Origin of the sequence: Vibrio cincinnatiensis DSM 19608 (assembly GCF_900167345.1) — a bacterium.
GTDB classification, from domain to species: domain Bacteria; phylum Pseudomonadota; class Gammaproteobacteria; order Enterobacterales; family Vibrionaceae; genus Vibrio; species Vibrio cincinnatiensis.
This window is the reverse complement of sequence record NZ_FUXB01000001.1, coordinates 173,015-230,685: the sequence shown is the minus strand read 5'-3', so window position 1 is coordinate 230,685 and position 57,671 is coordinate 173,015. Positions and strand designations below refer to the sequence as shown.

The window sequence follows — 57,671 nt, the reverse complement described above, 5'->3', positions numbered from 1 at the left end:
AGATTACGCCACACGTTGCAAATTGATTCGGATGATTTTTCAAGACCCCAATACCTCGCTAAATCCTCGCCTACAAATAGGACGAATTTTAGAAGGACCACTCAAGCGTAATACCAATATGACACCGGAAGCCCGAATGAATCGTGTGAAGGATACACTGCTTCGTGTAGGTTTATTACCTGAACACGCCTATTTCTACCCACAAATGTTGGCAACGGGTCAAAAACAACGGGTGTGTTTAGCTCGAGCGCTCATATTACAACCGTCTATCATTATTGCTGATGAAGCCCTCAATGGCTTAGATATGGCCATGCGTTCACAAATCATCAATCTTTTTCTTGAGCTGCAAGAAGAGATGGGGGTTTCCTTTATTTATGTGTCTCAACACATTGGTATCGTCAAACACATTACCGATAAAGTCATGGTGATGCATGAAGGTGAAGTGGTTGAGTTTGGCGATACTCAGCAAGTCCTTTCTGAGCCTCAGCATCCCATCACTCAGCGAATGATTGAAAGCCACTTTCAAAAAGCCCCCAGTTTTAAATAACGTACAAGTAAAAGAAGGCCCACAGATATCTGTGGGCCTTCTTCGAAATAATTGAGAACTTATCGTACCGATTTCTGTTTTTCAAGCTCAGCATCAAACTCATCAGGGAATAAAACGACGCCCTCTTCCCTATCATTTGGGAAAACAACAACGGACAATTCATCATCAGCCAGTCCCGGGGTCCAGCGGCTACGCCATTGGTTAAGGGGAATCGCCTTCGCTTCACAGTCAGCCCACTCTCCGGTCGCCCAAGCCTGAGCTAATGCTTGATGAGGCCAGACAGGAACACAGTCGTCGTCTTCGGTATTAAGCATTACACACCCGTGTTGATCTGTTAAAATCCACACCTGTTGATGAAGAGCGATCTGCTTAACTGTGTATTTCATCCGTTGCTCTGAATCATCGTGATTAAGTGCTGAAATCTGTTCTGCGCTCAGTGAATCTGTCATGGTTTACTCCCACTGTTTGTCGGTCTGCGATAATACCGTAATTGAATGATTACGCCAGTTCCGTTTGTAACCAAGGCCAACCTTGTTTCTTACGGCTTAAAGTATCATGCATCATTAATACTCCACCTTGCTCATGTTTTACTAATTTTTCTGCCCATTCACCTTTAAAGAGTAAACGTGTTTGTGCCGTTGTAATATCAGTAAGCATCAATGCCGCTAACGCGAAATTTTCTTGATCACAGCGTTGTTGTAAATCTGCTTCCAATTCATCAATCATATCTGCAACCTGATCTAAGGTGGCCAACTCAACTTGACCAACAATCACGTCTCGCCCATTAAAAGGATAGGCTTTAAGATCTTTTTCAACCAATTGGGCGGCGCTTAACCCTTCGATATCCGTTTTAGCGATTAATAGCTGCTGAGTAAAGGCGGCCAAATCATCCACTTCAGCCAACTGAGCTAATTCGGATACCGCTTGCTTATCTTTCTCAGTACAAGTGGGAGAAGCAAAGCCTACCGTGTCTGATAAAATAGCAGACATCATTAACATGGCTAATGAACGAGTAACCGGAACCTGTTCCATCTTGCACAGATTAAAGAGGATGGTGCAGGTACAACCTACAGGCCAGATCCAGGCTTCAAGTGGATTAACGGTCATCACATCGCCGAGGCGATGGTGGTCAATAATCCCTAAAATTTCAGCTTGGTTAAGATCATCTGGTGCTTGTGCGACATCACTATAATCAACGAGCCACACCTTCTCACCCGCTACCGATATGCAAAGTTCAGGAGCTAAAACACCCGCTTGTTCTAAAATGTGCTGAGTTTCTCGGTTCACGTCACCTTGACGAATCGCTTTAGCTGACAGCCCACGAGCCTTAAGGAGCTCTGCGGCAACCAAAGCACTACAAATACTGTCACTATCTGGGTTTTTATGGCCTACGACTAAGATCATTGTTTTTCCTACTAAACATGGCCCACAAAGGGGTTTCAACAAAAAGGCCCAATGTACAAAATTTCATGACGCATACTTAGTGCTACATCAATAAAAGTGCATTTACCTATTAATTTACGTCTGATGTTTCATTCGTATAAGAATCGCTAAGTGAAGAGGCGTTACCCTGGCCTGAAGATGATTAATTATTAATCAATGGGTCATTTTATTTCTATGAATAGAAAACAGCTAGGCAACCAAGAACAAATAGAATGAGAAAAGTTGAAAAAATAACCTTTTTTTTATCTTTATCATCTTTGCTGGGTATTTTTAAAAGAAAAATAGAAGATTAGTGCGGCTTTATCCGATGAAAACATTTCACACTGTTTAAATATGCACCAAATTAGAACTTAATCTTGCACGAAACAAGTGCAACATTAATATAATAAATCATGCAGTTAAGGTTACTCACGGACTTTGAAATAACTTATCCACAGAAAATGTGGATAACAAATGAGTAAAACCGCCAAATTATGACGGTTTTACGCTAGAGCGGTTAATCTTTAAGGTATATCAACCAATACCATATACCAACAAACACACCACCACCGACAATGTTACCTAACGTCACAGGGATAAGGTTATTAACGATGAAATTCGTCATGGTTAAATCAGAAAACTGTGCAATATCAGCCCCTGTCATCAACCAGAAGCTCTCTGGAGCCATGGCTTTAATCCCAATCGCCATCGGAACTTGATACATATTGGCAATACAGTGTTCAAAGCCAGAAGAAACAAACATGGCAACAGGTAAGATCAACACCATGACTTTATCGGTAAGTGAACGCGCACTGAATGTCATCCACACCGCCAAACAGACTAAGATATTACACATTAACCCAAGAGAGAAAGCCTGAAAAAAACGATGGTGTAACTTATGTTCAGCAATGGCCATCGCATTAAGGCCAAGTTGACCACCATCTTCCATAAATTGCTTAGTCGAAAGCATGATAATCACAAGCAAAACAGAGCCACATAAGTTACCGAAGTACACCACTATCCAGTTTTTAACCAATTGTGGCCAAGAGATTTTACCACTGGCTTTCGCTACCAGTGTGAGCACTGAGCTCGTAAACAACTCTCCCCCCGTAATTACCACCAAAATAAGACCTAAGCTAAAGGCTAAGCCACCGATCAATTTGGTAATACCATAAGGGATGTCTTGGGCTCCGGTTGTTACCACGGTATAAAAAATAAAGGCGATACCAATATGTATACCTGCAGAAATAGCGAGTAAAAATGACTTGTATACCGGTTTAGTGGCTTTGCTTTCCCCTGTTACTGCCGCACGTTCAGCCATTTGTGGCGGAAGAAGAGAGTCAAATTGGTTTAGATCCATAGATAATGTTACATTTTGATACACACAAAAGAGTGGCGGATAATCGCTCTATTTCTACGATTATTCAAGGGTTATTCCTCTCGTTTACTAAAAATGTTTTAAAAGAGACACAACAACCAAAAATAGACCATTTTTTCACCAGCCAAATGAGCAAAAAAAACACATAATGGTTCAAGATAACAGTTCTATTCGATAATAATTGCGTCTTCCTGTTTCGCCCCTTATGGTGAAAAGAAATCAACAACAGAGGGTTTACGATGAAGTTTTCACCCCATCACCTTGATGAATTAAACCTGCTACTTCAATTTGATATCAGCAGTGCAGCAACAGGAATCAAGGTTCACACCGATGCGTCAGAAGCAGTCAAAAAGGCCGTTCAACGCCTGTATGATAAAGGGCTATGTACATTACCTGACGGTGGGTATTTAACTCATGAGGGTATCGTGATGGCTGAACAAGCTGACCGAATTTTACAAGTTCTCTCTCATCCTTAACTCTTTCACTCCCCAACTTCCCCAAGTCATTTATGGTGGCTTGGGGTTCTAGCATTTCGCATCTGCACCCTTTAGTATACAAGCACGTTTACTCAAATAAGTCATCTCATGCAACGGATAGCGATTATAGGAGCCGGTTGGTTGGGCCTGCCTCTTGCACAGCATTTACAACAAGCCGGTCACTGGGTGTGTGCTAGCCGAACAAGTCAACCGCGGCTAGAAGAGTTGCAAGCACAAGGTATTACAGGCTTTCTTTGTCAATTACCTCAAGCAAACACACTCGCTGAAACATTGGTTCATTTTCACTGCGATACATTAATTGGCTGCTTTCCTCCCGGTTTTCGCCAAGGCCAAGGCATGCATTATACGGCAAGCTGGCAAACGCTCGTGACTCAAGCAAAGCGGGCAAAGATAAAAAAAATCATCATGGTGAGTTCAACCAGCGTTTACCCCGATCAAGCTCAGGATATGTTGGAATCGGATGCTTCTTGGTTAATCGCCAATCAACACCCTCATTTTTCAGAAAAATCAAAAATGCTATTAACTGCAGAGCAGGCCGTGATCGACAGTGACCTTGATTACACTCTTTTACGATGCAGCGGGTTAATAGGCCCAAATCGCCACCCAGCCCGATTTGCCGCACGTCTTTCCCAAGTCAGTGATTTAGCACCCGCAAATATGCTGCATTTAATCGATGCGATTCGCGCCATTGATTTTTCCATCAACCATTTGACGAATGAAGTGGTGAATGTCACCACACCAAACACGGTAAGCAAGGCCACATTTTATCAAGCCGCACTGAAAGCGGCCAAATCCGAAACGCCTTTACCTCCTTTAGTGCATGTTGCAGATAAACGCATTCTCTGCAGTAAGCTTCTCCAAGCAGGATTTTCTTTTCATTATTCTCACACCTTAGAGGCACTGGACAACAATGAGTAAACCTCTTTATCAGCATTTAGAAACGTTGTGGAAATTTATGCAAATGGGGCACACGCCTCAGCCTGCCGATGTGATTATTGTTCCCGGTAGCAATGATACTCGTGTCGCTGAAGTGGCCTGTCGTCTATATCAACAAGGGCTGGCACCATGGGTACTCTTTTCTGGTAATACCGGCCGTTTTACCCAAGGTTTATTTGATCAAACTGAAGCAGAAACCTTTGCTCAAGTGGCAAAAGACTCTGGTTTACCGAGTCAAGCGATCTTAATCGAACCGAAGGCGACCCATAGCGGTGAAAATGTACGGCTGAGCTATCAGTTACTAAAAGAGAAAGGTGTAAAAGCCGAACGTATTCTGGTCGCACATAAACCGTATATGGAACGCCGAGCCTATGCAACCTTTATGAAACAGTGGCCTGAACCGCTGAAAACACTGCAAGTTACCTCCTCTTCAGACTCGCTGTATGATTATCTCACCGACGAGTTGACCTTAGATTTCGTCATTCAAGCCTTAGTTGAAGATTTTGAACGCATTCAGCACTATCCTGCTCAAGGTTTTCAGATTGAGCAAACGATTCCTGATGATGTGTTGCTTGCCCATCAAGAGCTAAAACCGCTCACTATATAAATGAATTTGGATGGGAAACCCATCCAGATTCAACCAAAACTTTCAACGTCCCAGTGCTTCTTTATAGTGCTGGCGACACACTGAAACATAACGGTCATTTCCGCCAATATCCACTTGATCCCCTTCAGAGATGGCTTGCCCATGTTCATCGGTACGGATCACCATATTGGCTTTTCGCCCACAGTGGCAAATGGTTTTCAGCTCGACCAGTTTATCCGCCCATGACAATAAATATTGACTGCCTTCAAACAGTTCACCTAAAAAGTCGGTTCTCAGCCCATAGCACAAAACCGGGATATCCAATTTATCCACCACTTCCGTTAACTGGTAAACTTGCTGACGAGTCAGAAACTGGCATTCATCGACCAAAACGCAATGGCGTTTTTGCTCACGATTGAGACGCGTGATGGTTTCGAGTAAATCGGTGTCTTGTTGAAAAAGGTGAGCATCCGCTTCAAGGCCAATACGAGAACTGACTTTACCAACCCCGAAACGATCGTCTATCGCAGCGGTAAAGATAACCGGAGTCATTCCTCGTTCTTGATAGTTAAAAGAAGATTGTAATAAGGTGGTCGATTTACCCGCATTCATTGCTGAGTAATAAAAATACATCTGAGCCAACGGAGAGATTTCCTTTAAAAACGTAAAAAGCGCGCTATTGTAGCAAACATCCGCAAAATGTGGATTTATGCTATCTGAATTATGGTCACAAAAAAGGGTGGCTATGCCACCCTAAATCCAGCCAGGTTTCGTTATTCTGCTTTATCTTTTGCAAGGTTGACGGCGATGGCCAACTCTTCTAATGCCGCAGGGTTTGCGACGCTAGGCGCATCTGTTAGTAAGCAAGCCGCAGCCGTGGTTTTTGGAAACGCAATAACATCACGAATATTTTCGGTTCCACACAGCAGCATCACAAGGCGGTCTAAGCCAAATGCCAGCCCAGCATGAGGCGGTGTACCAAACTTAAGCGCATCCAGTAAGAAGCCAAATTTCAAGCGTTGTTCTTGTTCATCAATACCTAAAATATCAAAAACAGCGGCTTGCATAGTGGCATCATGAATACGCACTGAGCCACCCCCCACTTCATAACCGTTAAGCACCATATCGTAAGCGTTGGATAATGCTTCGGTTGGGTTGGCTTTTAGCTGTTCAGCCGTCATATCTAGTGGTGAAGTAAATGGATGGTGCATCGCGGCAACATTCCCTTCGTCATCGGCTTCAAACATTGGGAAATCAACCACCCACAATGGAGCCCAAGTCGCACCATTGGTAATATTGAGATCTTTACCCACTTTAAGACGTAAAGCGCCCATCGCTTCCGCAACCACATTGGCTTTGTCCGCACCGAACAGCACGATATCCCCATCTTGTGCTTGCGTACGCTCAATAATGGTTTTCACGATAGCTTCATCAAGGAATTTAGCAACGGGGGATTGAATGCCTTCCATACCCGCATTGACATCATTCACTTTTAACCATGCCAGACCTTTGGCCCCATAAATGGCAACAAATGCTGTATATTCATCAATTTGTTTACGAGACAGCGCAGCCCCACCCGGCACACGAAGCGCGGCAACTCGGCCTTTTTCATCGTTTGCTGGGCCAGAGAAAACCTTGAAGTCTACGGCTTTGAGAAGGTCAGCGACATCAACCAACTCCATGGGGTTACGTAGATCAGGCTTATCGCTACCAAAACGGCGCATGGCTTCACTGTATGGCATCACTGGGAATTCACCCAAGTCTACATTGAGCAGTTCAAGCCACATTTCACGAATCATTTGCTCGGTAACCGCACGAACTTGATCCGCTGTCATAAACGACGTTTCAATATCGATCTGGGTAAATTCTGGCTGGCGATCGGCACGTAAATCTTCATCACGGAAACATTTGACAATTTGATAGTAGCGATCAAAGCCGGACATCATCAATAACTGTTTAAACAGTTGAGGAGACTGAGGCAAAGCATAGAAACTGCCTTTGTGTACTCGGCTTGGAACTAAATAGTCACGAGCACCTTCTGGTGTCGCTTTAGTCAAGACAGGTGTTTCAATATCTAAAAAACCTTGGTTATCAAGGAAGCGACGGACAAAGCTTGACGCTTTAGCACGCAATTTGATGCGGTCGCTCATTTCTGGACGACGCAAATCTAGATAGCGGTATTTTAAACGCTGCTCTTCTGAATTCTTTTGGTTGAAATCAAGTGGCAATACGTCAGAACGGTTAACAATATGTAGCGCTGTCGCTAACACTTCCACTTCACCCGTTGCCATACCTTGATTTACTTGGCTATCTGGACGAGCACGCACTTCACCGGTGAGCTTAATGCAAAATTCATTACGCAGTTGGTTAGCGACAGAAAACACCTCCGCCATATCGGGGTCAACGACAACCTGAACGATACCTTCACGATCTCGCATATCAATAAAAATAAGACCGCCTAAATCACGACGGCGGTTAACCCAACCGCACAATTCTACAGTTTGTCCTGCAAGGGACTTGTTCAGGTGACCACAATAATGGCTACGCATAGTGAAATTCCCAACCTCTATATTTATCATCTAATTCTTACGCCGCAGACACGACAATTCCCTGCGACACATGGTTCCATTTATACGCTGAAAGAAGGTGAAGATCGACCTTCCAGAATATAATTTTGTTGTGTTCTATTCCGTATTCTTTCTTTTGTACAATAATCAATCAAATTATGATTAAAGCATCAGCGACGGAAAAATTGGCGCTGATTATAGCGCTAAAATACCGTATTCTTCAAAGAAACTCGTCTGTGTCCCATTGAAAAAATCAAGAGTCACTATGCAAAAGCTTCCATTACGTCTCGGTCTTACTATGTGGTCACACTCTGGTTGGCAAGGGCGATTTTTTCCAACAGGAACCACGCCCGCCGAACGGTTAGCTTATTATTCCAGCGTATTTCACACCGTAGAAGGCAACACGACCTTTTATGCCTCTCCTTCGCCAACCACCGTACGTAGCTGGCATTTGGCCACGCATGATGATTTCCGATTTACCTTTAAGCTACCCAAAGCGATCACCCACCAACACCAACTGGTGGGCTGCCAAGCGGATCTAAAGCAATTTCTTCAACTCATGGAACCGTTACATGAACGTATCGGCTTATGGACGATCCAACTCCCTGCTACGTTTACTGGTGCACACCTTGATCAATTGAAAAAGTTTTGTCGCGGTTTCCCCGCCCATTTTCCCTTGGGCGTTGAAGTTCGCCACGCCAGCTATTTTGCTAAAGGAGAGGAAGAACGACGCTTTAACCAATGGTTAATAGAAGAGAACATCAACCGAATCATCATGGATAGCCGCCCAGTGTTTTCGGCCAAACCCGACAATGAAATCATTATTGATGCACAAAAGAAAAAACCCAATCTGCCCGTACATGCCATTGCCACCGCCACTCAGCCAATGATTCGGTTTATTGGCCACCCTGACTTGCCCCAGAATCAAGCTTTTTTTACCGCTTGGTTAGCCAAATTGCCGCAATGGATTGCACAAGGTAAGCAGCCATATTTAATGGTCCATACTCCCGATAACCTCTATGCACCAGAGCTTGCCAGCTCACTCTACCAAACCTTGCAAACGGCCATTCGTCATTCTGATACCATCACGCAAAAACTGCCTGATCTCGCTACTTTTCCAGCACAAAGAGGGGATAGTCAACTCTCGATATTTTAACTTCTCACTGGAACTTAACGCGCTTTAATGACAGAGAATGAAATTTTTCATAAAATACGCGCCTTTTCTATTGTTGAGCGCTACATTTAGCTCAATTTATACGGGTATAAGGTTCTCCCATGAGCTCAAAAGACACCATATTTTCAGCCCCTATTGATAAAATCGGTGATTTCACCTTCGATGAGCGAGTGGTTGAAGTCTTTCCAGATATGATTCAACGTTCAGTACCGGGTTACAGCAATATCATTTCAGCCATCGGTATGCTCGCGGAGCGATTTGCTAAACCTCATAGCCATTTGTATGATTTAGGTTGCTCACTGGGAGCGGCAACCCTTTCTATGCGCCGTCATATTCAGCAAGAAGGTTGTAAGATCATTGGTGTCGACAACTCATCCGCCATGGTTGAGCGTTGCAAACTGCATGTCAATGCCTACCGTTCTGATACTCCGGTCGAGATCATAGAAGCCGATATCCGAGATGTCTCGATTGAAAATGCATCGGTTGTGGTACTCAACTTCACCTTACAGTTTTTATCGCCTGAAGATCGCTACACGCTGCTTGAAAAAGTCTATGCCGGTTTGCGCGCAGGAGGCATTTTAATTGTCTCAGAGAAATTTATTTTTCCTGATGAAACAGCACACGAACTGTTGATTGATTTACACCATGATTTTAAGCGTGCCAATGGATACAGCGAATTGGAAATCAGTCAAAAACGCAGTGCTATCGAAAATGTCATGCGCCCCGATTCTGTTGAAGCCCATAAACAGCGCTTTAAAAAACTGGGCTTTTCAAGCTACGAAGTCTGGTTTCAATGCTTTAATTTTGGCTCTATGTTTGCCATCAAATAACTTTCTATACGCCCTATCCCACTTTTACATAGCGACAGGGCTTTGTGCACGATTTAGGAACACATTTCATGTTTAATTTTGGCCCGCTTTATCAACGCCTTGCTCAAGACACTCGCCTACAACCTTGGTTAGATGTTCTGCCTAAACAATTGTCTGACTGGCAAGACAAACCTCATGGCGATCTGGATCGATGGTTACGGGCATTAAAGAAAATCGATGACACCCCACCCGATGCGATGGATTTAAAAACGTCAGTCACCGTCCATAATCACCAGCCACTGGCGGCAGGGGAACAGAAGAAATTAGAGAATTTACTGAAAACCTTTCACCCTTGGCGCAAAGGTCCCTATTTTCTCCATGGTATTCATATTGATACCGAGTGGCGCAGTGATTGGAAATGGGATCGCCTCCTCCCCCATATTTCACCATTGAAAGGCCGCTCAGTATTAGATGTGGGTTGTGGTAACGGCTACCATATGTGGCGAATGCTCGGTGAAGGGGCACATCAAGTGATGGGTATTGATCCCTCAGAGCTGTTTCTCATTCAGTTTGAAGCGGTTCGAAAGTTGATGGGTAACGATCAACGAATCCACTTAGTGCCATTAGGCATTGAACAACTCCCTGAGTTACAAGCCTTTGATACCGTATTTAGCATGGGCGTGTTATACCACCGACGTTCTCCCCTTGATCATCTTATTCAATTGAAAAGCCAACTCGTAGAAGGTGGGGAGTTAGTCCTCGAAACCTTGGTGATTGAAGGTGATGAAAATGCAGTATTAGTTCCGTTTGATCGCTATGCTCAAATGCGTAACGTTTACTTTTTCCCTTCAGCAAAAGCATTAAAAGGCTGGTTAGAAAAAGTGGGATTTGTGGATGTACGAATCGTTGATGAAAATACAACCTCATTCGATGAGCAGCGAACCACAGAATGGATGACGCATAATTCACTCCCTCATTACCTTGATGATAATGACCCAAGTAAGACAATTGAAGGATATCCTGCACCAAGACGGGCAATTTTAATTGCAAAAAAGCCATAATTGACACAGTCTTAACGTGTTATTTATTGTATAAGTCTACTCTAGCAAAAGATGCGTAGCGCATCCTTTGCTATCACTAATGAAACACACTACAACACAAGAATAAGGTCGCAAATGTTTAAGCGAATAGCCCCCCTTGTTGCACTTAGCATGCTCTCTGGTTGCACAATATTAAAGGGCGACGAATACCATCAAGCTACGCTGGCTGCCATTCATCAATCCGAATCCAACCTCTCCAATAAAATGACCAATTTAGAGCTGCATATTAGTAACCAAATGGACTATATCGACAGCCTAGAAAATCAAATCATCGGTCTCAAAGGGCAACTCAAAGAGCTTAAAGTACTGGCTAACCGCCCCGTTGTAGTTACAGAAGATCAATCGCAGCCTCCGCGGTCATCCATACCTAACAGCACCGCCCCCAGCGTTCCTCGTCATGAGGTGGTGTTAGGTGAAATAGAAAAAGTAACCATTGACGCTATCAAGCAGACGTTTGATGCTCGAATTGATACTGGTGCGGCCACCTCTTCTTTGAATGCGATTGATGTAGAAGAATTTGAGCGCAATGGGAAAAACTGGGTTCGCTTTCATCTTGCTGGCGATAGCAGCGTTAAAGATGATAGTAACTGGATAGAAGCACCGATCGTACGGTTTGTTCGTATTCGCCAATCGACCAGCGAGCAAGCAGAACGTCGTGCCGTCGTTGAATTATGGGTAAAATTAGGATCCATCCACGAAAAAACTCAATTTACCTTGGCTGACCGGTCACAAATGAGCCATCCCATCTTACTGGGTAGAGAATTTATCCGTGACATTGCGGTCGTGGATGTCAGTCGGAAATACATTCAGTCAGAAACAAAATAAAATATATAAGGTCAGTTATGACATCACGAGTTCCATTCTATTTATCGATTCTTTTGCTGGTTGCCATTGGTATTACATTAAGCATGATTCGTCACCAAAGTTATGGTGTGCCTTGGACACCGGGAGAAACCCGTCAAGTATGGGATATAGAAGCACGCATCGAATTTAATGCTCAAGGGAAAGAAGTCAAAGTGTCCCTTGCCGCTCCTCATACACAAGATGGCTTCACTTTAGTCGGTGAAAATGCTTCTTCCCCAGGTTATGGTATCTCTTATCTCACAACCGAAACTGGGCGACGAGCCGAATGGTCAATTCGTCAGGCAACCGGGCCACAAACCATTTACTATAAAGCGCAGTTCTTAGTCGATCCCCAAGCAAAAGCGACACCCATTCTCCCAGCCCAATCACTCAGTAAACCAACGTTTGATGGTCCAGAAGAAATTGCGGCGATTGCTTTGATAGAGCAAGCAAACCGCCATTCAGCCGACGATGTTACCTTTACTCGTGAGTTGATTAAGACGCTCAATGATACTGAAAACCAAAATGCCGCTTTGCTGTTGAATAAAATGAGCAAAGTGGATGCTGTACAGAAATTGCTGTCTTATCAACAGATCGCCAATAAAGTGGTGGGGGTCATTAAGCTAGAAGATGGCCGACGCCGTCAGGCTATCCAACATATGAATCAAGTATGGGATGGGCAAAAATGGGTTCTCTTTAATCCAGAGACAGGGATTCAGCCGACTCAACCTAACCTTTTAGTATGGGATGAATCGAATATTTCGCTACTCGATGTGATCGGTGGTCAAAATAGCCAAGTGCACTTTACCATGATTGCGCAAGAGGTTTCTCCACAGCAAGCGACCAACAGTAAAGTAGAAGCCGATGGGCTACTCAACCTCTCAATCCATAGCTTACCACTAGAAGAGCAAGCGATGTTTAAGACCATCATGCTCATCCCTATCGGTGCCCTGATTGTGGTATTTCTACGTGTCATCATCGGTTTAAAAACTTCGGGCACCTTTATGCCCGTGCTGATTGCCGTTGCCTTTGTACAAACCCAGTTGACCACGGGTATTGTGGGTTTCTTATTGATTGTCGGTACCGGACTGATTATCCGCAGCTATCTGTCGAAGCTTAACTTATTGCTGGTTGCTCGCATATCGGCGGTGATTATTTCCGTCATTTTAATTATCTCGGTCTTTACCGTGGTGGCATTTAAAATTGGTTTAACCGAAGGTTTAACCATCACGTTCTTCCCTATGATCATCTTGTCATGGACTATTGAGCGTATGTCCATTCTCTGGGAAGAAGAAGGAGCGAAAGAAGTCATTTTACAAGGTGGAGGTTCACTCTTAACCGCGGTGCTGATCTATCTAGCGATGACCAACGCCTATGTCCAGCACCTCACCTTTAACTTTATTGGTTTACAATTGGTTGTGTTAGCGGCCATCTTACTGCTCGGGACCTATACCGGCTATCGCATAACAGAATTACGTCGCTTTAAACCCTTGGTGGATGGAGATTAATATGTTTCTCTCTCTTTCTGAGTACACCTCCCCTTTCAAATTGCGTCGCAAAGGGATCATGGGGATGAACAAACGTAACCACAGTTACATCGGCCGTTATAATGACCGCTCTAAATATCCATTGGTTGACGATAAGTTACAAACGAAATTAATTGCTCAACGTGCTGGTTGTACGGTACCACAGCTCATTGGCGTGATCAGCAATCAAGGTGATGTGAAACGCATTCACCAGATGGTTGAACAGTGGCCTGGCTTTGTTATCAAGCCTGCCCGAGGCAGTGGTGGTAAAGGTATTTTAGTCATTAGCTCTCATCAAAATGGGCTATATACCAAACCATCGGGTTCAACCATTACCAAAGAAGATGTTGAAAGACACATCAGTAATGCTTTGGCAGGGTTGTTTTCATTAGGCGGTAAGAATGATGTCGCCGTAATAGAAAATTTAATCAAGTTTGATGATTGCTTTGATGGCTTTAGTTATGAAGGGGTGCCAGATGTACGAATCATCGTTTTTAAAGGTTACCCCGTGATGGCAATGATGCGCCTTTCTACTTCTGCCTCTGATGGTAAAGCTAACCTTCACCAAGGCGCGGTCGGTGTCGGCGTTGATATCGCTACAGGAAAAGCCGTTCGAGCAGTACAATTTAATCGTCCGGTCACCGTTCACCCCGATACAGGGAAAGATCTTTCCACGCTTGTCGTTCCCCACTGGGAGCGTTTGCTCACACTTGCAGCTAGCGCATGGGAGATGACCGGGCTTGGTTATCTGGGTACGGATATGGTGTTGGACAAAGAAGAAGGCCCTATGGTGCTTGAACTCAATGCTCGCCCTGGCCTTGCGATTCAAACGGCCAATGGTGCAGGGCTACTGCCTCGCCTACAACATATTGAAAATTTAGGCTCACCACTGATTTATCCAACGCCAGCGGAGCGGGTCGCTTACGCAGCAAAACAGTTTGGTAGCCCAGAAAAATAACAGGTTAGGCCGCTAATCTAGAATGTAAAATACCGACAATGTAAAACGCCTTCATATCGAAGGCGTTTTTATTATCCAATCTAGCGGTTAACTCAATGCATCCGCCAATTGTTGTTCTTCACTTTTGGGCTTTTCTTTGCCCGCAAACCCTCGCAAACCCACCACATGCACATGTTCGTGATCTTTAAAGACTTTACGAACCAGTTTGTAGGTTGTGCCCTTCTCTGGGCTAATGTTTTCGGGCGCAGCGATCAGCAATTGCATATCCAAACGCTCACAAAGCTCAAACAGCGTTGCAATAGATTTTGCATCCAAACGTGCGGCTTCATCTAAGAAAAGCAAACGGCAAGGAATAATGTCTTTACTCCGTAAGCGACGTGACTCTTCTTCCCAGCTTTGTACGACCATCAGAAGAATCGATTGGCCCGTACCAATGGCTTCACCTGTTGATAATGCACCAGACTCAGCTTGTAACCAACCATCGGAGCCTCGATTCACTTCAACACTCAATTCAAGGTAATTACGGTAATCCAGCAGTTCTTCACCTAATACCTGAGGCGAACGCTGTCCCATATCAATGTGAGGGTTGACTCGCTGGAAAAGTTTCGCCATCGCTTCTGAGAAGGTATAGCGAGTACTTTCAAACAGATCTTTATGCTGTACCTGTTGCTCGACTAACCCACTGAGCAAGATTTCATGACTTTCACGCACTTTAACGTTAAGACGAACCCCTTTCACTTGACCAAATGCGATGTTCGATAGCCCTTGGTTAAGCATTCGAATGCGGTTTTGCTCACGTTGAATGGTCTTACGGATGATACTAGCGACCGAATCGGAGCTGATCGCTAATCGATTTTCCCGCTGGGTCAGTTCTTCAGTCAGACGAGCAAGCTCAACTTCCATCTCTTCAATGGCTTCAACCGGGTCGTCTGTTCGAATGATATCTTGACGAATACGTTCACGCAGATGCTGATAAACAGCGATATAAAATAGTACCTTACGCTCTGGATGCACATTATCTTCCGATAAACGCAGCGCATCACGCAAGTCTTCATTATTAGAGACCGCTAAGCGCAGCGCTCCTAATGATTTATCCGACATAGAGCGCAGTTCACCGGCCGATAAATACGCCAGTTCGCGTTTATGTAGACGACGCTCAACATCGTTTTCACGCGCAAGACGCAATACCGAGCACCAACCTGCTTTGGCATTAACCACAAAAGTTCGCAGATCCTGATACTCTTTTTCCACCTTTTTCATGCGCTTGGCTAACGCCTTCATTTCAACTTCGGTCGAGGTGATCGTCCGTTCATATTCACTCTTACGACCACGAGAGCTATGTAAGCGCTCATGCAGTTCATCACGGCGTTGCTGAGCACGACTTAATGCCCCCTCGTCGGCCTGAACCCCAAATTCTTGTAGCTCTTGCTTAAATTCCTGTACCGTTTCCAGTTTCGCTTGATGTGAGCTTTTTAAAGACGCCAAAACTTGATGATACTGACTCAACTGCGCTTGTGCTTGTTTAAGCTCATCACGGCTACGGTTACGAAGACTTTCCGCTTGTATGAGTTTGGCTTTAAGCTGTTCACTTAACTCACTACTCTGGCTGAGCAGGTCCACCGAATCAGAATAAGCAAAGTGCTGACGGCGCTCATAAAGATCAGAAAGCGCAAAGATTTGGCTTTTTAGATTTTGCAGTGCCAGATCCGCTTGCTGATATTGTTGCTCTAACGCATCAAATTGTTCTGGGTCCACTTCTAAAGCAGAAGCCAACGCCTGTAACTGCCCAACCGTTTGACTATGCTGAGCAAGAAATGCCTTCGCTTGGCTGAGATGCTTTAATTTATCATTCAGATCAATTAAACGCTCCTGCAAGGTATTCTCAGCCAGTAGACGCCAGTTGGGAGCAATACTCTCGAGTGTCGATAATGCTTGTTTACTCAATTGGCGTTGGCTGCGCTGTTGCTGCTCTTGATTTTCCAGCTCAGTTAGCTGACGAAGTACTTGATTGCGTTTTTCACGTGCAGTCAGTAAAGCTTGCTCAGGATCCGCTTCAAATGCGCACTGTAAATGTTCAGCCACAAAAAGGTTGAAACTACTGTATAAACGTTGCAGTTTTTGCGAATCAAAAGCCGCTTTGGCATGAGCTTCAACGATCTCTTCTCGTTCTAAACGGAGTTGCTCTAAACGCTGCTCACGAGCGGCACGGCCAAATAGAGGGAGCTCAGGAAAGCGAGAATAACGCATTTGTCGATCATTTAACTGAACACAAACTGCTCCAGCTAATTCTTCAACATCAATCGAACTGTCATCAAAGGCATCGATATCCCCTTCGATTAAATAGAGATCTTCAGGGCAATCATCCAGTTCAACCAACTTCTCTTTTATGCCAGATAAATCAGAAACCACAATCGCATGACGAGCGGGGCCATACATTGCACTAAAATAAGGCGCATCATCCAGAGTAATATCATCATAAATTTCAGATAATAAAACGCCACCCAATGTATCAGCCAATCCTTTCAAACGAGGATCGTTTGAACCACCTGGTGAAGCAAGCCGTTCAATTTCACTGTCAAGCTGAGCACGACGTTGAGTAAGTTTGTCCTTCTCCAGCGATTGAACTTTTTCACGCTCCAACAAAGATTGCATCTCACTCATGACCGATTGACGATCACTTAACTCAGCGCCACTTTGCTCACGTAAAACCGCTAAAGCATCATTGGCTTGAATCCATGTTGGAGCAATGCTTTCACAACGGACAATCTCAGAGTGTAGCTCTTGCTCAAGGCGGCGCTGCTGACTTCTTTGCTCACGTAGCGCTTCTTGGCTCAGCTCCAAACTCTCTAACAACGCTTGGTGACGCTCACGCTCTAAATCAAGGCTATCCTCTTCACTGAGTAAAACCTGATGCTGCTTGTGATAATCATTGACTCGCTGCTGTACAAGGTTTTGCTGTTCAATTCGATAGTGTAGATCTCGCTGTTGCTCCAACCACGGCTGCTCATTTTGTACCCTCTGCTGAGCTTCTTGTGCTTGGCGTAAAATAATTTTCGCTTGTTCTGCCGCTTGGCTACGGTCGACGTCCCCCACCACGCTTTTCACTAAACTCAGCGCTCGTTCAAACTGCTCAGCCGCCGCCGATGACATATCCAGCTTATGTTTTACTGCCAATAGCTCGCTGGTTTTTTGCTCTTGCTGGGCATTCAGCTCACTGATTCGCGCATGAGCAACTTCCGCGGAGAGAGTCGGATCATTGAGCTGCTGGCGAGCTTTGTCGAGTGCTTGTAACGCTTGTTGGTATTGCAAAGCGCGGGTCTGTTGTACATCAAGGGCTTGTTGATAATCCGCCAATTGGGTTTTCAGACTATCGACTTCTTCCTCGCTCATGGTGGCTTGCTCTTCCGCCATCATGACACGTTCTTGCGCTTCTTCGACCACCATCAACTGTTCTTCAAGACGAATGTTCAGTTCTTCTAAATCCTCTTGATAGCGAGCGATTTTTTCTTGTTGACGCAGGGCATTTTGCACCAGTTGTAAATGATCTGAAGCACCTTGATAATCTTGCTCTAGTGCCGACTCTTGCTCAACCAGCATCTCCAGTTCTTCATGAACACGATTAAGTAATCGGTTTTGTTCAATTAAGGTTTCACGGGCGGCAAAGAGTTCTTGGCGCAGCGACAATGTTTGCTCAACTTTAATACGACGTTCATTCGCATGGCGCATATAGTCAGCAGCCACATACTGGGTCGATTCAGTGATCAAATGTTTGAATAGATCTCGATCCGCTTGCGTATTTTTAATGGCTTCCAGAGTCATGCGGTTTTCACGCAACGCCGATTCCATATCTTGGAACGCTTTTTTAACTCCGCCATTTTGTGGCAATAAGTAATCGCGCAATGAACGGGTAATCGCGCTGGAAATACCACCATATAACGAGGCTTCAATCAAACGGTAAAATTTGGAACGATCGCTACTATTACGTAATTTTTTGGGTACCACTCCTGACTCAAACATCTGGCTGTGATAGTCCACAATGGAACCAAATGCTTTGAAATGTGCGCCTTCAATACCGCTCAGGGCTTCTTTCACTTCATTTAACTGACGAACTCGAGCATGGTTATCTGAAACACTTTCTACCAAAATATCCGTCGGTTTAATATGGCTGGGTAAACCTTGAATAACAAAGGGTTTGATGTCCACTTTCTTATCTCGCCCAGCCACTTGCTGAAGTTTAACCACAAACAGCAAACGTTGATGACGAGAATTCACCACATCGAGTGCCGCATAACAAGCACCCGGCTGTAACTTACCGTAAAGACCTTTATCACGAGATGCTTGTGAGCTCCCGGCTTCCGTTGTATTACGAAAGTGCAGTAAGCTTTGGTCAGGAATTAAGGCGGTGATAAACGCCGCCATCGTGGTGGATTTTCCTGCACCATTACCACCGGATAATGTGGTCACTAAATTATCGATATCAAAAGTGCGGGCAAAGAAGCCATTCCAGTTGATCATGGTGAGTGATTGATATTTACCTCTTTCAATCATGCTTCGTCTTCCCATACTTCGTGTTGTTCATCTTGTTCTTGTAATTCCGCTTCATTGGCTAATAAGCTGGGTTGGTTAGGTTCTTGACTGTGAACCACCGCTTCACCATCACGGATCAAACGCAACTGTGCTTGACGCATATCATCCCCGACTCGCACATCAGCACCGAAACGAAACACCGCTTCCGTAATCCGAAATTTAGTGGTTTCTCCAATATGAATGAGCATGCCAAGACGACGTAACCGGCGCAAAGAAGTGCGGACTTTTTCAAATAATTTTTCTTTATCTAAATCCGACCCCGTGGCGCGGTGAGTCACCAATTTCATCAATTTTTTTTCATCAACCAATGAGAGCAGTTCTTCATACAACTCTTGGTTGGTAAAAATGCCTTCATGCGCCAATCGTTCTGGGCTTAGATAAAGGAAGCAAAGCACCTTACCCACCAACATATCCAATTCAGATAATACACTGCGATTAATTAAGGAGGTTGAACGCGGACGAAGATAAAAGAAACCTTCTGGCGCACGGACTAACTCGGTATTGTAACGCTGATAAAATAACGCCAGCTCAGGCTCAAAATCAGACAAAAAGGCATGGCTATCCAGATCATCACTAGACACATGTCGCCCTGCGCGTAATTGACTATCTAAAGCAGGAAAAAGCGGATTTACTATCGCTTTAGCCAGTTTCTCTGGCATATATTCATTAATATCGGTCGATGACATTTGCTTGTACCTTTGCACCAAATTCGTTAATTGCTTGCCAGTCTGGCTGAATGGCTCGGTAATCAGATTCAGAATAACCGAGGCGTACCGCTTGATCGACGACAATTCTAGCGAGATCAAAATGATGTGTACGCGGATGAGAAGCCAGATAATCACGTAACACGACGCCTAAATCGATGGGTTGTTGCTGCTCTTTATGGGCTTTTAGCATATGACCAATACGCTCTGAAATTTCATCATGGACTTGCTGAAATTCTTCATATTCAACCTCCATTGGCCGTTGCCCAGTCACCTCATCATCTCTCAGCACCAAGGCCTCATCACGCAGATCCGACAAACGCTCCGCCTCTGCAAACGTTAATAACCACGGTTGCGTAAAATAGTCATTCATTGATTGGCGAAGACGTTGACTGAAAGCTCGGTTTTGATCCATGTCGATGGCGGTTCGGATAAACTTATGGACATGTCGGTCGTACCCTATCCATAAATCAATCGCTTGTTGCCCCCAACTGGTGATGCGATCTAACTTCATCTGTAGTGAGAACAGCACTTCTTCAATAAATTCAAGTTCTGTATCACCATAGACTTTTTCTTGAATATCGAGGATCTGCGTTTGCAATTCATCACCAGCGGCTTGCAAGGTATCTTGTAGCTCTCGCAGTGTCGATGAAGTTTCTGACAGTAGACGTTCACATTGCTGAATGGCGTCACGCCAATCTTGGTTTAACAGCTCCGCAATTTGCCGTTTTACCGATTGCTGCTGTTCATCGAGCACTCGCTGGTTGAGATCAATACGATCAAAAATCTCTCCGACAGAATATTTCAGCACCCCATAAACGTTCTTTTTCCAGTGGCCAGCCGTACCGCCCTGCTGCGCAGATTCCACCGCTTTAGCCATTTCATCGGCAACCATCGAAAGCTGAATAGAGAGTTTTAATTTAGAAAACTCTCTATGACGGACGTAGTAATCGGTAATCCCTACAGCAAGGGGCGAGAGACGATAGATACTCATCCCTTCGGTAACTTCACTGGTAAATCGACTGATCAAGCGCTGTTTGACCAATTCGTTAATCGCGTTATTTGCTCGAAAAGCCGAAGCTTCTCCTGTCTCAGTAAAGAGTCGAGTGACGATAGCAAAAGCATCATGCAACTCACCTTCACCAAGCTCTTCATCAAATCGTTCATGACTCAATACCGCAATGGCAATCAGAAAGGCCAGACGCTCCGTACTGAGGTTCAATGAGAAATCATGCTGCTTAACCCAACTAACCAATTCATCAATGGGCTGCTCTGCAGCGTTCTGAGTTAACTCACTCATTGTTATTCCTGTTCTTTTTTCTTAGCCCAAACATGGATATAGCGACCTAAAGAGAGATATGGTTCTTGACGGCAATACTGCCGCTCTAATGCCAAAAGGTCTTCATAGCTGTATTCACCCATATTTTTCATGTTACCAATATAGTCACTAAAACAGCGAATACCGGATTTTCCACAAATGTCAAACCCTGCTTGCTCTACCCACTGATAAACCTCAGTCGGTAGTAAGCCTTGTTGAGGCTGAAGTTTAAAACGCTTACGATGTGGCATTCCCGCTAAAATGTGAGGAATGTTGCCACACACCGCATTCTTATATACCAAACCATGCTGGTTATAAAACATAATGGATGCCATACCACCACTTCGCACTTGAGCCAGTAGGTGCTTCAATGCAGCTTGAGGATCAGCCAACCACTCCATCACCGCATGGAACATGACGACGTCAACAGGGGCAGACAAATGTTCATCCACCGATTGAACCGGAGCATGCACAAACTGGTAGTGCTCAAGTAATCCGTTCTCCGTAATGTCCTGTTTTGCCAAATGTAACATTTCAGAAGAAAGATCACACAAGGTGACATGGTGGCCAAATTTCGCTAATCTTTGCGACATCTGCGCCAAACCACCGCCTGCATCTAAAATGTGCAACGGAGCTTGTGATTCATCGAAATGGGTGAGCATATGCATGAGATCTTCCCAAACAATAACTTGGCGGATCTCACCTTTGTCAGAGCCATAAATATTTTTTGCAAATTTGTGGGCAATATCGTCGAAATTGCGATCTTCTGTCACAGTGGCTTGAGTTATGATAATCAATCGTGCTGCTATTCTGTCATAGGAATGGCAGGAATAAAGAATCTTTCGCTGATTTTATTATCAAGTGCTGTTTTTTCGGACTATTTTGTTTATGTTTGAGCTGAAAAAAATCGTTTCCTCTCTTCTTATGCCCTTGCCAGCACTGCTGATCATCGGTTTTATTGGCTTAATGCTGATCATGTTTACCGCCAAGCGTAAAACTGGCTGCCTCGTGGTGCTATTTTCTTTGCTCGGTTTGTTTCTGATTTCCTTTCAACCCCTGTCTAGCCGTCTTTTAATGCCATTAGAACGTCAATATAGTGCCTTTCTACCTGTTGATGGTACGGTTGATTATGTTATGGTCTTGGGGAATGGGCATGTCGTGGATGGCAGTATTCCGCCCACCTCAGAATTAACGCGAACCGCCTTAATGCGTTTAGCGGAAGGCATTCGTATTTTACACATGTATCCGGGCTCTAAACTCATTTTATCCGGTTATGCAGGTGGCAGTGAGTTCAGCCATGCCAGAATGCTAGCGAAAGTCGCTCTTGCCCTTGGTGTGTCAAAATCAGACATTATCTTACTAGAAACCGCGCAAGATACGTGGGAAGAAGCAAGACAAGCCGCCGCCTTTGTTCAGCAAAAACAATTAGTACTGGTCACTTCAGCGAGCCATATGGCACGAGCAATGAATGAATTTCACTCCGCTGGGTTAACTCCCATTCCAGCCCCCACCAATTATCTTGCCCAAACGAATATTGCTCAAGCATGGGATAAATATATTCCTAAAGCACAATACATCGAACAGACAGAACACTACTGGTATGAATCGATGGGATTAATCTGGCAATCGATGCGAGATTGGGTAAGTCACCACGATAAAGCAGAACATAGCCAGACTCAATGAGGTCATATTAAAGATAATAAATACTTATCTCGCTCACAAATTAGCAAGTTTGCTAACGATTTGGCGTCAATAAAACGTATTTTGATGGTAAATTTCATTGCGAGTTAGTCAGCAGCAGTCTAAAATTCTGCTCGTTACTGACAAAATGAACGCAAAAAGACAAGCCGCTATTTGAAAGCGGTTTTTGTGTTTTTATTACTTTTAGGCTAATTACAGCCTATGCCCGAATCATTGAGCGTTATCGTCGAGCAACAGGCCAACTAGCTCTTTTTAGAGTGATTGTAATCAAGTCAACGTCGCCTATCGCATCGTAACGCCTCATATCCTCCCTCTACACGTTATAGGGTCGGGAAACTGGGTAATAACCACTGCTGCTCTTCATAAAGAGAAAGCCTATATGGCTCCAGCAGTCATTGATAGGATAAATTTATGGCCACGATTAAAGACGTTGCACGCTTAGCGGGCGTCTCAACCACAACCGTATCTCATGTCATCAACAAAACTCGTTTTGTTGCAGAAACCACACAAGAGAAAGTGCTTGATGCGGTAAAGCAGTTGAATTATGCACCGAGCGCAGTCGCCCGCAGCTTGAAATGTAATACGACACGTACAATTGGTATGCTCGTTACTCAATCGACCAACCTCTTTTTTTCTGAAGTCATTGATGGTGTTGAAAGTTATTGCTATCGCCAAGGTTATACGCTGATTTTGTGTAATACCGGCGGTATTTATGAAAAACAACGTGACTATATTCGTATGCTGGCAGAAAAGCGCGTTGATGGCATGCTCGTCATGTGTTCAGATTTGACCGAAGAATTGCTGGAAATGCTCGAAAGCCACCCAGATATTCCTAAAGTGATCATGGATTGGGGGCCTGAAACCTCACAAGCCGATAAGATCATTGATAATTCTGAAGAAGGGGGTTACTTGGCAACCAAATATCTCATTGAAAAAGGACATAAAGCGATTGCTTGCCTTAGTGGCCATTTTGTCAAAGCCGCTTGCCAAGAACGTATTGCAGGCTTTCGTCGGGCAATGGCCGAAGCCAGCCTAACCGTCAATGAGGACTGGATTCTGGAAGGAAACTTTGAGTGTGACACAGCCGTGTTAGCCGCAGACAAAATTCTCGCCATGGATACTCGCCCTACTGCCGTTTTTTGCTTTAATGATACGATGGCACTGGGCTTAATTAGCCGTTTACAGCAACGAGGTGTGCGCGTCCCTGACGATATGTCCATTATTGGTTACGATAACATTGAACTTGCGGAATATTTTTCTCCACCCTTAACAACAGTACACCAACCTAAACGTCGGGTTGGTAAAAATGCCTTTGAAATTCTGTTAGAGCGAATCAAAGATAAAGAACATGAACGTCGCACCTTTGAAATGCACCCAGAAATTGTTGAACGCGATACGGTAAGAGATCTAAATAAAAAATCATAAGTTGATTCGCTCGTCTAATAGGCAATGGATTTAATACGAAAATCACCATAATTCGTATTGCTTTCATTGATACAGCAACTTAAAGTTGAACCAAAGTCACATTTTAACAACCCAAATGTGATGCTCGTTCAACTTTTTGATTACTGTATAGCGATAAGTGTTAGGCGACTAATGCTTAAGGACACGAATGTCACGTACAGGGCAAACCATCTGAAAGGATGGGACGCAAAGCCTCCGGCCTAAACCAGTTTGGTAGGTAGCGGGGTTACCGATGGCAGAACTGCATGAATAGGATGTTAACGCCTGATTGAGAAATGAAAGCAGTTTTTTGCTAGACTCTCGGACCTGAGTGGGTGGCGTATTAGTTATATACACCGAGATTTACAGCATGGATAAACCCGTATTAAAAGATTCAATGCGACTTTTTGAACAACTTGGCCGTGTAAAGTCACGTTCCATGTTTGGCGGCTTTGGTGTTTTTGTTGATGACACCATGTTTGCTTTAGTCGTAAATGACAAGCTACATATGCGAGCGAACGATGAGTTAGCTGAGAAGTTTAAGCAACAAGGCTATCAACCTTATGTGTATAAAAAACGAGGCTTTCCCGTTGTGACAAAGTACTTTGCTTTACCAGAAGCGTGTTGGGATGATCCACAAGCCATTTTGCATGAAGCGAAAATGGTACTAAAAATAGCTCAAGATGAGCGAGAGAACCAAGAGCAATCAAAACCTGAGCGACTCAAGGATCTCCCCAACTTGCGACTCGCAACAGAACGTATGCTGAAAAAAGCGGGGATAAACTCCGTTGACCAGCTCCATCAAAAAGGAGCCTTAGGAGCCTATAAAGCCATCCAACAGAGCCATTCTACCGAGGTGAGCCTAGAGCTACTTTGGGCTTTAGAAGGTGCCATTGAAGGAAAACATTGGTCGGTAATTCCCCACTCTCGACGTGAAGAGTTGATGAAGTCTCTCTCTTAATTTACACTTTTTTCATCACCGATACACAAACCAGTCAGCAGAGACGCTGGCTGGTTTTATTTCTCGCATCATTTTACGTGATCATCAGAAAACGATTACACCATCAACGATCTAAACCATACTCATGGCTTTGCTGGTGGATAAAATCAATCGAAACCTGATTAAACACACGTGGCTGTTCAATATTACACACATGACCACAATCAGGAATTTCCACTAATTGGCTTTGTCGATGTGCTGCTACCATCTCTTTGACCGGATGCAAGAACATATAATCGCCCGCCCCCATCACATATAAAGTTGGGATCGGTAATTCTCGCTCTTTGAAGTATCTCATTAATGGATTCACATCCGCCGTCAAAGTAAACCAACGTTTAAACTCTTGCTGGCAGAGCTTCTGAGCTTCTCTGACGAAAAGGTGACGAGATTCTTTCTGGCTTGGTTGCGGCATAACAATGTAAGCAAACAACCGATAAAGCCACATATAAGGGATAATATGTTTACTAAGGTGACCCAGTGTCACCAAAACTTGTGAGCGAATATTAAGCCGAGTAACCGCCCCCCCTAATACCATACTCCTCACTCGCTCTACCGCGAGTTCAGCAATGTTTCTGACAATAATGGTTCCAAGCGACATTCCGACAAAATGTGCAGAAGGGATCTTGAGATGATCGAGGACACACAAAACATCCTGTGTTACAGATTTAAACGTATAACGCTGTGTGAAGAGATCTTTAAGCAATTGATGTGATTTACCATGCCCACGCAAATCCACCAAGAGCAAATTAAAATGCTGTTTGTAGTCTTTAATCTGCTTAAACCAAATAGAAGAACTTCCCCCAGCACCATGAATAAACACCACCCACTCTTTACTCGTGGGGTGCGGATACACTTTATGAAACAACAAACATTGAGGCATGGATACCACATCAACTCAAATTGATTTTGGTGAAAAGACTAACATATTTACTCAAGAGAATTTTAGAGGAGTTGTAAAAAACCGTGTAAACGCCTGTAGATTTGATTAATGAGAAAGGAAATAGAGCGCACAAGGCGCTCTCTGGGTATCCGTCAATCAATAGAAGATGGCTGCTCGATACATTTTTAAGTATTCCTGCGCTGAGTCATGCCAGCTAAAGTCTTTATTCATCGCTCTTAACTGAACCGCTAGCATTTCATCTGGGTTTTGCAGATAAAAAAGCAGAGCCCTTTGCATCGTGATGAGTAAGGCGGCTGGCGTTGGATCCTGAAAACCAAACCCTGTCGCTTGCTGAGGGTACTTATCATAGTCTTGAACGGTGTCTTTCAGCCCACCGACCTCTCGAATGATAGGTAGAGTTCCATAAGCCATACTGTATATTTGATTTAACCCGCAAGCTTCAAATTCTGACGGCATAATGAAGAAGTCTGAACCCGCTTCAACCAAGTGAGCAAGACGATTGCTATAAGCTTCAACAAAAGCAAACTTATCTGGATACATAGCAGCAATCTTATGCAGCTTTTCAGCGATTTGAGGCTCACCAGTACCCACGATAACCAGTTGCACCTCATTTCGCAGAAACGGCTCTAGAATGGGCAGTAAGTAGTGAAACCCCTTTTGATGCGTTAATCGACATACCATCCCGAACATGGGAATCTCAGATTGTGGTAATGCCAGTTCCTGCTGAAGGGCTTGCTTACTGCTTGCTTTCCCCGCTTTCAAAGACTCCGTTTCTGCACTATAGGTTTGTGGTATATAACGATCCGTCGCGGGACTCCACTCTGAATAATCACAACCATTGACAATCCCGTGCAGATCTCGCGCTCGACGAACAAAGTCATCGACCAAACCGTGTGATCCTAAGGGTGTTAAAAGCTCCGAAGCGTAATTCGGGCTAACTGCATTAATTTTATCAGCAAAAGCGATCCCTGCTCTTAAGGTACTGACATGATCATAGCCATACTGTAAAAACTCCATCCCTGATAAATTTAACTCAGGAATAATTTCCAACTGATGGTAAGAAAAAATACCTTTAAAAATGGCGTTATGAATGGTTAAGACTGTTTTCATTCCATTGTAATAATGATCATCGCGGTAACGCGTTTTCAATAAGAAAGGAACCAGCGCAGTATGCCAATCATTCGCATGGATAATATCAGGTTTAATCGATAACTTAGGTAAGACATCTAAACAAGCCGCAGAGAAAAAACCAAACCGCTCACCATTATCTGGATAAGCATGATTTTGCTCAGCATACAACTCTGCGCGGTCAAAATAGGCGTCACAATCAATCAAATAGACAGGGACGCCATCTAATTCACTCTGACGCACTTGGTAACGGGTATGAGGCCAATGCAGCAACTCTGTTTCAAGAATAACGGGTAAATCTTGCTTTCCAGCAATGGTACGGTAACCGGGTAGCACAATCGCTACCTGATGACCAAGATCCATCAAGGCTTTGGGTAGTGCCTTAGCTACATCCGCCAAGCCACCACTTTTCACTAACCCTTCCGCTTCTGAAACAACAAACCAAACGTTCATTTTTTCAATGTTAGAATCCAACTTTTGTTCCTTTCGCTATCACAACGATTCCTTCATCAGAGACATGGAACCGCTGTCTATCAAGTTCTAAATCTTCACCGATAATGGTGCCTGGGGCAATCTCCACATGTTTATCGATGATAGTGCGTTTAATGGTACACCCAGCACCAATTTTTGTATCACCTAAAATTACGGATTCATGAATAAAAGAGCCAGGACCAATATTCGTTCTAAAACCGAGAACCGATTTATAAATCGTTGAGCCCTGAACATAGCTTCCTCCGGAAATTAAGCTATCGGTAATTTCCACTTTTTTGTCATCCATATCCACAAACGTTGCAGGCGGCAATGGTGGATAATAGGTGTGTAACGGCCAACTACGGTTATATAAAGAGAATGGGGCATCTTTTTGCAATAAATCCATATGAGCGGACCAATAAGACTCAATGGTACCCACATCACGCCAATAGGTTTCCCCTTTTTCACCCTTTATGGTATTGGTTGAGAAGTCATACACATACACTTCTCCACTAGGAAACATTTTGGGGATGATGTCTTTTCCAAAGTCATGACTCGATTGCTCATTCACCGCATCTTCGCGCAATTCTTTGCAAAGCGTATCTGTCTCGAAAATATAGTTACCCATCGAGACCAGAGCCCACTCAGGATCCCCGGGGATTGACTTTGGCTGCTTAGGCTTTTCTTCAAAACCAATCATCTTGCCGTTAACATCCACTTCAATAACACCAAACTGTGACGCTTGAGAAAGTGGCATACGCAGTGCAGAAACGGTTAACTTCGCCCCGACTCGACGGTGAAAATCAAGCATCTGCCGAATATCCATTTTATAGATATGATCGGAACCGAAAATACAAACATCATCGGCTTCAGAAATTTCCACAAAGCGTAAGTTCTGATAGATGGCGTCAGCAGTACCTTCATACCATCGTTTTCCATCTCGCATTTGGGCGGGAATAGAATCGATAAACCGGTCTCGGATACTGGAAACATTCCACCCTTTCTTCATATGTAAATAGAGTGATTGAGATTTAAATTGTGTTAATACATAAATCCGCATCAAATCAGCATTAACAAAGTTATTAAGTGCAAAATCTATCAATCGATAGCTTCCACCAAACGGAACGGCAGGTTTTGTACGGGATTCTGTTAATGGCATCAGACGAGAGCCTTCACCACCAGCTAAAATCATTCCTAATACACCACTCATATTCTTCTCCATTAGTTTCCATTGGTCTGTCGTCATGTCAAATTGGGGGGGAATGACGACGCTTTCCTTAGTTACTTATTGCACTCCGTCAACCGAAGCCAAAGCAAGCATAAAATGCAATCAGTTGTCTATTACTCTATCGAATTTATGTAGGAATACAAATGTCGAATGCGTATTCTGTGCTGGAAGTAGAGACGAGATGTTGAACTCCTAACCTTGCTCACAGAATAAGAGCGTCTTAACACATAAAACCTAACATTTATTTCACGGTTTCGATCCCAAAATCAAAAAATCCACCATATAAATAATCATAAAACGTGACGTCTAACATAGATAAATTAAATAAAATTGACGAAAAGAAATAAAATAAAGCCATTAAATACAGGGAAAGAATAGATCAGTTTTTATCATTCATACCCTAAAAACGAATAAAGGCAGTCAAATGACTGCCTTTATCGTAATACACGGCTTTACTACTTCGTTTTCTTACGCTTGTCCGTAATGTCCCAACGTCCTTCTTGATAAAGAGCCGTCCAACCGGATGGCTTACCATCGATTTCGGTTCGAACATAGTGCTCTTTACTTTTCCGGCTGAAACGAACAACCGCAAGGAGCCCATCAGGATCAGCGGTGGGAGCCGTAGCTAAATATTGATATTTCTCCGGCAAACGATCTTTAAAGCGCACAAGTTCTTCGACTAATGGTGCACGCGTTTCTCGTGATTTTGGAAAATTACTCGCAGCAAAGAAAAGGCCTGAAGCACCATCACGTAATACAAAATAAGCATCCGAATTTTCACAAGGTAGTTCAGGAAAATGAACAGGATCTTCCTTTGGTGGAGCCACTTCACCACTTTTAAGGATCTTACGCGTGTTTTTACAGTTATCATTGGTACAGTCCATATACTTACCAAATCGCCCTGTTTTCAGCACCATATCGGCCCCACATTTGTCACATTCAACAACGGGACCATCGTAACCTTTGACCTTAAATTCCCCTTCTTCCACGATATAACCTTCGCAGTTCGGGTTGTTACCACAAACATGCAACTTACGTTTACCATCGATAAGGTAAGCATCCATCGCTGTTTCGCAGATAGGGCAACGTTTCTTTGCACGCAGCGCAGCTGTTTCGACATCTTCTTCAAGTACGTTAATAATACCCTCTTCATCACCTAAATTGATGGTGGTTTTACAACGTTCTTTGGGTGGTAACGCGTATCCCGAACAACCTAGGAAGACACCGGTAGAGGCCGTTCTTATCCCCATCGGGCGAGAACAGGTTGGGCAAAGAATATTGGTCATAACGATGTGGTTGGGTTTCATTCCACCCACCTCTTCATCTTGTTCCGCTTGCTCTAGATCGCCGCTAAAATCAGCAAAAAAAGCATCCAATACTTTTTTCCAATTTGCACCGCCTTCTGCAATTTGATCGAGTTTCTCTTCCATTCGAGCGGTAAAGTCATAGTTCATCAAATCTGCAAAACTACCATCGAGGCGGTCGGTGACAATTTCGCCCATTTTCTCGGCATAAAAACGGCGCTGATCCACTTTAACGTAACCTCTATCTTGAATGGTCGAAATGATCGAAGCATACGTTGAAGGCCGGCCAATGCCCCGCTTTTCTAACTCTTTTACCAAGGCCGCTTCAGTATAACGTGCTGGCGGTTTAGTAAAGTGCTGTTTGGGATCTAACTTTTCAAGAGACAATCTATCACCCACTTTTACTGCCGGTAAGATTTGGTCTTCATTTTTACCCAATGGACGTTGTACCCGAGTCCAACCATCAAATTTAAGAATTCGCCCTTTGGCCTTCAAGGTAAACTCCGCAGCTTTCACGCTGATTGTGGTTGAGTCATATTGAGCGGGGGTCATTTGACAGGCAACAAATTGATTCCAAATTAGGGAGTACAATTTATGCGCATCTGCTTCCATACCTTCCAAATCATCAGTTTTTACTGCCACATTGGATGGACGAATCGCTTCGTGTGCTTCTTGAGCCCCTTCTTTACTGCCGTAAACGTTGGGTTTTCCTGGCAGATAAGCGTCGCCAAATTCGCTCGTAATATACTGACGAACCGCATCAACCGCTTCTGAACTCAAGTTCGTTGAGTCGGTACGCATATAGGTAATATAACCCGCTTCATACAGGCGTTGTGCCAGTATCATCGTCTTTTTCACGCCGTAACCAAGACGGGTACTGGCGGCTTGTTGCAAGGTTGAGGTAATAAATGGTGCAGAAGGTTTACTGCTGGTTGGCTTATCTTCTCGCTTGCATACTTCATAAGCCGCTTTCTGTAAAATAGACAGTGCCGCCATGGCTTCGGCTTCATTTGAAGGCTTGAAAGCTACGCCATCTTTTTGTGCCACCAATAAGCGAAAATCATCTTGAGACTGCGTTTTTGTCTCAGCATGAATATCCCAAAATTCTTCCGGCACAAACGCTTTAATTTCTCGTTCACGTTCAACAAGCAATTTAACCGCAACAGACTGAACACGTCCGGCAGACAACCCTCGCGCAACTTTTTTCCAAAGTAGCGGAGACACCATAAAGCCTACCACACGGTCCATAAATCGACGGGCTTGTTGCGCATTCACCCCGTCCATGTTCAGCTCACCAGGTTGTTGGAAGGCTTGCTGAATGGCATTTTTGGTAATTTCGTTAAAGACGACTCGTTTGTATCGCTTCTCATCGCCACCGATGATCTCACGAAGGTGCCAAGCGATGGCTTCTCCCTCGCGGTCCAAGTCGGTTGCGAGATAAACGCAGTCGGCGTCTTTGGCGAGTTTTTGCAGTTCGCTCACCACTTTTTCTTTACCGGGAAGAATTTGGTAATTAGCTTCCCAGCCATGAAAAGGGTCAACTCCCATTTTCTTTATTAGGGCGCTACGCTCTTTCTCTTTTTTTAAGCGTTCTTTTTCTTCTACAGTCAGTTGTTTATTCGCTGTAGATGGAGCCTTCTTTTTCGCTGTACCAGTTTGACCAGCAGTAGGCAGATCGCGTACATGACCGACACTAGACTTTACGATAAAGTCTTTACCAAGGTACTTATTGATGGTTTTTGCCTTGGCTGGTGACTCCACTATAACAAGTGATTTACCCATAATTGACTCAAATGCCCTTAATCACGATGCGAATAATAAATCGCATGATGTTCTAAAATATTGCTTCTTTTTTTACTATCGAGCCAGACAAGCAGAAGATCAACTTGTTTTTATAAAAAAGCGCTTATTTGCTCGACAAATCGACGATATAACTTTCTTAGTGCGAAAACCGCACATACTAATGAGAGTCTTGCTGGGATGCGACCATAAAGAAAGGAAACATGGGACAAATCACAAAATCGCATGATAACTGAATCTTAGTTTTCCTGTTTTCGATCATGGTTTTTACGTGTCACAATCATACACTGTGCATCAAACAGAGTAGGGATAAAGCATGAACGAGAAACAACCTATTAGTGAATTCGATTTACTGCTGATTGCCAATCAGCTTATTCAAGATCACGAACAATATATTGAAGGGATGCGAGCTGATAACGTGGAAGAAAAAGAAGGGGTGTTCGTTTTTAAAGGGCCTTATTTTCTAAATGATGAAGGGCTACCCACCGAGAAAACGACCGCCGTATTTAATATGTTTAAGTATTTAGCTCACCAACTTTCTAAAGAATTTTCACTACAAAAATAATAAAAGCCTCACACGAGGCTTTTACTTTCCATTCAATTAATGGCTGAGCTCTGCAAATTTTTCAAAATAATCTGGGAAGGTTTTCGATGTGCATTTCGGATCATTAATCGTCACAGGAGTATTACTCAATGCAACCAATGAGAAACACATCGCCATGCGATGATCATCATAGGTATCAATCGCAGCATGGCTCAATACCGTAGGTGGCGTGATAATAATGTAATCTTCGCCTTCCTCAACGGTTGCCCCAACCTTACGCAACTCGGTCGCCATCGCCGTTAAACGATCCGTTTCTTTCACTCGCCAATTATAAACATTACGAATTGCTGTCGTGCCTTTCGCAAACAAGGCCGTTGTTGCGATTGTCATCGCCGCATCGGGAATAGCGTTGAAATCTAGATCAACGGCGGTAAGATCTCTTCTGCGAGCAATCACATAATCATCCCCCCATTCAATCTCAGCGCCCATTTTTTCTAAGGCGTCAGCAAAATGAATATCCCCTTGGATACTATGTTTACCAATGCCCGTGACTTTAACCTCACCGCCTTTAATCGCAGCTGCAGCTAAGAAATAAGACGCCGAAGAAGCATCCCCCTCAACTAAAAAATGTCCGGGAGAGACATAAGATTGACCAGCAGGAATCACAAATTGTTGGTAATCATGATTGATCACTTGGACACCAAATTGCTGCATGATATGTAACGTAATATCAATATAGGGTTTAGAAACCAACTCCCCCTCAATATTGATGATCACTTCCCCATCAGCTAAAGGCGCAGACATCAAAAATGCCGTCAAGAACTGGCTAGAGATAGAACCATCAATAGAAACTTGCCCAGCTTTTAAACCCGTACCACGAATACGAAGTGGCGGATACTGTTCATTTTCCAAGTAATCAATCTGAGCCCCTGCTTGACGCAAAGCATTAACTAAATGACCAATCGGACGTTCCTTCATTCTGGGTTCACCCGTCAAGGTAAACTCCCCCTGCCCCAGACAAAGCGCAGCCGCTAACGGGCGCATTGCCGTTCCAGCATTGCCTAAAAAAAGTTCTAGTGGTTGTGATTGTTCAAAGGGTTTTCCTAACCCGTCCACTTCACATTCTGTTTTATCTTCTGAAAGGCGGTAAACGACACCTAATTGCTTTAATGCATTCAGCATATGCCGAATGTCGTCACTATCAAGCAAGTTAGTCAACCGAGTGGTGCCGCTGGCTAGTGCAGCTAAAAGAAGCGCTCGATTCGAAACGCTTTTTGAACCGGGAAGGTTCACTTCACCATGAATTTTTGCAATGGGTTGTAACGTCAGGCTTTCCATTAAAATTGTGTTTCCTTGCACTGCGACTATGCCTATTTTATCTAGCGCAGTAAAAATTTTTCGTACATGCAGACTACCCAAAATAACCTAAAATCGCTAGTGTTAATCAGCCTTTCCAAAGAAAATAGCCTTCTCTTTTTGGCTACCTTTCTTTATCAACGCGCACTCCATCATCAAAGTATAAAATCCGCACTCGATCCCCAGGATGAAATAACATTCGACTATCGACATCTTGAATTACATCGATAAGATCGCCTTTTGAGGTACGAATTAAGATTTCAACCAAGGTATATTCGGCATGAAACGTTTGTTTTCCTTGCTGGTAGGCAATATTGGCGCCAGCTAAAGCTCCAACCGTGGTTGCAACCTGTTTACCTCTTCCGTCACCAAACTGGTGTCCTACCAATCCCCCAACAACGGCACCAAGTAGCGTTTCCCACCCTTTTGCTTTTGACTGAATGATTTCTTGTTGAGAAATATAACGAACGGTTTCCACCTGACCAAAAACGACATCATTAACAGGCCGAGCTTGGTTTCGTTGATAAGCGGCATTGGCAAATAGTGGAAAAATCAATAAGATCCAAATCCATGTTCTCATTTTGTACTCCTATTCAAATAAGTGGGTGAGCAATGACAATTTACCTTACCGAGTTGGCGGCGGACAGCTTTACCTTTCCCTCCCCTGATTCAGCACTCAGCCATCCGAATGGTTTGCTTGCCTATGGGGGTGATTTACAACCAAGGCGTATTTTGTCTGCTTATCACAAGGGTATTTTCCCTTGGTATGGACCAGGAGAGCCCATTCTCTGGTGGAGCCCTTCTCCTCGAGCAGTCTTTAATCCTAAGACATTTAAACCCGCCAAAAGTGTGAAAAAATTTCAAAAAAAACACCACTATCACATTAGCCTAAACCGTGCGACAAGCCGTGTTATCGAGTTATGTGCTGCTGTACGCCCAGCCGAAGAAACGTGGTTAAACCATGAAATGCGTAACGCTTATCAATGCTTGGCAGAACAAGGAGCTTGCCATTCCGTTGAGGTCTGGGAACATGAGAAATTAGTCGGTGGTCTTTATGGTATTGAGGTCGGACAACTTTTTTGTGGAGAGTCCATGTTTAGCCTCACGACCAATAGTTCTAAAATTGCACTCTGGGCCTTTTGCCAGCATTTTTCTCGCCACCAAGGTCAATTAATTGATTGCCAAGTTATGAATCCCCATCTGCAATCATTAGGGGCAACAGAATTACCACGGAGCCAGTTTATGCAATCATTGCTAACCTTAAGAGAGGAATCTGTCTCTGAATCTTGTTTTCAGCCACAGTGGTTACCTTGTCCATTCGTGGATTCATCAGAGGAGAGAGTATGAGTCCAGAATTACAACAAATTCGAGTCGGCCTTACCGATAATCATCCATGCAGCTATCTACCGGAACGTATGGAACGTGTTGCTGTCACACTGGATCCTGCGCTGAAAAATAGCAAACATTATGAACAGCTTCTTGAAAATGGCTTTCGCCGTAGTGGGGATATCATCTATCGACCTTATTGTGATCATTGCTCGGCTTGCCAAGCATTACGTGTTTCTGTCCCTGATTTTTCCCCTTCAAAAAGCCAGAAAAGGTGGCTAAACAAAGCTCAAACCATTCAATGGCAATTGAAACCAACCATGGATGAAAATTGGTTCCCCCTCTACGCTCGTTATATTGAAGCTCGTCATAAAGAAGGGAGCATGTATCCACCTCGCAAAGATGAATTTGATAAGTTTGCACGTTCAAACTGGTTGGAAACACAGTACTTACATCTTTATGTCTGCAACCGCCTTGTTGCTATTGCCATTACCGATATCTTACCTCACAGCGCCAGCGCTTTTTATACCTTCTTTGACCCAGATAGCCCACTTTCCTTAGGCACCTTAGCGGTGCTCATCCAGCTTGAATTATGCAAACGCATGGAGAAACAATGGCTTTATTTAGGCTATCAAATTGATGAATGCCCTGCTATGAATTACAAAGTACGCTTTCAGCCAAATCAAAAGCTAGTCAAACAGCGTTGGCAAGGGTAGAATACGCCCCAACTTTACATATTGTTTTTTTAACGGCAGAATGCGCCGTTGATTATTTTCGCCAAATTTCTAAAGAGGATTAAATGGCTAAAGAAGACGTAATTGAGATGCAAGGTACTGTCCTTGATACTCTTCCAAACACAATGTTCCGTGTTGAGCTAGAAAATGGTCACGTAGTGACAGCTCACATCTCTGGTAAAATGCGTAAAAACTACATTCGTATTCTTACTGGTGACAAAGTTACTGTAGAGATGACTCCATACGATCTATCTAAAGGTCGCATCGTCTTCCGCGCTCGTTAATCTCTGATTGTCGAATGCAACAAAAACGGAGCGGTAAGCTCCGTTTTTGTTGCATAAGAGTATGGCTTAACAGCCAATAACTTAGACAAAAAAAGCGCACCTATTACTTGTGCGCTTTTTATTATCGTTAACAGAAACTTAGTTCACGACTTCTTCTCGAGAGCCTAAGTATTTAAAGGTTAATTGATCATCGCTAAGGTCTACTTTGACGGTTCCACCATCCACCAATGAACCAAATAATAACTCATTTGCCAGTGGTTTTTTCAATTTATCCTGAATAACTCGCCCCATAGGACGAGCTCCCATGTCTCGGTCATACCCTTTGATTGCAAGCCAATGTCTTGCATCTTCAGAGACTTCAAGTGAAACCCCTCGTGCATCCAATTGAACTTGCAGTTCAACAATGAATTTATCGACCACTTGATGAATAACCCGCTCATCTAAGCTATTAAACCAGATAATATGATCTAATCGGTTACGAAATTCTGGTGTGAAGACTTTTTTAATTTCTGCCATCGCATCGTGACTATGATCTTGTTGAATCATACCGATGGATTGTTTCACGGTTTCCGCCACACCTGCGTTTGTCGTCATGACTAGGATAACATTCCGAAAATCCGCTTTACGTCCATTATTATCGGTTAATGTGCCGTTATCCATAACTTGTAGCAGTAAGTTAAAGACATCTGGATGCGCTTTTTCAATTTCATCCAACAATACCACCGCATGAGGGTGCTTAATCACGGCATCCGTTAATAAACCACCTTGGTCATAACCGACATAGCCAGGAGGAGCGCCTATCAAGCGGCTAACCGAGTGACGTTCACCGTATTCAGACATATCAAAGCGAAGCAGTTCAATACCCAACAGCTTCGATAGCTGTACAGTCACTTCCGTTTTCCCCACCCCTGTCGGACCCGCAAACAAGAATGAACCAACAGGACGATTATCGGAACCCAGCCCCGCTCGAGTCAGTTTGATCGACTCGCTCAACACTTCTATCGCTTGATCTTGACCAAATACCAACATTTTCATCTTCTTATCAAGATTTTTCAAAATGTCTTTATCGGATGAAGAGACAGATTTTTCAGGAATTCGCGCCATTTTAGCGACCATAGCTTCAATTTCTGCAACCCCAACGGTTTTCTTGCGTCGGCTGGCAGGCATTAAACGTACTCTAGCCCCCGCTTCATCAATAACATCGATGGCTTTGTCTGGCAAATGACGCTCATTAATGTACTTCGCCGACAGTTCTACCGCAGCTCGTAGCGCTTTGTTGGTATAGCGAACATCATGGTGAGCTTCATACTTGGGCTTTAAGCCCATTAAGATCTTCGTGGTATCGTCTAATGAAGGTTCTAAAACATCAATTTTTTGGAAGCGACGCGATAAAGCTCGCTCTTTCTCAAAGATAGTACTGTACTCTTGATAAGTTGTTGAACCAATACAACGTAATTTGCCACTACTCAATAATGGCTTAATCAGATTCGCTGCGTCTACTTGCCCACCGGAGGCCGCACCCGCGCCGATAATGGTATGAATTTCATCAATAAAAAGAATCGCATCTTGTTCTTTTTCTAATTGCTTTAGGATCGTTTTAAACCGTTTTTCAAAATCCCCACGATATTTCGTACCCGCCAATAAGGAGCCAATATCGAGCGAATATATGACACTATTTTGGATCACTTCCGGTACTTGCCCTTCAACAATTCGCCAAGCAAGTCCTTCAGCAATCGCCGTTTTACCGACCCCTGCCTCCCCCACTAAAAGAGGGTTGTTTTTACGCCTACGACACAAGACTTGGATCGTGCGTTCAAGTTCCTTATCTCGACCGATTAAGGGGTCAATTTGCCCTTGTTTAGCAAGTTGGTTAAGGTTATTTGCAAAACTTTCTAATCGTTCATCCGTATTCGATTCCTCAACATTTCCAGAACCAAAAGAATCGGAAGCGGGATCTTCGCTTGCACCCGAAGTTTTGGTAATCCCATGGGAAATATAATTAACAATATCCAGTCGGCTAATATCGTTTTTCTTCAATAAATACGCCGCATGGGACTCTTGCTCACTAAAAATAGCAACCAGAACATTGGCCCCCGTCACTTCATTGCGCCCAGACGACTGCACATGAAATACCGCTCGTTGTAACACTCGCTGAAAACTGAGTGTCGGCTGTGTCTCTCGTGTTTCATCGTTAGCTGGAATAAGCGGCGTCGTTTGATCAATAAACAGATCAAGCTCTTGACGTAGTGCATTGATATCGGCTTGACAGGCTAATAATGCGTCCTTCGCTGCATCATTTTCCAACAATGCAAGTAGGAGGTGCTCGACGGTCATAAATTCATGTCTTTTGTCTCGCGCTCGAGCGAACGCGCCATTTAGACTCGACTCTAGTTCTTTATTAAGCATAAGGCCTCCTTAAGGAACAACCACATTGCGTTACAAGCCTAAGCTTGTTCCATAGTACACAAAAGCGGATGCTCATTTTCCCTTGAGTACATGGTCACTTGCGCTACCTTTGTTTCTGCAACTTCTGCAGTAAATGTGCCACAAATGGCTTTTCCTTCATAATGCACCCTGAGCATAACTTGTGTTGCTCTTTCAATATCCATTGAGAAAAAACGTTCAAGGATTTCAATCACAAAGTCCATCGGGGTGTAGTCATCATTATTGAGTACTACGTGATACATTGCCGGGGGTCTTACCTCGGTCTTTTTTTGCTCCAGTAGATCTGAGCCTGGAGCCACCCATTCAAAGTTTTTACTCATGCCGACCGTATATCAGAGTGTTTCTCAAATTATCACACATTGTCATCCCATCCATCAGCGTCTTCTATACACTTAACTTGCTGTCTGTTCAGGTGAAAAACAACCCTTACTTAGAGACTAATCCAGCAATGGTAACGCTGCAAATAAAACATTGCTATTCCTCTTTGATTCCTTGTGCAAGCGTTCAAAAAACCAGCAGAATATGCAAACAAACTCACAATATGCATTGCTATTTGCAAATCCAATTGCATTTATCCTCACTATTTAGATCAATCCACCGCTATTTTTTAATAAAACGAAGCCAACCGATTCATCTCGATAAAGTGACTTGCTTATAAAAGTCGCTATCTTTATACCTTTATCCTATTGACTGTGGGCTATCATTGACTACATTGGTCAATTAGTGACTTAATATTTGGTATCACCTGAATAAGATTCACACTAAGAACCCTTGTTCATGGACTACAAGAACGAAGGTTTCTGTAAACAACATCAGTAACAAAATGCATGAGGGATGTATAGCATGGCTACAGGTACAGTAAAATGGTTCAACAATGCTAAAGGGTTCGGTTTCATTTGCTCAGAAGGTGGAAATGATGACATTTTTGCTCATTACTCAACCATTCAGATGGATGGCTATCGTACACTGAAAGCTGGTCAACAAGTTGCTTATGAAGTTGAACAAGGCCCAAAGGGATTTCATGCCAGTAGCGTTGTTCCCATTGAAGGGCAGCAAACCAAATAAATTTGCAGCCACAGGGAACGCTGTCGTAGGCTTAGTGCGGGAAAAGAAATGCCGCCCCCCAGATTACGACCCAAACAGATACCATAGAAACAAGCCAGTCATTGACTGGCTTGTTTTCTTTTACTCTTTTCTTACTCCAGAACAAATAAAAAACCCCAACATGATGTTGGGGTTACAGTATTGTCGTCGCATTGAATGAATTAGGTGTTAGTGATGCTCTTCATTTAATAGATCACCTTTAGCCGCCGCTAAATATTGCATCATTGACCAATAGGTAAGGATCGTTGCAATGTAGATTGCGATATACCCCATCCATACCATCCAGTCGTCATAACGCCAAATGAGTACCCATAGCGCAAACATCTGCGTTAAGGTTTTCACTTTTCCAATCCAAGACACCGCGACGCTGGCTCGTTTGCCAATTTCAGCCATCCATTCACGTAAGGCCGAAATGATAATTTCACGGCCAATCATGGTGACCGCAGGGATGGTGATCCAAATAGAGTGATAATGTTCGGTGATAAGGATCAATGCTGTCGCCACTAAGACTTTATCTGCAACGGGATCAATAAAGGCTCCAAACCGAGAAGTTTGACCAAGCTTTCTGGCTAACATCCCATCTAGCCAATCCGTAAATCCAGCGACCCAAAAGATCATTGCAGCGGCAAATGGGGCCCAACTGTATGGTAGGTAAAATGCGACGACAAATACCGGAATGAGGAAAAGTCGTAATAAAGACAAGATATTAGGGATGTTAAAACGCATATTTTTAGGCTCTTATTAGTTGCGCCTTTATGGTGCGGCATTTTTGCTATTGTTTCAATGCTTGGTATATGTTTTCTGCCAAAGAATGACTAATACCAGGCACTTTGGCGATTTCTTCGACAGTTGCTCGTTTCAGTTCTTGCAGACCGCCCATATATTTTAATAACGCCTGTCGGCGTTTAGGACCAATACCTTCAATCCCTTCTAGTGAACTGGTTCGACGAGTTTTCCCGCGTTTAGCACGATGCCCTGCAATGGCATGATTATGACTTTCATCTCGAATATGTTGAATCAAGTGCAATGCTGGTGCATCACTAGGCAGATTAAATTCTTTACCCGTTGTTGTGATCAGCGTCTCTAATCCAGGTTTCCGAGTTACGCCCTTCGCAATACCAATAAGAATCGGGCGTTTAGGCCAGTCTTGCCAACATTGACGAAGGATCTCATGCGCACGGTTGAGCTGCCCTTTACCCCCATCAATAAAAATGATATCAGGTATTCTATCAATATCGAGCTGTTTAGCATAACGCCTTTCGAGAGCCTGCCCCATGGCGGCATAGTCATCCCCTCCGGTAATTCCAGTGATATTGTAGCGCCGATATTCTGCTTTCACAGGGCCGTCTTGATTAAAGACAACGCAAGATGCAACCGTACTTTCCCCCATGGTATGAGAAATATCAAAGCATTCCATGCGCATGATGTGGTCTAATCCAATAATACTCTGAAGCGCTTTAAATCGCTGGCTAATGGTCATTTTGTGATTAACTTTTGCCGTCATGGCACTCAGTGCGTTGGTATTAGAGAGCTTTAAATATCGGCCACGAACTCCTGAAGGGTTAACATGGAAAGTGACTTTACGCCCAGCTAACTGAGTTAATGCAGCCTGCAACGGTAAAGGATCACTCAATAATCCATCATTGAGAATAATCCGGTTAGGAAGGGTTCGAGCTTCATTATGACTGAGATAATACTGGCTTAAAAAGCTTTCAAAGACTTCTTGCTGATCGGTATGATGCGGCACTTTAGGAAAGTGGCTACGACTCCCTAAGATTTTTCCTTGGCGAATCATTAAAATATGAATACAGGCAAGCCCTTTTTCTTCAGAAAAGCCGAGGACATCCATATCTTCCATCGAATCATCAGAAACATATTGCTGCTCCTGAACTCGACGAATAGCTTGAATTTGATCTCGATATTTTGCCGCGTCTTCAAAGCGCAGAGCCATACTGGCCTGTTCCATCTTCTCAACCAGCACTTCTAATACTTGGTTATCTTTCCCTTGCAAAAATAGGCGCACATAGTTAACCAGCTCAGCATACTCTATATCTGAAATAATTTGAGTAACACAAGGGGCTGCACATCGACCAATTTGGTACATTAAACACGGTCTAACACGATTGCGATATACCGTATCTTCACACTGACGCACCGGAAAAATCTTTTGTATTAAATGCAGTGTCTCACGTACCGCCCCAGAGTCGGGGTAAGGGCCAAAATACTCCCCTTTACGCTTTTTCGAGCCGCGATGCAAAGATAGTCGAGGGTGTTTATGAGCACTGATAAAAATATAAGGATAAGATTTATCATCACGCAATAATACATTGTATTTGGGTAAATACTGCTTAATGTAATTATGTTCAAGGATAAGCGCTTCTGTTTCAGTATGAGTAACCGTTACATCAATTTTATGGATATGGCTGACTAACGCTCGTGTTTTTTCACGATCAACTTTACTGCGAAAGTAGCTGGATAGACGCTTTTTGAGATCTTTTGCTTTACCAACATAAATCACTTCAGCATCGGCGTTATACATACGATAAACACCGGGCTGATTGGTTACTGTTTTTAAAAAGGCGAGAGAATCAAAATCAGGCACTACAACTTCTCGGTGTCGAGCATCCCGTGTCGAATCGCTAAATGTGTTAGCTCTACATCACCGCTGATGTCCAATTTGGCAAAAAGACGATAACGATAACTATTGACTGTTTTAGGACTCAAATTTAATTGTTCTGAGATTTCCGTTACCTTCTGCCCTTTAGTAATCATCATCATGATTTGAAGCTCACGCTCAGACAGGCCGGCAAATGGGTTTTCAGAGGCTGGTGAAAATTGGCTTAATGCCATTTGCTGGGCTATTTCCGGAGAGATATACCGCTGGCCACTATTGACGATACGAATCGCATTCACCATTTCATCTGGCGCTGCCCCTTTGGTTAAATAACCAGCGGCACCAGCTTGCATGACTTTGGTTGGAAACGGGTTTTCAGTGTGAATCGTCAGTACGATAATTCTCACATCTGGATTCAGACGTAAAATTTTCTTGGTTGCTTCTAAGCCACCAATACCGGGCATATTCATATCCATTAATACGACATCAGTATGGTTACTACGGCACCATTTTACTGCATCTTCACCGCTATCAGCTTCCCCTACTACGTTCATTCCACGGACGTCTTCAATAATACGTCGTATCCCTGTGCGAACCAGCTCGTGATCATCTACAAGGAAAACATTGATCAAACTTGTATCTCCACACTTATCTATTCGCTCTGTTGCCTTATTAACGGGCAACAGCATGGCTGCTTATTCTAACCTAAATGGCCAGACTGCTGCCAATGAATATGTGCCTAAACATTAATTTTGGCAAGAATTTCTTTAATAATCTGCCGGATTCGGTACGCAATTATAAAAAAGAAATGACCTTTGCTGATCCATTTATAACGCCATCAATGCCCCTCAGACACATTTACAACGGAACCAATGCAACAAAATCAGCAAAAAAAGTGAATGAAATCACTATTTCTAGTTGAAAATGCAGTTGATTTCATATATTTATAGCCGCGTTCAATAGATGTGAATGCCTCCTTTTTAGCGGTTTTCTGTAATTAATGACAAAAAGCAAATAAGACAGGACGCTTCATGGGTATTGACGCAAAAATGATAATGATAAGGGAAACTTATGAAAAAATTACTTGCAGTGGCCGCTCTAGCGGTACTTCCTCTTTCCAACGCGGCTATGGCAGACTCAGACATTGGTTGTGGTCTGGGTACAATGATCTTTGATGGTCAGCAAGGTAAAGTGTTTAAAGTTCTTGGCGCAACAACCAACGGTACTTCTGGTAACCAAACGTTTGGTATCACTTTTGGTACTCTAGGTTGTGATGGCACTGGCACCATTAACTCTGCACAAAAACTAGCACTGTTTATTGATGGTAACCTAGACAACCTAGCTCGTGATATCGCACGTGGTGAAGGTGAAACTCTAGCAACACTTTCTGAAGTTTGGGGTATTCAAGACGCAGATAAAGCAACGTTTAACCAAATGGCAAAAGAAAACTTTGCACAGGTTTTCCAGTCTGAAAATGTTACTTCACAAGAAGTATTTACTAATCTAAATACTCTAGTTGCACAAGATCAAACTCTATCTGCTTACACAATCTAAGTTGATTGCGCACGAGCTCCCCGACGTTAATCAGGCCAGCTCCGTATTCAAGAAACTTTCTAAGTGCCCGTTAAGGGCACTTTTTATTGGTCAGAACAACCTAACATAATAACGTTATTGGCATGAGATTTCCTTTTATATATCGTCGCACTTTACTCTCTCTCTGTTTCCTGACAAACGGGCTGATGTTCAGTACTAACGTATTGGCACACTCAAACTTGGATACGGTCTCCCTCGCTCAGCATCCATATTGGTTAAAGCTTGGGCATTATTTGCCTTCTTATCTGTCAGGGTATCGCAGCACCGTTGACTCCAGTGAATTTTTTCTAGCCCCCAATGGTAAGATCTCTCCTGAGGCGGAATTACAAGCCACACTAAGCCTGCTTTATCATGAAGATGCCACCGTGGCGAATCAAACACGTTGTACTTATCCAGCCCGATACCGTTGGATTGAATCTCAACGGGGTAATGTAGAGGTAAACCTTGACTGCCCAGAATTAGATAATTGGAAAACGGTACTTGACCCAGCAGGAATGACCTTAATCTTCCCGACAGCGTTTATGAATAACCCTTCATCCATGTTTGGTCATACTTTGCTGCGAATTGATGCCAAAGATCAAACTCGCCATAAAGAATTGGTCGCCTTTGCCATTAACTTTGCCGCCGAGCCTGAAGGTAACGACAATGCTGCGCTGTATGCCATTAAAGGTTTGTTTGGTGCTTATCCAGGGCGATTTACCGTCATGCCCTATTACCGTAAAGTTCGGGAATATAACGATATTGAATCCCGTGATATTTGGGAATATCCGCTCAATTTAACCGAGCAAGAAGTAGAACGAGTCCTTCTACATTTATGGGAAATGCAACAGGCCGAGTTCGATTACTACTTCTTAGATGAAAATTGCTCTTATCAATTACTGGCTTTATTAGAATTGGCTCGTGATGATCTCCAGTTAGTGAAAGATTTTCCACTGCAAGCCATTCCTTCAGATACTGTCGGCGCTTTAGCAAAACGAGGACTCATTTCGACACCTCGCTATCGAGAATCTTTTGGAACTCGGTTATTGCATCAGTCAAAACAAGTGTCTCCTGATATTTTTTCCGCGGCGCAGCAAGCTAAACAAGGAGACTTCCCCCCCCTTGATCAGTTCACGACCGAAGAGTTGGCCGCCATTTATGAATTTGCCTATGAGTGGCTCAATTTTGAACTTTACGATCAAGGTTTAGAGCGAGATCTGACCGCCAAACGACTAACACAACTATTGTATCTACGCAGTCAATTAAACACTCCGTCTCCCTTTACTCCCGTTCCCACGCCGAGCGTGTCACCGGAACAAGGACATGGTTCCGCACGGTTAGGGCTCAGCGGACAATATTGGCGACAGACTCCCTCAACAATCAATCTCGAGTGGCGAGCGGCTTATCACGACTTATTAGACTCTCAAGAAGGGTTTATCCCAGGAGCTCAAATTAGCTTTTTAGATTTGCAACTGAGCCATGATGAGCATCAAACCAGCCGCTTAGAAAGGCTGTATTTATTAGATGCGATGACCGTTGCTCCTAACCAAAGTGTGTTTTCTAGTTTGGCTTGGAACCTACGCCTCGGGTTTGATCGTCAACCGAATGATAATCAACGTGAAGGGCGTTGGTTTGTGCAAGGTGGTTATGGACAAGCATGGGGAGAAACACAAGGGATTCATTCTTACGCGCTCCTTTCTGCCGCTATTAACCACGGAGAATTGACCGAGCATCAAGTCAACTATGGCATAGGCGTTGAAGCTGGGCTACTCTGGCAAGTTGCAGATAAACACCGCGTGGGTTTGCAAGGACAATATTTATCACTATTGAATAGTGATGCGGATCATCATAGCCAAATCAACTTAAGCTGGAACTGGAGCTTAGATCGCCACTGGGCGATACGCAGTGAAGTTCGCTATCAACATTGGCAGCAAGAAGAAATGGGCGGCAAACTCACCGGCTATTTTTATTATTAATACGACCTTTCCTCTCTATAAAGTCGCTGTTCATCGTCTTTAGTCGGTGAGCAGCGACTTGCTCTTATCCAAGCTTAACGGTAGGCTGCGTGAAAAATACAGCAATGAAAACAGGTAAATCAACGTGATCCTTGAATCTGGTTTTGTCCTTACTCGCCAAGCAAGAGATATGGATGGTCGAAGCCAAATAGAGTTATGGCTCTCCACTGATAAAGGGCCAACTCAACTCATCATTGAAGGGGAAAAGCCTGTTTTCTTTATTGCACAAGATGACATTGCCCGCTGCCAATCTCTGTCTCAGCATCACCCCTTTAAACTCGATATTCGCCGATTACCTCTTAAAGACTTTTCTTTGCAGCCACAAGCGGCTTGTTATTGCGCCAATTTGCGTCATGCATTACAACTTAAACAAGCTTTAAATCAAGCAGGAATCACGACATTAGAAGCCGATATCAAGCTTGCCGACCGCTACTTAATGGAGCGTTTTATAAAAGGCAGCTTAGAATTTACGGGGGATGTTATCGCTTACCCTCATCATCGACAAATACGCAATGCCAAATGTCGTCAAGCCGACTATCTCCCAACACTTAAAGTGGTGTCCCTTGATATTGAGTGTTCAGAAAAAGGTCTGCTCTACTCCATTGGATTAGCGAGCCCTATGGATAATCGTGTCTTGATGACAGGAGAAACTCAACCCGCAGAAACAACGATCCAGTGGGTTAAAGATGAACCCGCGTTATTAGTCGCACTGATGGAGTGGTTCCAACGTTTTGACCCAGACATCATCATTGGCTGGAACGTCATTGATTTTGATTTTCGCTTACTCCATAAACGAGCCGAATGGCACAAGATAAAACTCAAATTAGGAAGAGGCCATCAAGCCAGTTTTTTTCGCTCAGCTCCTGAAACCCATCAAGGCTTTATCACCATACCAGGCCGTGTGGTCTTAGACGGTATCGACACCCTGAAAACCGCCACCTATCAATTTCGCTCTTGGTCATTAGAAGCCGTTTCTCGTGAGTTATTAAGCGAAGGGAAAACCATCGATAACCCACATGATCGCATGGATGAAATTAATCGGATGTACCGTGAAAACAAACCTCAGTTCGCACAATACAACCTACAAGACTGCCTATTAGTGAACCGCATTTTCGAACACACCCACTTACTCGAATTTGCCATTCAGCGCTCAAGGCTAACAGGCTTAGAGCTGGATCGCATCGGTGGTTCGGTGGCCGCCTTTACCAACCTTTACTTACCTCAATTACACCGAGCCGGATACGTTGCCCCTAACCTACATTCCGAAGATTGGGTTGCCAGCCCTGGAGGGTATGTGATGGATTCCATACCCGGATTGTACGACTCCGTTTTAGTCTTTGATTTTAAAAGCCTGTACCCCTCTATCATTCGCTCGTTCTTAATTGACCCATTAGGGCTAATTGAAGGTTTGGCACTCGATGTTGGGGCACAGCCACATCAAGCAGTTGCAGGGTTTCGAGGTGGACAATTCCATCGTCAACACCACTTTTTACCCAGCATGATTGAAGCGCTCTGGACCGCACGTGATAAAGCCAAGCAGAACCATGACCAAGCTTTTTCTCAAGCGATAAAAATTATCATGAATTCTTTTTATGGTGTTTTAGGGTCTTCAGGATGCCGATTCTTTGATACTCGCTTAGCTTCAAGTATTACGATGCGTGGCCATGAGATCATGAAACAAACCAAACAGCTGATTGAACAAAAAGGCTATCAAGTCATTTATGGGGATACCGATTCAATTTTTGTTTCATTAGGAAGTGCGTGTGAACATCATGAAGCAAATATCATCGGCCAAACCTTAGTGGCAGAAATAAATCAGTGGTGGAAAGCCCATTTGCAACAAACATACGCCCTCGATTCATTTTTAGAGCTTGAGTATGAAACCCACTACCGTCAATTTTTAATGCCCACGATCCGCGGTTCAGAAACGGGCTCAAAAAAACGCTATGCCGGACTACTCGGTGAGCCTGGAAATGAGCGCATGGTCTTTAAAGGTTTAGAAAGTGCCAGAACCGATTGGACACCACTGGCACAACGCTTTCAGTCAGAATTGTATTGGCGAATTTTTCATTCCCAACCTGTTGAAGAGTATATCCGAACCATCGTTGAACACACGCTTGCGGGCAAATTTGATGGCGAACTTATCTATCAAAAACGGTTACGAAGAAAGCTAGATGAATATCAAAAAAACGTACCACCACAAGTTCGAGCAGCACGCCTTGCTGATGACATCAATACTAGGTTAGGACGTGCATTACAGTATCAAAATAAAGGGCGTATTGAATACGCAATCACACTCAACGGCCCAGAGCCTAAAGAGTATTTAACCAGCCCAATCGATTATCAACACTATATTGATAAACAGCTCAAACCCGTTGCCGATGCCATTTTGCCGTTTATTGGCCTCCAGTTCGAACAAATCATTGCCGCACAGTTAGGGCTTTTTTAGCCCGCTAAGGAAAAGATGCCTTGGCGCAACATCACATAGTCAATAAAGTCTTGCTCAATTAAAGGTTTGCTGTAATACCAGCCTTGTACCGCAACTTGTTTATACTGTGATACAAAATTCAGCTGTTCTTGTGTTTCAACCCCTTCGACGATCACATCCATCGCTAACTCATTTGCTACCGCATAAATACCAGAAAAGACTTTACGCCCTTTCTCTGTATCCAGCGCTTGTACAAAAGAGCGATCAATTTTAATCGTATCAATATCAAACAAATTGAGATAACTCATTGATGAATAACCTGTACCAAAATCATCGATATGAATATGGCACCCGAGTTGATGTAACCGTTCAAAAACACCTGCTAGTTTTGTTTTATCCTGTAGCAAGGAGCTTTCTGTTACCTCAAAATCCATATATTGGCTCACAGGCTCAATGAGACGAATAATTTGCGCCATGCTGTTATCATCCATCAAGGTATGTACCGTAATATTGACGCTGGTACGCACATTGATCCCTAAGGCTTCTCTTTTTTTCAAATCCTTCGCCACACGGCGCACAACCCAAAGATCAATATCTTTCATTAAATTTGCTTTTTCCAACCATGGAAGAAAAGCATTGGGATAGAGGATCTCTCCCGTGTCATTTTTTGCCCGTAGTAAAGACTCACATCCGATCACTTTCCCATTTATCTGGCTGATTTGTGGTTGATATTGCACAAAAAATTCGGTTCTACCAATAACCTGGATTTTACGTTCAACTTCCGCCAGCTCTTTCTCTTTTTGACGAGAGATAAGCACACTATCATTATTCACAGATTTTGCTTCTTCAAGGCATCGAATATAAGTGGTATCTAAAGAACGCAAATAGAAAATATTTTCCTGCTTATTCAAATAACGAACGGCGGGAAAGTAAATCGAACATGAAATCAACAGCAACATAACTTGCAAGATAACCGCATGCCAATCACCACCGGATGCAAGCCAAGAGTTCAAGAAAACTGGCGTATAGGGGTAAACATTGGATAAACCAGGGTCGATAAACCCGACATCCACCGCTAAAAGAGCCAACACAACATTTACGATGGGCGCAACGATAAAAGGACGTAAAAATCGAAAATTTAAAATAATTGGCAAACCAAACAGAAGTAATTCATTCACATTGATCATGCTGGTGAATAAACTAGATAGCGCTAACAATCGAACACTTTTATGTTTAGAAAAGAGTAACAGAACAATCGCTAGTGCCAACGTCGAACCACTACCACCAATGAAAACAAAACTTCTTAAGAAATTAGTACTTAATGGCAACAATTCAGGGGTTTCGTTTAAAGCTTGAATAAACACCCCCATGACATGATGAGCATGAATACCCAAAAACCAAAAGAAAGAATTTAAAAATGAGAAAACTACACCAAAGGCATACGAGTTATTGGGTGAAATATAGTTAAATATAAATTCATTGAGTGGTAAATTGGCTAAATAACGTAGAAAAAATACGCTAGCATGAATAACAATAATGGCTGTTGCTAAACCTGGGATGATAATCTGAAAAGATTCTTTAACGATAATACTTTCATTTTTCTTATTTGAGAAAAGTCGAAAAAATAAAAAGATTAACGGCACAGAAGCAAATGGCATGACAATCGCAAAAAAAGACTGATACACAGGCAGTGCCATTCCAATATTAGCCACTTCAGAAGCAATGGCCAAATAAAGGGTACACAACAAAATGATAGCGGAGCGAGGAAGAGAGTAACGAATCGCTAACATATAAGAGATGGAAGCCGTAATTAAATAGGGCAAGGTTCGCACAACAACATCATCTAAAGAGTGCAATTTTTCAGCAAGCCAATGCCCTTGCCCATAATGAAGTTCGACGGCTACCGCAACAAACTGCGCTAGCGCTGCCACCATCACACAAGGAATAAGCCAGACCATGCTTTCTCGAAAAATAGATAAAAGCGCAGAGCTACGCGTCATACATTCATCAAAATAGTCTTTTAACGAGAGCGGTACCGAGGTTGTATTGATCTTCATTTTAATTACGAATTGAGACCTTCATGGTTTGAGTACTGAAAACCAAATATCTATCATTGATTGAATTGGGAGGGAAACATTCACTCAATATCTACTGATAGTCTATTTATTAATCCAGCGACTAGAATTTTGTTATTCTCCACCTTTCATATCATGATGTCATGTAGGTCAATTCTGATAATATTTTCCTTGTTCACTCTCTTGAAAAATCATAGCTTGACTATGCTGCTAATCAATGAGAATAGTGAAAATTGCTTAACTGAATAAAATAGATTGATTTAAACGTATTTAAGAAGGTAATACATGGATTTATCCGATTCTAAATTCAGTCTTCTGATACTGCTTAATCAACCAAGGCCCAAAACTGTCAAGCAACCCAATCACGGAGCGTTTAGGTATCACTTTCCCTGAGAGTAAAATAGTTAATCTTTCAATTTCTTTTTGTTTTTCAGGAAAATAACGTAAGAAATGGGTCCCACAAGTTTTAGGATCATCAAACCAATTTTTATCTTGAGGCATCACCAAAGAATAGCTGGCTCGTAATAATTTTTTCGCTATGATTTGCTGAGCACTCCCCTGCTCTTGCGCAGTATTTGCTTTAGCAATTTTATCGCGGTAAAAATGCAGCCAATCTTCCACATCCATGTTCCAATGCTTTGCTATTTCCCAACTGGTTTCATAATCGCCAAAACACTCCGCTAAGTTATCACCATAGACGCAAACACTACAATGGCGAAGCATAAAGCCCCACGAGAAAAGACTGTCTAAACTCGCCACTTGTGAAACCAGAGCCGTTTTTACAGAAACATCCGTAATGAATGGAAAACGTTTTTGAAAACGCCATCGGATAGTATTGAGCAAAGTTGTCCGATTTTGTTCAATCGATTCATACGTCACCACAATAACATCAAGGTTCGAGGCATTAGGCTGCGCCGTTTTACGAGCAACGCTGCCATAAAGGTAAACACTGTGTAGCTGTTTTCCTAATCCAGCCCGCAAATAATTGACCAACTCGTTAATCGCAGGTTGATACTGAAGTTGAAATGGCTGATTAGGATCAATAGGCGACAAAGTCATGCCAAAGAACCGCTCCTTATAGAAATCGTCGCCTCATGTTCTCCCAAGCGTTAGTTGGAATCAATAGCGAGGCTCTCTCTTGATGATTATTTGCACGACATTGAACGACAGCATCATGAGAAACTAAGGGATAACGCAATTATTTCTTTTCTCGCACAGCTTTAGTTATAATGCGCCGAAACTAAGAACAAAGGGTATTTTTCATGCCAAAGGCAAGTGAATTAAAAAAAGGGTTTGCTATCGTATCTAACGGTAAGACCCTGTTAATCAAAGATATTGAAGTAACGACTCCTGGTGGTCGTGGCGGTTCTAAAATCTACAAGCTGCGTTGTATTGACCTCACTACTGGCGCACGTGTTGATGAACGCTATAAGTCTGATGACTTCCTCGATACCGTAGAGATGAATAAACGTAACATTTCATTCTCTTATGTAGATGGTGATGAGTATATCTTTATGGACAATACGGATTACTCACAATTTACCTTTAAACAAGCCGATATCGAAGACGAACTGCTGTTTATCACTGAAGAGATTCAAGGTATGCAAGTGGTACTGGTTGACGGTAACCCTGTTGCGATTGAATTGCCTTCTTCAGTTGAAATGGTGATTGATGAAACGGATCCTTCTATTAAAGGTGCCTCTGCATCGTCAAGAACCAAACCGGCTCGTTTTGCAACTGGCCTTGTGGTACAAGTGCCTGAGTACATTGCAACGGGTGATCGTGTTGTCATTAATACGGCAGAACGCAAATTCATGAACCGAGCATAAGTATGGCTGATTTACTCTCTTACGATGAAGCGATTGATACCGCTTACGACATTTTTTTGGAGATGGCGGCTGACAATCTCGAGCCTGCTGATGTCATTCTGTTTACCGCACAATTTGATGATCGTGGGGCGGCAGAAGTTGTTGATATCGCTCCTGATTGGGACGCAGAAGTTGGCTTTGCTATCGATAGAGAACGCTATACTGAAGTCCGTATAGGATTAGTGAATGAAGCCAATGATGAATTGGATGATGTTTTTGCCAGCTTATTATTAAGCCGCGATCCTGAGCAGAAATCCTGTCATATTCGTTGGAAACGTGACTGAACGTCACCGATGAAAGAGCCAGCCTGTGCTGGCTCTTTCTTTATTCACACTTCTGATATTGAATTACATACAACTGCTCAATACCGGGATAGATTTCCTGAATTACGTTCCGTAATTGTTCCAGTGTCATATTCTCTTGCTCAGCATGAAATTCGTTTAACTCACAAAACAAGATAGGTGTGACGCTGATGATTTTTAGCTTACAAAACCAACGTCCCTCTTCAAAAGTACTGACGTCCACGATTGAACCAGGTCGATAATTATTCTCACTTTCATCACGAATCGTTATCACCTTTTTACCCGCGAGAATATCGGCAACAAAGCGGGAGAAAAACGTCATTTCTGTGGCAGCTTGCGCCTCTTCAATCTCTAATCTATAAGCCATCCATTACACACCTTAGCATTCACTTTCATTCGTTATTATACATAGACGCTCCCCTCCCTTGAGAAAAATTGGGCAGACAAGCACTATCTAGATCCCTCCACTCACCACATTCTCATCAAAATGGCGATAGCGTGATCAATTTAACACTGATTGGACCATTAAAATGTTTGTTAGAGCTATAATCAGCGCAGTTATTATTGAAAAGCGTACATTATGTTTCTACAACCTTATTTTTCATCCGTTGACCATCAATTTCAGTTCACCCGCCAGCAGGCGAGCCACTTTGCCAAGAAAGTCGCGGGAGACTTTAACCCTATCCATGATGAAGACAGCAAACGCTTCTGCGTGCCGGGTGACTTATTGTTTGCCGTACTCCTGAAAAAAACGGGTATTAGCCAGAAAATGCGCTTTAATTTTTCAGGCATGGTTAATGATGGTGTTGCTTTGCACGTTGAAAATCAATGCCATGAAAAGAGTGCACTGGTCGATGCTACAGGCAAAGAATATCTATTAATGCAGCGTTCTGGGCAAGTTTGCCGCGAGCCGGAATTTATCGAGCATGTGGTGAAAAGTTATGTTCAATTTTCTGGAATGAATTTCCCACACATCATGGTTCCTTTGATGGAAGCCCAGCAAATGATGATTAATTGCCAGCGTCCCCTAGTGATCTATGAAAGTATGGAAATTGAGTTTGAGCATTTACAACTCACGCATCCTGAAGTGGAATTTACTGGCGCAACGTTTGATGTCGAAGGTAAACGCGGCATCGTCACGCTCAATTTCGTGTTTAAAGAAGCGGGTCAACAAGTAGGCAAAGGGCTGAAACGCATGGTTGCCAGTGGGCTAAAACCTTATAATTCAGAAGATATTGATGATCTTGTACAGCGTTTTAATGACCGAAAAGCCCACTTTTTAGCGAAATTAGACAAAGCCGCTTAAGGATCTTCTGCTCCATCAACACAGGTGGAGCAAATCTCTTATATCCAGCGACGAACCCGTGACTTGTAATCAATATAGTCACGGCCAAACAGACGTTCTAATACCCGTTCTTCTGGCTGAATCTGAAAGCGATTCATATAAAGAACAAACCCAACCACAACCAATAAACTCACCCCATTTTGATGCCAATAAGCCACCCCTAAAATCAACAAGAGCAATGCTAAATACATCGGATTCCGGCTAAGAGTAAAAATACCCGAGTCCACAATCGTAGAGGCTTGATCTGGCTTAGTTGGGTTGACTGTCGTTTTGGCTAACCGAAATTGTATGACAGCCGATAGCCCCACGATGCCCGATAAAATAAAACAGAAAACAAATGCAACATCTCGATACGGAAGGCTTACATTAGCAAAAGTAAAAAAGAGAGGCAGTCGATTCGCCATCACCAGTGCAATTAAAAATACAGCAACTGGGGGGATTTTTAATTCTAAATATCGCATCATCACTCCGAATAAAATGCCCTCAACGAGGGCACCATGTTTAAACCATCAACTGACCATTAAAGGAGTTGTAACAGGGCCTGTAATGGATGTTTTGGTTGTATCTTTTCAAAGCGCTTAACTTGGCTTCGACAAGAATATCCCGTGACTAAACAGCGTTCTTTAGGCAGCTTATCTAAACTGGGTTGCCAGCTCAATGCATAAATATCTTTCGACATTTTCAGCTTATCCACTTCATGCCCAAAGGTCCCCGCCATACCACAACAACCAACGGAGACGGCGTGTAACGCGGCTCCAAAGTAGCTAAAAATTGCTATCCACTCTTTTTCTGCATTAGGGAGCTTCGTTTTTTCTGTACAATGAGCCAGTAAATACCAAGGCGATGCCTCACCCGCTTCTTTCGGGCTAAATTCATTTAAACGCGGCAATAACCATTCATGCACGGTCAGAACATCAAAATCACCACGCTCATCACCTAAAATTTCGACATATTCATCGCGGTAACAAAGGACTAACGCAGGATCAACCCCAACCATTGGAATGTTAAGATCTGCCACTTGAGATAAGAACCCAGCAGCATTCTCTGCGGTTGAACGAAACCGCTTAAGAAAGCCCTTGATGTGCTGAGCTTTCCCATTAGGTTTAAAGGGCAGCAAAATTGGTTTTTTCCCTAACTTCACCAACAAGGCCACAAAATCTTCAACCACTCCGGCATCGTAATAGCTCGTGAATGGATCTTGAACAATAATGACATGCTGATCACGCTCTTGCTGACTCAGCGCCATCAATTGCTGCATATCAAAATGAACCACTGGATGACGTCGAGTTCGAGCCGCTAATGTCGGGACAGATAACAAAGGCGCATCCACATACCCAACCGTCGCCGCAGTTAAACTCCTCACCCATTTTTGAGCGACCACTCCATTCACCACTCGAGGAGCTTTGGCCATCATTGGTAACATGGTTTCAATATTCGCCACTAAATAATCTTTGACCGGGCGAGGATAACGCGAATGGTAAAGGTTTAGAAAACGTGAACGAAAACTCGGTACATCCACCTTAATCGGACACTGGCTTGCGCAGGCTTTACACGCTAAGCAGCCATTCATCGCTTCATACACTTCATGGGAAAAATCATATTGCCGATTTTTCTGTATGCGGTGACGCACTCTATCAAGCAAGGTCTTAATGGTGGCAGTTTTTTGTAACGTTTGTTGCTCTAAATCTAGAATATCAATGCCTTGCTCGGTCAATTGACGCAACCATTCACGGACTAACCCCGCCCGCCCTTTCGGTGAATGGCGTCGGTCAGCGGTTACTTTCATGGATGGGCACATAGGCGAGCTGGTATCGTAATTAAAACACAAGCCGTTACCATTACACTCCATCGCTTGTTTAAAGCTATCCCGAACTTTGACATCGATTTGTCGATCAAAATAACCTCGTTTGGTCCCTGATACTTTGACCAATTCAAAATTGGTATTGAGTGGCGTACAAATTTTACCCGGGTTCATTTTATTATGTGGATCAAAAGCGGCCTTCACTCGGCGAAGTTCCGTAAACAGCGCTTCGCCAAAAAATTCAGGACCATACTCTGAACGATACCCTTTCCCGTGCTCCCCCCACATCAAACCACCATATTTAGCGACTAACTTCACCACTTCATCAGATACTTCATGCATCAGTAGCTCTTGTTTGGGGTCGCATAAATCCAGCGCTGGACGTACATGCAACACGCCTGCATCCACATGGCCAAACATGCCATAAGCTAAACCTTTGCTATCGAGCAAGGTTCGAAATTCAGCAATAAAGTCAGCAAGATTTTCCGGTGGGACACAAGTATCTTCCGTGAAGGCCACTGGTTTTGCTCGTCCTTTCGCCGCGCCCAGTAAACCCACGGCTTTTTTACGCATATTATAAATACGGTTAACACTAGCGAGATCGCTACAGACTTGATAACCAATAATCCCCGCTTGCTGGTTAGCCATCATTTCCTCTAACCGCGCCGTCAGTTTAGCGACTAAAGCGGTAACGGTGCTTTCATCTTGATCTGCGTATTCCACCATGTTAATCCCTTGCATCTCTTTGCCCGGGACATCCGTCAGGAGATCGCTGACACTGTGCCAAACGATATCCTCTTTCGCCAAGTTAAGCACTTTAGAATCAACGGTTTCTACAGAGAGAGCATTCGCTTCAACCATCAGAGGCGCATTGCGCAGCGCGGAATCAAAGCTATCATATTTAACATTCACTAAGGTGCGGGCTTTAGGAATAGGGGTGAGATTCAGCTTTGCTTCAGTAATAAACACCAAAGAGCCTTCGGCACCACACAATACGCGAGTGAGATTAAATTCATCACTTTGTTCATCAAGAGCATTTTTTAAATCATAACCGGTTAAAAAACGGTTTAATGGGGGAAATTTTGCAAGAATTTGTTCGCGTTTACTACGACACACCTGTTCTGTCACCTGCTTGGCAACAAAGGCGTATTCTCCCTCTTCAGGTTCCCCCCGTGAACCATCCGTTTCTAGAATGGAACCATCGGCAAAGACCGCTTGTAGTGAAAGAACATGATCGGAGGTTTTGCCATATTTCAGCGAACCTTGCCCGGAAGCATCGGTATTGATCATACCACCTAACGTGGCTCGGTTACTGGTTGAAAGATCGGGTGAGAAAAAATACCCATATGGACGAACCGCATCATTTAATTGATCTTTGATCACGCCCGCTTGCACCCTCACCCACCCTTGCTCAGGGTTAATTTCAAGGATTTGATTCATATGGCGAGAAAGATCAACCACCACTCCTTTGGTGAGCGATTGTCCATTGGTTCCCGTGCCCCCGCCTCGTGGTGAGAAAGTCACACGTTCAAATTCAGGTTTAATACTTATTTTGCCAATCAGCGATACGTCATGCGTCGATTTAGGATGAATGACCGCTTGAGGTAATTGTTGATAAACACTGTTATCCGTCGACATCGCTAAACGGCTGGCATACTGTGTTTCTATATCACCGCTAAAACCTGCCGCTTTAAGTTCATGTAAAAAAGTTAAAACAACAGGGTCAACATCAGATTGGAGATGAAGTCTTGGTAACATTTGCTTCCTGCCCGTACTACGCTGATCCAATCAGCTTTGGCTTATGGGGTTAATTTTGATTTTATTCTTTGAATCCGGTCACTTTACAACATTTAAAAAAGTGATCAAATCAGAATCTCAACAACCCATCCGTAGAAATGGTATTTTCTTTGGTTATGCTACTTTTCTATCT

The 57,671-nt window shown here is 43.4% G+C and carries 49 protein-coding genes, 2 pseudogenes and 1 riboswitch (1 of these 52 cut by a window edge); of the genes and pseudogenes, 26 read left to right on the top strand and 25 right to left on the bottom strand.

The annotated features are described in order from the left end of the window. Positions 1-547, top strand: the 3' portion of a protein-coding gene (locus tag B5D54_RS01070; protein WP_078924623.1) for a peptide ABC transporter ATP-binding protein. 242 nt of this gene lie to the left of the window's left edge; 547 of the gene's 789 nt are visible here — the last part of the coding sequence; the start codon falls outside the window, past its left edge; its stop codon occupies positions 545-547. Between the two features lie 59 nt (positions 548-606). Here the strand turns inward: B5D54_RS01070 and B5D54_RS01065 are convergent, their stop codons facing one another. The 3 genes from B5D54_RS01065 to focA form a co-directional block, all read right to left on the bottom strand. Further along, positions 607-996: a DUF2750 domain-containing protein gene (locus tag B5D54_RS01065; RefSeq protein ID WP_078924622.1), complete on the bottom strand. Its 390-nt coding sequence runs from the start codon at positions 994-996 to the stop codon at positions 607-609. A gap of 49 nt (positions 997-1,045) precedes the next feature. Further along, on the bottom strand, positions 1,046-1,951 hold the full coding sequence (locus tag B5D54_RS01060; RefSeq protein WP_078924621.1) for a manganese-dependent inorganic pyrophosphatase: 906 nt from the start codon (positions 1,949-1,951) through the stop codon (positions 1,046-1,048). 535 nt (positions 1,952-2,486) lie between these two features. Further along, positions 2,487-3,329: a formate transporter FocA gene (gene focA, locus B5D54_RS01055; protein WP_078924620.1), complete on the bottom strand. Its 843-nt coding sequence runs from the start codon at positions 3,327-3,329 to the stop codon at positions 2,487-2,489. A gap of 257 nt (positions 3,330-3,586) precedes the next feature. Between focA and B5D54_RS01050 the strand changes: the two genes are divergently transcribed. The 3 genes from B5D54_RS01050 (at position 3,587) to B5D54_RS01040 (ending at position 5,387) form a co-directional block, all read left to right on the top strand. Further along, positions 3,587-3,823, top strand: a complete 237-nt coding sequence (locus tag B5D54_RS01050; RefSeq protein ID WP_078924619.1) for a TIGR02647 family protein — start codon at positions 3,587-3,589, stop codon at positions 3,821-3,823. A gap of 108 nt (positions 3,824-3,931) precedes the next feature. Beyond that, positions 3,932-4,762 (top strand): NAD(P)H-binding protein, encoded by an 831-nt coding sequence (locus tag B5D54_RS01045; RefSeq protein WP_078924618.1) that lies wholly within the window; start codon positions 3,932-3,934, stop codon positions 4,760-4,762. Next, the gene (locus tag B5D54_RS01040; protein WP_078924617.1) at positions 4,755-5,387 is read left to right on the top strand and encodes a YdcF family protein; all 633 of its coding nucleotides are present in this window, start codon (positions 4,755-4,757) and stop codon (positions 5,385-5,387) included. Before B5D54_RS01045 ends, B5D54_RS01040 begins: the two co-directional genes overlap by 8 nt. A 42-nt stretch (positions 5,388-5,429) precedes the next feature. On the opposite strand, the gene B5D54_RS01035 is transcribed toward B5D54_RS01040, so the two are convergent. Beyond that, positions 5,430-6,008: a thymidine kinase gene (locus tag B5D54_RS01035; protein WP_078924616.1), complete on the bottom strand. Its 579-nt coding sequence runs from the start codon at positions 6,006-6,008 to the stop codon at positions 5,430-5,432. A 131-nt stretch (positions 6,009-6,139) separates the two neighbouring features. Next, positions 6,140-7,915 (bottom strand): aspartate--tRNA ligase, encoded by a 1,776-nt coding sequence (gene aspS / locus B5D54_RS01030; protein WP_078924615.1) that lies wholly within the window; start codon positions 7,913-7,915, stop codon positions 6,140-6,142. 283 nt (positions 7,916-8,198) lie between these two features. Here aspS and B5D54_RS01025 point away from each other — a divergent pair, with 283 nt between their 5' ends. The 7 genes and pseudogenes from B5D54_RS01025 (at position 8,199) to B5D54_RS01000 (ending at position 14,343) form a co-directional block, all read left to right on the top strand. Then, positions 8,199-9,089 (top strand): DUF72 domain-containing protein, encoded by an 891-nt coding sequence (locus B5D54_RS01025; RefSeq protein WP_078924614.1) that lies wholly within the window; start codon positions 8,199-8,201, stop codon positions 9,087-9,089. A gap of 119 nt (positions 9,090-9,208) precedes the next feature. Continuing rightward, a complete protein-coding gene (cmoA, locus tag B5D54_RS01020) occupies positions 9,209-9,937 on the top strand; it encodes a carboxy-S-adenosyl-L-methionine synthase CmoA (protein ID WP_078924613.1) in 729 nt (242 codons plus the stop codon). A 68-nt stretch (positions 9,938-10,005) separates the two neighbouring features. Continuing rightward, positions 10,006-10,977, top strand: a complete 972-nt coding sequence (gene cmoB, locus B5D54_RS01015) for a tRNA 5-methoxyuridine(34)/uridine 5-oxyacetic acid(34) synthase CmoB (RefSeq protein WP_078924612.1) — start codon at positions 10,006-10,008, stop codon at positions 10,975-10,977. A gap of 114 nt (positions 10,978-11,091) precedes the next feature. Beyond that, a pseudogene (locus tag B5D54_RS17530) lies at positions 11,092-11,305 on the top strand (ATP-dependent Zn protease); the annotation flags it as partial. A 98-nt stretch (positions 11,306-11,403) separates the two neighbouring features. Continuing rightward, a pseudogene (locus B5D54_RS17525) lies at positions 11,404-11,841 on the top strand (ATP-dependent zinc protease family protein); the annotation flags it as partial. 17 nt (positions 11,842-11,858) lie between these two features. Next, the gene (locus B5D54_RS01005; protein ID WP_078924610.1) at positions 11,859-13,367 is read left to right on the top strand and encodes an inactive transglutaminase family protein; all 1,509 of its coding nucleotides are present in this window, start codon (positions 11,859-11,861) and stop codon (positions 13,365-13,367) included. Position 13,368: 1 nt separating this feature from the next. Next, positions 13,369-14,343, top strand: a complete 975-nt coding sequence (locus B5D54_RS01000; RefSeq protein ID WP_078924609.1) for an alpha-L-glutamate ligase-like protein — start codon at positions 13,369-13,371, stop codon at positions 14,341-14,343. 87 nt (positions 14,344-14,430) lie between these two features. Here B5D54_RS01000 and mukB read toward each other — a convergent pair whose 3' ends face one another. From mukB to cmoM, 4 genes are read right to left on the bottom strand one after another with little or no spacing between them, the layout of a single operon-like run. Continuing rightward, entirely contained in the window at positions 14,431-18,891 is a 4,461-nt protein-coding gene (mukB, locus tag B5D54_RS00995) for a chromosome partition protein MukB (protein ID WP_078924608.1), read from the bottom strand. Beyond that, positions 18,888-19,616, bottom strand: coding sequence for a chromosome partition protein MukE (gene mukE, locus B5D54_RS00990; RefSeq protein WP_078924607.1), 729 nt, complete (start codon positions 19,614-19,616; stop codon positions 18,888-18,890). The genes mukB and mukE overlap by 4 nt, the downstream gene beginning before the upstream one ends. Then, positions 19,597-20,934 carry a chromosome partition protein MukF gene (mukF, locus tag B5D54_RS00985; protein WP_078924606.1) on the bottom strand — a complete coding sequence of 446 codons (1,338 nt, stop codon included), beginning with the start codon at positions 20,932-20,934 and terminating at the stop codon, positions 19,597-19,599. The genes mukE and mukF overlap by 20 nt, the downstream gene beginning before the upstream one ends. Before the next feature lie 2 nt (positions 20,935-20,936). Continuing rightward, positions 20,937-21,725 (bottom strand): tRNA uridine 5-oxyacetic acid(34) methyltransferase CmoM, encoded by a 789-nt coding sequence (gene cmoM / locus B5D54_RS00980; protein ID WP_078924717.1) that lies wholly within the window; start codon positions 21,723-21,725, stop codon positions 20,937-20,939. 88 nt (positions 21,726-21,813) lie between these two features. Here cmoM and elyC point away from each other — a divergent pair, with 88 nt between their 5' ends. The 3 genes from elyC (at position 21,814) to B5D54_RS00965 (ending at position 25,057) form a co-directional block, all read left to right on the top strand. Beyond that, entirely contained in the window at positions 21,814-22,635 is an 822-nt protein-coding gene (gene elyC, locus B5D54_RS00975; protein ID WP_115174000.1) for an envelope biogenesis factor ElyC, read from the top strand. Between the two features lie 429 nt (positions 22,636-23,064). Further along, positions 23,065-24,078: an HTH-type transcriptional repressor PurR gene (gene purR, locus B5D54_RS00970; protein WP_078924604.1), complete on the top strand. Its 1,014-nt coding sequence runs from the start codon at positions 23,065-23,067 to the stop codon at positions 24,076-24,078. A 190-nt stretch (positions 24,079-24,268) separates the two neighbouring features. After that, positions 24,269-24,351, top strand: a riboswitch (cyclic di-GMP riboswitch). A gap of 115 nt (positions 24,352-24,466) precedes the next feature. Continuing rightward, positions 24,467-25,057 carry a TfoX/Sxy family DNA transformation protein gene (locus tag B5D54_RS00965; RefSeq protein WP_078924603.1) on the top strand — a complete coding sequence of 197 codons (591 nt, stop codon included), beginning with the start codon at positions 24,467-24,469 and terminating at the stop codon, positions 25,055-25,057. 103 nt (positions 25,058-25,160) lie between these two features. Here the strand turns inward: B5D54_RS00965 and B5D54_RS00960 are convergent, their stop codons facing one another. From B5D54_RS00960 to topA, 4 genes are all read right to left on the bottom strand, one after another. Further along, positions 25,161-25,976 carry an alpha/beta fold hydrolase gene (locus tag B5D54_RS00960; RefSeq protein WP_078924602.1) on the bottom strand — a complete coding sequence of 272 codons (816 nt, stop codon included), beginning with the start codon at positions 25,974-25,976 and terminating at the stop codon, positions 25,161-25,163. Positions 25,977-26,132: 156 nt separating this feature from the next. After that, on the bottom strand, positions 26,133-27,587 hold the full coding sequence (glgA, locus tag B5D54_RS00955) for a glycogen synthase GlgA (RefSeq protein ID WP_078924716.1): 1,455 nt from the start codon (positions 27,585-27,587) through the stop codon (positions 26,133-26,135). Between the two features lies 1 nt (position 27,588). After that, positions 27,589-28,842 (bottom strand): glucose-1-phosphate adenylyltransferase, encoded by a 1,254-nt coding sequence (gene glgC, locus B5D54_RS00950; RefSeq protein WP_269117563.1) that lies wholly within the window; start codon positions 28,840-28,842, stop codon positions 27,589-27,591. 437 nt (positions 28,843-29,279) lie between these two features. Next, positions 29,280-31,910, bottom strand: a complete 2,631-nt coding sequence (gene topA / locus B5D54_RS00945; protein WP_078924600.1) for a type I DNA topoisomerase — start codon at positions 31,908-31,910, stop codon at positions 29,280-29,282. Positions 31,911-32,244: 334 nt separating this feature from the next. On the opposite strand from topA, the gene B5D54_RS00940 reads away from it, so the two are divergent. Further along, the gene (locus tag B5D54_RS00940; protein WP_078924599.1) at positions 32,245-32,493 is read left to right on the top strand and encodes a YciN family protein; all 249 of its coding nucleotides are present in this window, start codon (positions 32,245-32,247) and stop codon (positions 32,491-32,493) included. A 36-nt stretch (positions 32,494-32,529) separates the two neighbouring features. Here B5D54_RS00940 and aroA read toward each other — a convergent pair whose 3' ends face one another. Together aroA and B5D54_RS00930 are read right to left on the bottom strand one after the other, a co-directional pair. Continuing rightward, complete coding sequence (aroA, locus tag B5D54_RS00935) at positions 32,530-33,810, bottom strand: 3-phosphoshikimate 1-carboxyvinyltransferase (RefSeq protein ID WP_078924598.1); 1,281 nt, start codon at positions 33,808-33,810, stop codon at positions 32,530-32,532. 142 nt (positions 33,811-33,952) lie between these two features. Then, on the bottom strand, positions 33,953-34,408 hold the full coding sequence (locus B5D54_RS00930) for an outer membrane lipoprotein (protein WP_078924597.1): 456 nt from the start codon (positions 34,406-34,408) through the stop codon (positions 33,953-33,955). 32 nt (positions 34,409-34,440) lie between these two features. Between B5D54_RS00930 and aat the strand changes: the two genes are divergently transcribed. The 3 genes from aat (at position 34,441) to infA (ending at position 36,172) form a co-directional block, all read left to right on the top strand. Then, positions 34,441-35,175 carry a leucyl/phenylalanyl-tRNA--protein transferase gene (gene aat / locus B5D54_RS00925; protein ID WP_078924596.1) on the top strand — a complete coding sequence of 245 codons (735 nt, stop codon included), beginning with the start codon at positions 34,441-34,443 and terminating at the stop codon, positions 35,173-35,175. Continuing rightward, on the top strand, positions 35,172-35,870 hold the full coding sequence (locus B5D54_RS00920; protein ID WP_078924595.1) for an arginyltransferase: 699 nt from the start codon (positions 35,172-35,174) through the stop codon (positions 35,868-35,870). Before aat ends, B5D54_RS00920 begins: the two co-directional genes overlap by 4 nt. An 83-nt stretch (positions 35,871-35,953) precedes the next feature. Beyond that, positions 35,954-36,172 (top strand): translation initiation factor IF-1, encoded by a 219-nt coding sequence (gene infA / locus B5D54_RS00915; protein ID WP_001040192.1) that lies wholly within the window; start codon positions 35,954-35,956, stop codon positions 36,170-36,172. Between the two features lie 138 nt (positions 36,173-36,310). Here infA and clpA read toward each other — a convergent pair whose 3' ends face one another. Both clpA and clpS read right to left on the bottom strand, forming a co-directional pair. Continuing rightward, the gene (clpA, locus tag B5D54_RS00910; RefSeq protein WP_078924594.1) at positions 36,311-38,578 is read right to left on the bottom strand and encodes an ATP-dependent Clp protease ATP-binding subunit ClpA; all 2,268 of its coding nucleotides are present in this window, start codon (positions 38,576-38,578) and stop codon (positions 36,311-36,313) included. A gap of 38 nt (positions 38,579-38,616) precedes the next feature. After that, complete coding sequence (clpS, locus tag B5D54_RS00905; RefSeq protein WP_078924593.1) at positions 38,617-38,937, bottom strand: ATP-dependent Clp protease adapter ClpS; 321 nt, start codon at positions 38,935-38,937, stop codon at positions 38,617-38,619. 523 nt (positions 38,938-39,460) lie between these two features. Here clpS and cspD point away from each other — a divergent pair. After that, complete coding sequence (gene cspD, locus B5D54_RS00900) at positions 39,461-39,682, top strand: cold shock domain-containing protein CspD (RefSeq protein WP_078924592.1); 222 nt, start codon at positions 39,461-39,463, stop codon at positions 39,680-39,682. Between the two features lie 207 nt (positions 39,683-39,889). Here cspD and pgsA read toward each other — a convergent pair whose 3' ends face one another. The 3 genes from pgsA to uvrY are packed head-to-tail and all read right to left on the bottom strand — an operon-like array spanning position 39,890 to position 42,967. Next, a complete protein-coding gene (pgsA, locus tag B5D54_RS00895) occupies positions 39,890-40,447 on the bottom strand; it encodes a CDP-diacylglycerol--glycerol-3-phosphate 3-phosphatidyltransferase (RefSeq protein WP_078924591.1) in 558 nt (185 codons plus the stop codon). 46 nt (positions 40,448-40,493) lie between these two features. After that, positions 40,494-42,323 carry an excinuclease ABC subunit UvrC gene (gene uvrC, locus B5D54_RS00890; RefSeq protein ID WP_078924590.1) on the bottom strand — a complete coding sequence of 610 codons (1,830 nt, stop codon included), beginning with the start codon at positions 42,321-42,323 and terminating at the stop codon, positions 40,494-40,496. Next, positions 42,323-42,967, bottom strand: a complete 645-nt coding sequence (uvrY, locus tag B5D54_RS00885) for a UvrY/SirA/GacA family response regulator transcription factor (protein ID WP_078924589.1) — start codon at positions 42,965-42,967, stop codon at positions 42,323-42,325. Before uvrY ends, uvrC begins: the two co-directional genes overlap by 1 nt. Here uvrY and B5D54_RS17415 point away from each other — a divergent pair. The 4 genes from B5D54_RS17415 (at position 42,960) to B5D54_RS00870 (ending at position 48,371) form a co-directional block, all read left to right on the top strand. Then, a complete protein-coding gene (locus B5D54_RS17415; protein WP_267490083.1) occupies positions 42,960-43,085 on the top strand; it encodes a hypothetical protein in 126 nt (41 codons plus the stop codon). The genes uvrY and B5D54_RS17415 overlap by 8 nt on opposite strands. Before the next feature lie 321 nt (positions 43,086-43,406). Beyond that, the gene (locus B5D54_RS00880; RefSeq protein WP_078924588.1) at positions 43,407-43,889 is read left to right on the top strand and encodes a DUF3015 domain-containing protein; all 483 of its coding nucleotides are present in this window, start codon (positions 43,407-43,409) and stop codon (positions 43,887-43,889) included. Between the two features lie 185 nt (positions 43,890-44,074). Next, positions 44,075-45,883, top strand: a complete 1,809-nt coding sequence (locus B5D54_RS00875) for an Lnb N-terminal periplasmic domain-containing protein (RefSeq protein ID WP_254847070.1) — start codon at positions 44,075-44,077, stop codon at positions 45,881-45,883. Positions 45,884-46,007: 124 nt separating this feature from the next. Continuing rightward, the gene (locus B5D54_RS00870) at positions 46,008-48,371 is read left to right on the top strand and encodes a DNA polymerase II (RefSeq protein ID WP_078924586.1); all 2,364 of its coding nucleotides are present in this window, start codon (positions 46,008-46,010) and stop codon (positions 48,369-48,371) included. On the opposite strand, the gene B5D54_RS00865 is transcribed toward B5D54_RS00870, so the two are convergent. Continuing rightward, positions 48,368-50,407 carry an EAL domain-containing protein gene (locus B5D54_RS00865; RefSeq protein WP_078924585.1) on the bottom strand — a complete coding sequence of 680 codons (2,040 nt, stop codon included), beginning with the start codon at positions 50,405-50,407 and terminating at the stop codon, positions 48,368-48,370. The genes B5D54_RS00870 and B5D54_RS00865 overlap by 4 nt on opposite strands. A gap of 309 nt (positions 50,408-50,716) precedes the next feature. Next, positions 50,717-51,484 (bottom strand): nucleotidyltransferase domain-containing protein, encoded by a 768-nt coding sequence (locus B5D54_RS00860; RefSeq protein WP_078924584.1) that lies wholly within the window; start codon positions 51,482-51,484, stop codon positions 50,717-50,719. A 203-nt stretch (positions 51,485-51,687) separates the two neighbouring features. On the opposite strand from B5D54_RS00860, the gene yeiP reads away from it, so the two are divergent. Then, on the top strand, positions 51,688-52,254 hold the full coding sequence (gene yeiP, locus B5D54_RS00855; protein ID WP_078924583.1) for an elongation factor P-like protein YeiP: 567 nt from the start codon (positions 51,688-51,690) through the stop codon (positions 52,252-52,254). Positions 52,255-52,256: 2 nt separating this feature from the next. After that, positions 52,257-52,577 (top strand): HI1450 family dsDNA-mimic protein, encoded by a 321-nt coding sequence (locus B5D54_RS00850; protein ID WP_078924582.1) that lies wholly within the window; start codon positions 52,257-52,259, stop codon positions 52,575-52,577. Between the two features lie 40 nt (positions 52,578-52,617). On the opposite strand, the gene yqfB is transcribed toward B5D54_RS00850, so the two are convergent. Further along, positions 52,618-52,917, bottom strand: coding sequence for a N(4)-acetylcytidine aminohydrolase (gene yqfB, locus B5D54_RS00845; protein ID WP_078924715.1), 300 nt, complete (start codon positions 52,915-52,917; stop codon positions 52,618-52,620). Positions 52,918-53,175: 258 nt separating this feature from the next. Here yqfB and B5D54_RS00840 point away from each other — a divergent pair, with 258 nt between their 5' ends. Then, positions 53,176-53,901, top strand: coding sequence for a DUF3581 domain-containing protein (locus B5D54_RS00840; RefSeq protein ID WP_078924581.1), 726 nt, complete (start codon positions 53,176-53,178; stop codon positions 53,899-53,901). A 38-nt stretch (positions 53,902-53,939) separates the two neighbouring features. Here the strand turns inward: B5D54_RS00840 and B5D54_RS00835 are convergent, their stop codons facing one another. Both B5D54_RS00835 and ydiJ read right to left on the bottom strand, forming a co-directional pair. After that, entirely contained in the window at positions 53,940-54,401 is a 462-nt protein-coding gene (locus tag B5D54_RS00835; RefSeq protein ID WP_078924580.1) for a methyltransferase family protein, read from the bottom strand. A 59-nt stretch (positions 54,402-54,460) separates the two neighbouring features. Next, positions 54,461-57,499 carry a D-2-hydroxyglutarate dehydrogenase YdiJ gene (gene ydiJ / locus B5D54_RS00830; protein ID WP_078924579.1) on the bottom strand — a complete coding sequence of 1,013 codons (3,039 nt, stop codon included), beginning with the start codon at positions 57,497-57,499 and terminating at the stop codon, positions 54,461-54,463. Positions 57,500-57,671 lie beyond the last annotated feature (172 nt).

What these genes read in the sequence shown, in the direction of transcription:
- B5D54_RS00960 (WP_078924602.1), bottom strand. Translation starts at nt 25,976, where the DNA reads ATGCCTCAATGTTTGTTGTTTCATAAAGTGTATCCGCACCCCACGAGT.
- B5D54_RS00940 (WP_078924599.1), top strand. Translation starts at nt 32,245, where the DNA reads ATGAACGAGAAACAACCTATTAGTGAATTCGATTTACTGCTGATTGCC.
- B5D54_RS00850 (WP_078924582.1), top strand. Translation starts at nt 52,257, where the DNA reads ATGGCTGATTTACTCTCTTACGATGAAGCGATTGATACCGCTTACGAC.
- yeiP (WP_078924583.1), top strand. Translation starts at nt 51,688, where the DNA reads ATGCCAAAGGCAAGTGAATTAAAAAAAGGGTTTGCTATCGTATCTAAC.
- B5D54_RS00920 (WP_078924595.1), top strand. Translation starts at nt 35,172, where the DNA reads ATGAGTCCAGAATTACAACAAATTCGAGTCGGCCTTACCGATAATCAT.
- B5D54_RS00840 (WP_078924581.1), top strand. Translation starts at nt 53,176, where the DNA reads ATGTTTCTACAACCTTATTTTTCATCCGTTGACCATCAATTTCAGTTC.
- B5D54_RS01060 (WP_078924621.1), bottom strand. Translation starts at nt 1,951, where the DNA reads ATGATCTTAGTCGTAGGCCATAAAAACCCAGATAGTGACAGTATTTGT.
- B5D54_RS01050 (WP_078924619.1), top strand. Translation starts at nt 3,587, where the DNA reads ATGAAGTTTTCACCCCATCACCTTGATGAATTAAACCTGCTACTTCAA.
- cmoA (WP_078924613.1), top strand. Translation starts at nt 9,209, where the DNA reads ATGAGCTCAAAAGACACCATATTTTCAGCCCCTATTGATAAAATCGGT.
- aat (WP_078924596.1), top strand. Translation starts at nt 34,441, where the DNA reads ATGACAATTTACCTTACCGAGTTGGCGGCGGACAGCTTTACCTTTCCC.
- cspD (WP_078924592.1), top strand. Translation starts at nt 39,461, where the DNA reads ATGGCTACAGGTACAGTAAAATGGTTCAACAATGCTAAAGGGTTCGGT.
- focA (WP_078924620.1), bottom strand. Translation starts at nt 3,329, where the DNA reads ATGGATCTAAACCAATTTGACTCTCTTCTTCCGCCACAAATGGCTGAA.
- purR (WP_078924604.1), top strand. Translation starts at nt 23,065, where the DNA reads ATGGCCACGATTAAAGACGTTGCACGCTTAGCGGGCGTCTCAACCACA.
- B5D54_RS00965 (WP_078924603.1), top strand. Translation starts at nt 24,467, where the DNA reads ATGGATAAACCCGTATTAAAAGATTCAATGCGACTTTTTGAACAACTT.
- B5D54_RS00865 (WP_078924585.1), bottom strand. Translation starts at nt 50,407, where the DNA reads ATGAAGATCAATACAACCTCGGTACCGCTCTCGTTAAAAGACTATTTT.
- B5D54_RS00930 (WP_078924597.1), bottom strand. Translation starts at nt 34,408, where the DNA reads ATGAGAACATGGATTTGGATCTTATTGATTTTTCCACTATTTGCCAAT.
- cmoB (WP_078924612.1), top strand. Translation starts at nt 10,006, where the DNA reads ATGTTTAATTTTGGCCCGCTTTATCAACGCCTTGCTCAAGACACTCGC.
- B5D54_RS01045 (WP_078924618.1), top strand. Translation starts at nt 3,932, where the DNA reads ATGCAACGGATAGCGATTATAGGAGCCGGTTGGTTGGGCCTGCCTCTT.
- mukF (WP_078924606.1), bottom strand. Translation starts at nt 20,934, where the DNA reads ATGAGTGAGTTAACTCAGAACGCTGCAGAGCAGCCCATTGATGAATTG.
- glgC (WP_269117563.1), bottom strand. Translation starts at nt 28,842, where the DNA reads ATGACGACAGACCAATGGAAACTAATGGAGAAGAATATGAGTGGTGTA.
- B5D54_RS00880 (WP_078924588.1), top strand. Translation starts at nt 43,407, where the DNA reads ATGAAAAAATTACTTGCAGTGGCCGCTCTAGCGGTACTTCCTCTTTCC.
- B5D54_RS01000 (WP_078924609.1), top strand. Translation starts at nt 13,369, where the DNA reads ATGTTTCTCTCTCTTTCTGAGTACACCTCCCCTTTCAAATTGCGTCGC.
- B5D54_RS01065 (WP_078924622.1), bottom strand. Translation starts at nt 996, where the DNA reads ATGACAGATTCACTGAGCGCAGAACAGATTTCAGCACTTAATCACGAT.
- aroA (WP_078924598.1), bottom strand. Translation starts at nt 33,810, where the DNA reads ATGGAAAGCCTGACGTTACAACCCATTGCAAAAATTCATGGTGAAGTG.
- infA (WP_001040192.1), top strand. Translation starts at nt 35,954, where the DNA reads ATGGCTAAAGAAGACGTAATTGAGATGCAAGGTACTGTCCTTGATACT.
- B5D54_RS00835 (WP_078924580.1), bottom strand. Translation starts at nt 54,401, where the DNA reads ATGCGATATTTAGAATTAAAAATCCCCCCAGTTGCTGTATTTTTAATT.
- B5D54_RS01025 (WP_078924614.1), top strand. Translation starts at nt 8,199, where the DNA reads ATGCAAAAGCTTCCATTACGTCTCGGTCTTACTATGTGGTCACACTCT.
- aspS (WP_078924615.1), bottom strand. Translation starts at nt 7,915, where the DNA reads ATGCGTAGCCATTATTGTGGTCACCTGAACAAGTCCCTTGCAGGACAA.
- clpA (WP_078924594.1), bottom strand. Translation starts at nt 38,578, where the DNA reads ATGCTTAATAAAGAACTAGAGTCGAGTCTAAATGGCGCGTTCGCTCGA.
- mukB (WP_078924608.1), bottom strand. Translation starts at nt 18,891, where the DNA reads ATGATTGAAAGAGGTAAATATCAATCACTCACCATGATCAACTGGAAT.
- B5D54_RS00875 (WP_254847070.1), top strand. Translation starts at nt 44,075, where the DNA reads ATGTTCAGTACTAACGTATTGGCACACTCAAACTTGGATACGGTCTCC.
- B5D54_RS01040 (WP_078924617.1), top strand. Translation starts at nt 4,755, where the DNA reads ATGAGTAAACCTCTTTATCAGCATTTAGAAACGTTGTGGAAATTTATG.
- mukE (WP_078924607.1), bottom strand. Translation starts at nt 19,616, where the DNA reads ATGTCATCGACCGATATTAATGAATATATGCCAGAGAAACTGGCTAAA.
- ydiJ (WP_078924579.1), bottom strand. Translation starts at nt 57,499, where the DNA reads ATGTTACCAAGACTTCATCTCCAATCTGATGTTGACCCTGTTGTTTTA.
- B5D54_RS00860 (WP_078924584.1), bottom strand. Translation starts at nt 51,484, where the DNA reads ATGACTTTGTCGCCTATTGATCCTAATCAGCCATTTCAACTTCAGTAT.
- clpS (WP_078924593.1), bottom strand. Translation starts at nt 38,937, where the DNA reads ATGAGTAAAAACTTTGAATGGGTGGCTCCAGGCTCAGATCTACTGGAG.
- pgsA (WP_078924591.1), bottom strand. Translation starts at nt 40,447, where the DNA reads ATGCGTTTTAACATCCCTAATATCTTGTCTTTATTACGACTTTTCCTC.
- B5D54_RS01005 (WP_078924610.1), top strand. Translation starts at nt 11,859, where the DNA reads ATGACATCACGAGTTCCATTCTATTTATCGATTCTTTTGCTGGTTGCC.
- topA (WP_078924600.1), bottom strand. Translation starts at nt 31,910, where the DNA reads ATGGGTAAATCACTTGTTATAGTGGAGTCACCAGCCAAGGCAAAAACC.
- yqfB (WP_078924715.1), bottom strand. Translation starts at nt 52,917, where the DNA reads ATGACGTTTTTCTCCCGCTTTGTTGCCGATATTCTCGCGGGTAAAAAG.